This window comes from Nocardia spumae, from assembly GCF_020733635.1.
Classification (GTDB): Bacteria; Actinomycetota; Actinomycetes; order Mycobacteriales; family Mycobacteriaceae; genus Nocardia; species Nocardia spumae.
The window spans coordinates 460,750-518,420 of sequence record NZ_JAJFZL010000001.1 but is presented as its reverse complement, the minus strand read 5'-3'; the positions used below and the strand labels follow the sequence as shown (position 1 = coordinate 518,420).

Sequence of the window (57,671 nt, the reverse complement as noted above, 5' to 3'; positions counted from 1 at the left end):
GCGGATGACGGCGTAGATCCGGTGCCCGTGCTCGACCGCGCGCGCCAGTGATTCGACGACGATCATGCCGCCGCCCTCACCGCGGACGGTCCCGTCCGCGCGTTCGTCGAAGGTGTAGCACCTGCCCGATACCGAGTGCGCGCCGAATTGCTCGTACCGCTCACCGCCGAGCGGCGAGAGGATGAGATTCAACCCGCCCGCCAGGGCCACCTCGCATTCGCCGCGCCGAATCGATTCACTCGCCAGATGCACCGCGACCAGCGAGGAGGATTGACCGCTGTCGACGACCAGGCTGGGGCCGGTGAAGCCGTAGTGGTTCGAGATGCGGTTGGCGACGACACCGCGCCCGACCGCCCACAGCGAATGCCGGCCGATGCCGGATTCACCCCGCGACGCCGCCATTTCGGCGAAGTCGGTGCCGGTGCATCCCAGGAACACCCCGGCCCGCAGCGCGGAGTGATCGCCCAATCCGGCATCCTCGAGCGCCTCCCAGCTCAGCTCCAGGCCGAGCAGCTGCTGCGGGTCGAGGACCCGCGCCTCGTTCGGCGGCACACCGAAGAAGTCGGCGTCGAATTCCGTTGCCGACTCCAGGAATCCGGCCGTCTCACCGATGCCCGGACGGTCGCCGGGGGCCGATCCGATGGCATCGCGCCCCTCGCGCAGCAGTCGCCAGAACTGCTCGAGATCGGCAGCGCCGGGCATCCGGCACGACATTCCGACGATAGCGATGTCATTCGCTCGTTCGACCATGGGAATTCCTCTGTCTCGCCCAGCCGGCGCCGTGTATTCGGACGTCATCGGTCACAACTCCGCTAGCCAGCGCCGGATCTCGTCCGCGGCGGTGGCGCAGGCCGAACCGATGATCGAGAAGTGATCCGCGTCGATCTCGACCGTCTTGCCCGTGTGCAACCACGCGGGCACGGGCTCGGCCAGATCCAGTCCGGGCAGCTGTCGGGCAGCCCGCAGATCGAAGGTCGGCGCGGCGATCGAGAGCGGCTGCCGTTCGTCGAACAGCTGCGCGTATTTCGCCATCGCGACCAGCCCGTGATCGCCGATCTCGGTGACCCCGTCGGCCAGATCGAGCACGGACTCGATGGCGCTCGACAGAACTCGGCGATTCTGCTCGGCGTCATCGGGCGAGTAGGTGTCGAGCAGGATCACCGCCGACGGTCCCCGCCCGGCCTGTTCCAGGCGATGTGCCAGCGCATGCGCTATGGCGCCGCCGGCGGAATAGCCGACGAGTACATGCGGCCGCGGTCCGTCGACCCGCTCCACCGCGGCGGCCAGCGAATCCAGCAGGACATCCCAGGATTCGGGCAGCCGCTCCCCGGGCCGAGTGCCCGGCAGACGCAGCGCCGCGATCGTGCGATCGCCGCCGAGTTCCCGTGCGAGCCGGCCGAATTGGTGAGGCCCGGTGCCGACCACGAAGGACGGCACACAGATCAGCGAGGCATTCGACCGGCCTCGGCTCAGCGGGATCGGCTGCGACTCGCCGCCGCCGGCGCCGAAGGTATCGACGAGTGCGGCACTCGCCCGCAGCATGGGCAGCGCCGCGTCGACCCGTCCGCGTCGATGGGCGGCCAGTACCAGTTCGGTGAGGCCGCCACGGGTCCCGATGTCCGCGGGTGCCACCGTCGGCGCCGCCGCGGCGGCCGGCACCATCTCATCGATTCTGGCGCAGAGATATTCGGCCAGTGCCGCCGCCGTGGGATGGTCGAAGACCAGAGTGGACGGCAGTGCCAGCCCGGTCGCCTTGGCGAGCCGGTTGCGGAACTCGACCCCGGCGAGTGAGTCGAAACCCAGCTCCGTGAACGGCGCGCCCGGGTCGATGACATCCCCGGATCTGTGTCCGAGACTGGCCGCGACATGATCGCGTACCGCCGCCAGCACGATGTCCGCGTGCTCGGATTCGGTTGCGGCGGCGAGCTGTCCCGCCAGCGATCGGACACCGGCCGCGCGACGCGGCGCGGCGGTGACCAGGGAGCTGAGCATCTTGGGCAGCGTGCCCGCCGCCGCCTGGGCCGACAGCGCCGCGAGGTCGAGACGCACCGCGGCACCGGTCGGTGCGTCGGCGGCCATCGCGGCGTCGAACAGCGGCATCCCGTGCGCGTCGTCGAGCGGGATCAGGCCCTCCCGGCGCAGGCGGGCGATATCGGCCTCGGTCAGGGTGCTCGTCATGCCACTGGCGCCACGCCAGGGCCCCCACGCGATCGACGTGGCCGGTAGGCCGTGGTGGCGCCGGTGCTGGGCGACCGCGTCGAGGAAGGCGTTGGCCGCCGCGTAGTTCGCCTGTCCCGGACTGCCGATCATTCCCGCGAACGAGGAGTAGAGCACGAACATCGACAGGTCCAGGTGCGCGGTGGCCTCGTGCAGATGCCACGCCGCGTCGACCTTGGGTCGCAGTACCGTCGCCAGTCGCCGCTCGGTCATATCGGCCAGGAGTCCGTCGTCGAGCACGCCCGCGGTGTGCACGACTCCGGTGAGCGGATGCTCGGGCGCGATCGTCGACAACAGGCCGTCGAGCGCCGCCCGGTCGGTCACATCGCAGGCCACTATCTCGGCGTGTGCGCCGAGCGCGGCCAACTCCGCGGCGAGGTCCGCGGCGCCGGGCGCCGCCGGACCTCGCCGGCTGAGCAGCAGCAGGCGGCGGGCCCCGTAATCGGTGACCAGGTGCCGGGCCACCAGCACGCCCAGTCCGCCGGTTCCGCCGGTGATCAACACGGTGCCTTCGGGCCGCACGGCGAGGCCGCCGTCCTCGGATGTGCCACGACGAACGACCGGACTCGCCGGAATCACCCGGGGCACGTAGGCCACACCGTCGCGCACTGCCAGCTGGTATTCGTCCGCGAGGCGCACCGCCGCGGCGACACCACCGCGATGATCGCCGGCGCGATCCAGATCGACGATCGTTATCCGGCCCGGGTTTTCGTGTTGCGCGCTGCGCAGCAGACCCCACGCCGCCGCACCCACCGGGTCCACCTGCCCCGCGGCCGGCACCTCGGCCGCGTCCCGGGTCACCACGACGATCCGCTCGTACCGTGCCAGGAGTTCGGGCACCCGCACCGACAGGTCCCGCAGGGTCGAATGCACCGCGCCGGGCACGTCCGCATCCGCCGGTATGTCGGCGAGCCGGACCACCGCGACCGGTACCCCGCCGACCGTCACCGTCTCGGTCTCCCCCGCGAAACCCCAGCGCTCGCCGGCGAGCGGATCTCCGGAGTCCGGCAGCGCCACCGGCGTCCAGTGGAGCCGGTATCCGGTCGCGCCGAACTCCGGTGTGCCCGCGGCGCGCAGAGCCTCGACCGGGATCGGGCGCATCGTCAACGCCGCGATCTCGCACAGGGGTTGCCCACCGGAGTCGCTGAGCAGCACCGTTATTCGACGATTGTCCTGGCCCGCGGCACTCGGCTCGGCCGCGGCCAGCCGGACCCGCGCCGATACCGCTCCGACAGCGTGGATGTCCACGTTCTCCCAGGAGTACGGCACGAAGATCTCACCGTCGGCGGGATCTCCGGTCAGCCCCGTGAAGCGAATCGCGTGCAGCGCCGCGTCCAGCAGGGCCGGGTGCACACCGAATCGCTCGGCCGAAATATGCTCCTGCTCCGGGAGATCGACCTCCGCGAAGACCTCGCCACCGCGCTGCCAGACCGTGGTCAGTCCGCGGAACAGCGGACCGTGTCCGTACCCGCGTTCGGCGAACTCCGCGTACATGTCGCCGATGTCCACCGGTAGCGCGCCGGGTGGCGGCCAGCTCGACGCGAGCGTTTCCGGCGACGACGGCGACTGTGCGACAAGGGTTCCCGTCGCGTGGCGGATCCACTCGGCCCGTTCCCGCGTGCCATCGGATTGCCGACGCGAGTACACCGACACCGTCCGCGCCTCGGCGTCGTCCGGGCCGCTCGCGAGCACTCGCAGTTCGACGGCGCCCTCGGCGGGCACCGCCAGCGGCGCGGTCACGACCAGCTCGGCCAGTCGCGGCGTGGCGGTCATCGCCCCGATATGCAACGCCAACTCCGCGTAGGCCGTTCCGGGCAGCAGCACCGTCCCGCCGATCATGTGATCGGCCAGCCACGGATGAGTCGCGAGCGACAGCCGTCCGGTCGCCACCAGACCGTCGGAGTCCGGCAATCGGACCGCGGCGCTCAACAGCGGATGGTCCACCCCGTCCAGACCCGACGTCCGAACGTCACCGGCGCTCTCGGCGGCCGCGAGCCAATACCGCTGGCGTTGGAACGCGTAGGTGGGCAACGGAACTCGGCGCGACGAACCCCGCATCCGCGACGACCAGTCCACCTTCTGCCCGGCAACGTGCGCGTGGGCGAGGAACGTGATGAACCGAACCTCCTCGTCGGCTCCGCGCCGGGCCGCCGCCGCGACCAGCCATTCGGCCGTGACCACGCCGTCACCGTCTCCGACGCAGCGGCGGATCATGGCGGTGAGCGAGGCATCGGGCCCGATTTCGAGGAATCGGCGCACACCGGTACCGACGAGCGTCCGGATTCCCGGTTCGAACCGGACCGCGGACCGAACCTGCGCCACCCAGTACTCGGGATCGGTGAACGCCGCGTCCGTGGTACCGGTCAGGTTCGACACGATCGGCAGGAGCGGCTCCCGGTAGGTCACTGTCTCGGCGACCGCCCGGAACCGCGCGAGCATGGGTTCCATGCGGGCGGAATGGAATGCGTGACCGACCCGCAGGCGCGTCGTCTTGCGCCCGCGCCGCGCGAGCAGCCGTTCCAACTCGCCGACGGCGTCGATATCACCGGACACCACCACCGATTCCGGCCCGTTCACCGCCGCGATCGATACTCGATCCCCATACCCCGTCAGCAGCTCGATCGCATCGGCCTCGGACAGCGATACCGCCAGCATCGCCCCGCCCTCCGGTAGCTCGCCCATCAACCGGCCGCGCGCCGCCACCAGGGCACACGCGTCCGCCAGTGACCACACACCCGCCAGATAGGCCGCGACCAACTCGCCGATCGAATGCCCGATCAGCGCATCCGGGACGATCCCGAACGACTCCACCAGCCGGAACAACGCCACCTCGAACGCGAACAACGCCGGCTGCGTCCACTCCGTCCGATCCAGCGCGCCGTCGGGGTCGGCGAACATCACCTCCCGCAGCGACCCCGAGAGACGACGGTCGAACTCCGCGCACACCTCGTCCAGCGCGGCCGCGAAAACCGGGAACGCCCGGTACAACCGCGCACCCATCCCCGCCCGCTGCGAGCCCTGGCCGGTGCAGACGAACGCCGTCTTCCCCGCCGCGGTCGTCCCGTCCACCACGCCGGCCGACGGCGTGTTCGCGGCCAGATCCGCCAGGCCCGCGAGCAACTCGTCGCGGTCCCGGCCGACGACCGCGCCGCGCCACTCGAACTGGGCGCGGGTGTCGATCAACGAGTGCGCGACGCCGTGCCGATCGACCTCGGGCCGCTCGACCAGCCACGCCCGCAACCGGTCGGCCTGGTCTCGCAGGCCCGCCTCGGATTTCGCCGACAGGAGCCAGGCGACGACGCTGTCGTCGTCGGTGTCGGTCTCCGCGCCCGGCCGGCCCTCCCGCGCCGGCGCGGGCGCCTCCTCCACGATGACGTGCGCGTTGGTTCCGCTGATGCCGAACGACGACACCCCGGCCCGGCGCACTCGCTCGCCCGCGACCCACGGCTCCGCCTCGGTGAGCAGCCGCACCGCGCCCGCCGACCAATCCACATGTGCCGAGGGGACATCGACATGCAGCGACTTCGGCAACATCTCGTGCCGCAGCGCCTGCACCATCTTGATCACGCCGCCCACGCCCGAGGCCGCGACCGCGTGGCCGATATTCGACTTCAGCGATCCGACCCGGACCGGCTCGGTGCGGCCCTGCCCGTAGGTGGCGATCAACGCCTGCGCCTCGATCGGATCGCCGAGTGGCGTGCCCGTGCCGTGCGCCTCCACCGCGTCGATATCGCCGGGCTCCAGGCCGGCGGCGGCCAGCGCCGACGCGATCACCCGCTCCTGCGACGGACCGTTCGGCGCGGTCAGGCCGTTCGACGCGCCGTCCTGATTCACCGCCGAGCCCCTGAGCACGGCCAGCACCTCGTGCCCGAGTCGGCGCGCGTCCGACAGCCGTTCGATCGCGAGCACTCCCACACCCTCGGACCAGCCGACGCCGTCGGCGCTGTCGGAGAACGATTTGCAGCGCCCGTCGGCGGCCAGCCCGCGCTGGCGCGCGAAGTCCACATACAACTCCGGACTGCCCGAAATCGTGACACCGCCGGCCAATGCGAGCGACGTCTCACCGTTGCGCAGCGCCTGGCACGCCAGGTGCAGCGCGACCAGCGACGACGAGCACGCCGTGTCCACGGTCATGGCCGGGCCCTGCAGGCCGAAGACGTAGGCGACGCGACCCGAGGTCACGCTGTCGGAGTTTCCGGTCATCCGGAAGCCCTCGTATTCACCGACGACCCGCTCCGCGTACCCGGAAGGAGTGGCGCCGACGAACACTCCGGTGTCGCTGCCGCGCAACGATGTCGGATCGATGCCCGCGTTCTCCAATGCCTCCCAGGCGGTTTCGAGTATCAGCCGCTGATGCGGATCCATCGCTGTCGCCTCGCGCGGGCTGATTCCGAAGAAGCCGGCATCGAATGCGGCCGCGTCGGAGAGGAATCCGCCTTCCCGGACATAGGTGGTGCCGGGTTCGTTCGGGTCCGGATTGATCAGCCGTTCCAGATCCCAGCCCCGATCCGTGGGAAAGGGCGTGATCGCGTCCGTGCCCGAGGCCACCAGCTCCCACAGCTGTTCCGGGGATTCGACACCGCCGGGATAGCGGCAGCTCATGCCGACGATCGCGATCGGTTCGTCGGCCCGGACCCGGCGCGCGGTCTGCGCGGGCCGCTGCCGCGTGGCGGGCGCGTCCCCGATCCGGGCAGCGAGCAGGCTCGCGACCGCCTGTGCGGTGGGATGGTCGAAGACGAGGGTGGACGGCAGCGCTATGCCTGTGGCCTTGGTGAGCCGGTTGCGGAATTCGACACCGGCCAGGGAATCGAACCCGAGTTCGGTGAAGGCGATCTCGGCATCGATCTCGGCCGCGGAGGCATGTCCGAGCACCGCGGCCGCCTGTTCGCGAACCACTTCCAGCGCCACCGCGGCACGCTCGTCCGGCGCGGCGGCGGCCAGCCGGCCCACCGGCGCGGATCCGCTGCCGCCCTGCGCGCGAGGGGTCGCCACCAGCGAGCTCAGCACCTTCGGCAGGGCACCCGCCTCGGCCTGTTCGGCCAGTCCGGCGGGATCGAATTCCGCACCCACCACCAGCGCCGCGTCCGCGGTGACCGCCGCGTCGAACAATGCCAGACCGGTCGTGTCGGTGAGGGCGTGGAAGCCCAACCGCCGCAACCGTTCCAATCCGACCGCGCCCAGTTCGCCGGTCATGCCGCTGTCCGCGTTCCACGGCCCCCACGCCACCGATACCGCCGGCAGACCTTGTGCCCGCCGTAGCCGGGCGACCGCGTCGGCGAAGGCATTCGCCGCGGCGTAGTTGCCCTGTCCGGGTGAGCCCGCCAGCCCGGCGACCGACGAAAACACCACGAACGCGGACAGATTCGTGTCCCGCGTGGCTTCGTGCAGCGTCCACGATCCGTCGACCTTCGGGCGCAGCACCCGGTTCACCTGGTCCGCGGTCAGGTTCTCGACGGTGCCGTCGTCGACCACGCCCGCGGAGTGCACCACCGCCGACAGCGGGAACCGCGATGGCATCCCGGCCAGCAGCGCCGCGACGGCATCCCGATCCGCCACATCGCAGGCGGCGACGTCGACCTCGGCGCCCAGTGCCGACAGCTCCGCGATCAGCTCCGATACCCCCTCGGCGTCGCGTCCGCGCCGCGAGGCCAGCAGCAGTCGGCGCACGCCGTACTCGACCGCCAGATGCCGCGCGACCAGGGCGCCGAGCCCGCCGGTCCCGCCGGTCACCAGCACTGTTCCCGTTCCGAACGGTGCGGCCGAACTCGGTGAATTCGATTGCCGACCGAAGGAATTCGCCAGGCGGCTCAGCCGTGGCGCCGACAGCCGGCCGTCGCGCACCGCGATCTGTGGTTCGTCGGTGGCCAGCGCCGCCGCGATCGTCCGGGCATCTATCTCACCGTCGACGTCGAGCACCACGATGCGGCCCGGATGTTCGGCCTGCGCACTGCGCATCAATCCGGCTACCGCGGCCGCCACCGGATCGGGCGACTCGTCCGGCAGTCCCAGCGCGTGCCGGGCGAGCACGACCAGGCGGGATTCCGTACCCGCGTGCGCGGACCACGAACGCACGAGGTCCAGGGCCCGCAGGACAGCGCGCCGACCGGCGTCGGCGGGTTCGTCCGGCTCGTGGTCGCCGACCTGCCAGATGATCGTCTCCGGTAGCCCGGCGGCCACCTCCGACCCGGTGAATTCCTCGAGTCGGCGGTCCACACCGGCCACGACGGCCTGGCCGAGAATCGCCATCGACTCGCCACTCGTCGACGGTGCGGCCGGTCGCAGCGGCACCCACTGCATCCCGTGCAGGGCTACGACGGCGGTGGCGGACCGAACCCGCTCCACCGTGCGCCGCTCCACCGGATGCACCGTCATCGAATCCGCGCTCAGTACCGGCTCGCCGGTCTCGGAGACCACGTCCATGCGAATCCGATAGCTGCCCAACAGCATTGCCCGCAGCCGGACCGGTCCGGAACCGGTGCGCGCCATCGACACGTCGCCGAAGGAGACCGGCAGCGGCACCCGGCCCGCGGGCAGATCGTCCCAGACGAAATCGAGCGCGGGATGCAGGCAGGCGTCGAACAAGGCCGGATGGATTCCGTAGCGGGCGGCCTGCCCGGCCGTGGCCTCGTCCAGCGATACCTCGGCGAACACCTCGTCACCGCGGCGCCAGGCCGCACGCATCCCACGGAAGGACGGGCCGTAATCCATTCCGGCCTCGGCGATTCGGCGGTACAGCACCTGCTCGTCGATGGGCTGCGCGCCCTCGGGCGGCCAGCTCCGATCCCATCCGGTATCGGCGACGGCCGGGGCCGGCGCGGCGGCCAGGACACCGCTCGCGTGCGGAATCCACGCCTCGGCGCCGTCGCGATGCTCGGGCCGGGAGTAGATCGTGAACGGCCGCCGACCGTTCGAATCGGCCTCGCCGACCGCGATCTGGACATCGACCGCGGTCTCGCCGAGGGCGAGCGGAATATCCAGCAGCATCTCGTGAACGACCGCGACGTCCAGCCGCACGCCGATCGCCGATACCAGCTCCAGGTAGGTCGTCGCCGGGACCACCGGCGTCCCGAACACCACATGGTCGGCGATCCACGGCTGCCGGGCGAGCGACAGCGTTCCGGTGAACAGCCACTCGTCCTTACCGGCCACCGGCACCGCATCCAGCAGCACCGGGTGATCGACACCGCCTGCCGCGACCCGGCCGGTCACGTCCAGCCAGTAGCGGCGGCGCTGAAACGCGTAGGTCGGCAACGGCAGTCGGACGCGAGACCGGCCCGCGAACAACGGCTCCCAGTCGACCTCGATGCCGGCGTTGTGGGCGTCGGCGAGGAAGGTGAGGAATTGAGTCACCTCGTCGGTGCCGCGGCGTCCGGCCGCGGCCACCGCCGAACTCGATTCGATATCGGCGGGCAGGCACTGCCGGGTCATCGCCGCCAGCACGGCGTCGGGACCCAGTTCCAGGAACCGCCGGACGCCCATATCCACCAGGGTGTCGACGCCCTGGGCATAGCGGACGGTGTCGCGCACCTGACCGGCCCAGTACAGCGAGTCGGCGAACGCTTCGCCGCCCACGATGCCGAAGACATTCGATATCACCGGTAGCAGCGGGCTGCCGTAGTTCAGACCGGCTGCCAGGGTTTCGAATTCGGGGAGCATGGGCTCCATGAGCACCGAGTGGAAGGCGTGGCTGACCCGCAGCCGAGAGGTTTTCACACCCTGCGCGGCGAGAGTCGACTCCAGTTCCGCGATCGCCGCCTCGTCGCCGGAGATCACGCTCGACGCCGGGCCGTTCACCGCCGCGATCGAGAGCCTGCCGCGGAATTCGGTCAGTTCGGAGACCGCGCGCTGCTGTCCGAGCGCGACGGCGAGCATGGCACCGCCCTCCGGCAGGGCGCCCATCAACCGGCCGCGGGCCGCCACCAGGGCACAGGCATCGGCGGTCGACCACATCCCCGCCACATACGCGGCGACCACTTCGCCGATGGAATGACCGATCAGGACATCGGGAGTGATCGCGAACGATTCGACCAGTCGCATCATCGCGACCTCGTAGGCGAACAGGGCGGGCTGGGTGAACTCGGTGCGATGCAGCAACTCCGCACCGGCCACCCCGAAGACGATGTCGCGCAACGAGTTCACGGCCGGCGGGAAGTCCAGTAGCCGATCGAATTCGGCACACAGCTCGTCGAACGCCGCGGCGAACACGGGAAATGCCGCGTACAGCCCCGCGCCCATGCCGGCTCGCTGCGCGCCCTGTCCGGTGAAGAGGAAGGCGGTCCTCCCCGCGCGCGGAGCCCCTTCCGCCACCGCTGTCCCCGGCGTCGATCCGGCCAGCTCCGCCAGACCGGCGAGCATGCTCTCGCGATCACTCGCCACGACCGCGCCGCGCCGATCGAATCGCGTGCGCGTGGTCAGCAGCGAATGCGCCACGTCGACCGGATTCGCCTCCGGATGCGCCGAGACCCAGTGATGCAGCCGAGCGGCCTGCGCCCGCAGTCCCGCATCGGATTTCGCCGACAGCAGCAGCGGCACCGCCTCCGATGCCACGGACGGGGTGGTGGTGGTCGCGACCGCCGTGGGCTCCGCGCCCGCGGGCGCCTCCTCGATGATCAGGTGGGCGTTGGTCCCACTGATACCGAACGACGACACCCCCGCTCGGCGCACCCGCTCCACCGAGGCGGGCCAGGGCCGCTCCTCGGTCAGCAGTCGCACCGCACCGGCCGACCAATCCACATGCGGTGACGGCGAGTCCACATGCAGGGTGCGCGGCAGCATCTGGTGCCGCAACGCCTCCACGATCTTGATCACGCCGCCGACACCGGCGGCAGCCTGCGAATGCCCGATATTCGACTTCAGGGACCCCACCCACAGCGGGTCGGTGCGGCCCTGTCCGTACGTGGCGATCAGGGCGTGTGCCTCGATCGGATCCCCGAGCGGGGTGCCGGTGCCGTGCGCCTCCACCACATCGACATCGGTCGCGGCGAGCCCCGCCGCGGCCAGTGCCGAAGTGATCACTCGCTCCTGTGACGGACCGTTCGGCGCGGTCAAACCGTTGGACGCGCCATCCTGATTCACCGCCGAACCCCGGATCACGGCGAGCACCTCGTGTCCCGCCCGCCGCGCGTCCGACAGCCGCTCCAGCACCAGTACGCCCACGCCCTCGGCCCAGCTGACACCGTCCGCCGCCGCCGAGAACGCTTTGCAGCGGCCGTCGCGCGACAGTCCGCGCTGCCGGGAGAACTCCACGAACATGAACGGCGTCGACATCACCTGGGCGCCACTGGCCAGCACCAGTGAGCTCTCCCCCTGGCGCAGCGCCTGGCAGGCCAGATGCATCGCGACCAGCGATGACGAGCAGGCCGTATCCACGGTGACCGCCGGGCCTTCCAGCCCCAGCGTGTACGCCACCCGGCCGGAGAGCACACTGCTCGTCGAACCGGTGCCGATATATCCCTCCGCGGCCGAGCCCGCCGCCTTCGCGATCTCCTCGTAGTCCTGATAGGAGACGCCGGTGAACACTCCGGTATCGCTGCCGCGCAACGATGTCGGATCGATGCCGGCCGCCTCCAGTGCCTCCCAGGACGCCTCCAGCAGCAGCCGCTGCTGCGGATCCATCGCCGCCGCCTCGCGCGGGCCGATGCCGAAGAAGCCGGCATCGAAATCGGCCATCCCACTGAGGAATCCGCCGTGTCGCAGATAGGAGGTGCCGGAGTGATCGGGATCGGGGTCGAACAGGTGCTCGAGGTCCCAGCCTCGATCGGTCGGGAAATCGCCGATCGCATCGGTGCCCGACGAGACCAGTTCCCACAGCCCCTCCGGTGAACTGACACCTCCCGGATATCGGCAGCTCATCCCCACGATCGCGATCGGCTCGTCGGTGCGGACCCGGCGCGGTGCCCGCGCGGCACGCCCGGCGCCCGCCTCCTCGGCATCGCCGACCCGGGAACGGACGAAAGTCGCCACCGCCGCCGCGGTCGGGTAGTCGAAGACCAGGGTCGAGGGCAGTTGGACGCCGGTGACCTTGGCGAGCCGATTGCGGAATTCCACTCCGGCAAGGGAATCGAAGCCGAGTTCGGTGAACGGCGTCGCCGGATCGATGGCATCGCCCGAGATATGCCCCAGCACCCCGGCGACCTGACCGCGGACCACCTCCAGCACGATCGCCTCGCGCTCGGGCGCCGCGGCCGCGGCCAAGCGGCGTGCCAGGGTTCCACTGACATCGGCGGCCCGCCGAACCGGCACCGTCACAATGGAATACAGGATCCGAGGCAGCGATCCGTCGCGCGCCCGGTCCGCCAACGCTTCGGTGTCGAAGTCGGTGGCGACGACCATCGGCGCCGCCGCGGCGACCGCCCGGTCGAACAGCGCCAGCCCGTCGGCGGTGTCCAGCGGCCGCACACCGAGCCGGCCCATGCGCGCCATGGCCACGCCGTCCAGACCGCTCGTCATACCGTTGCCCTGATTCCAGGAACCCCACGCGATCGATACCGCGGGCAGTCCCCGGGCCTGCCGGTGGGCGGCCAACGCGTCGAGGAACGCGTTCGCCGCGGCATAGTTGCCCTGCCCGGAGGTGCCCACGACTCCCGCCACCGAGGAGAACAGCACGAATGCCGACAGCTCCCGGTCGCCGGTCAGCTCGTGCAGATGCCAGGCGGCGTCCGCCTTCGAGGCGAGGACCCGGTCCAACTGCTCGGCGCTCAGGGTCTCGATGGTGGCGTCGTCGAGCACACCGGCCGAATGGATCACCGCACTGGGCGCGAATTCCTCGGGCAGTCGTGTCAGCAGCGCCGCCAACGCCGACCGATCGCCGACATCGCAGGCCTCCACCCGCACCTGCGCGCCGGCCGTGGTCAACTCGCTCGTCAGCTCGGCGACGCCGTCGGCACGCTCACCACGCCGCGACACCAGCACCAGCCGGCGCACACCGTGGGCCGCGACCACATGTCGCGCCACGTCCGCGCCCAAACCACCGGTGCCACCGGTGATCAGCACCGCGCCGGCGCCGAAGACGGGTGCCTCGGGCTCGGCCGCCACGGTGGTGTGGCGACGCAGCCGCGGCACCCGCAGGCCGCCGTCGCGGACGACCAGTTGCGGTTCGTCCGATCCCACCGCGGCCGCGATCTGTTCGACCGTCGGATCATCGCCGACCCCGGCGTCGAGGAGGACGAAACGACCCGGGTGTTCGACCTGCGCACTGCGCACCAGCCCCCACACCGCCGCGCCTACCGGATCCGGCTCCTCCCCCGGCAGACTCGCCGCACCCCGGGTCAGCACCACCAGGCGCGCATCCTCGGGATACTCCCGAGATTGCCACGCCTGCAGCACCTCCAGCGCCGAGCGCAACACGTCATGAGTGCGGACCGGGACGTCCACCCCGGCGGGACCCGCCGCGGGCGACCACACCACGACCCGCGATGCCTGGTCGCCGTCGAACACTTCGCCGAGCGAGGCGGCGCGCTGCCGCGCACCCGTGACACTCGCCGCGCCCAGCAGTGCGACCGACGGTGTCGACGCGGGCGCTCCCGAGGGCACCGGCACCCACTCGAGATCCGTCAGCGACGCCCGGCGCACGGTCCCGCGATCGAGTGCCGCCACATCCACCGGCCGTGCGGTCAGCGCATCCGTGCTCAGTACGGGTGCGCCACTGTCGTCGATCGCCGCGACCCTGATCCGTCCGGCGCCCGATCGTTCGATCCGGACCCGGACCGCGGCCGCGCCGGTGCGGTACAGCCGCACCCCGGCGAAGGAGAACGGCAGCGGCAGCCGGCCGGCCGGCATATCCCGCGCGAGTTCGGTGATCGCCGCGTGGAAGGTGGCGTCGAACAGGGCGGGGTGAATTCCGAATGCCGATGCCTGCTCCGCTGATTCGGCCGGTAGCGAGACCTCGACGAGCAGATCGTCGCCGTCGCGCCAGATCGAGGTGACACCCTGGAAGGTGGGGCCGTAGCCGAATCCCAGCTCGGCCAGCCGATCGTAGAGGCTGTCCGCCGGCACGGGCTCGGCGCTCGCGGGTGGCCAGCTCTGCGATTCCGGCCCACCGGATTCGACCCACGCCGGAATGTCCTCGGCCGCGGGGGCCAGCACTCCGGTCGCGTGCGACACCCATTCGACCGCTCGGCTGTTCGCGTCCGCGACGGCGCGGGAATGGATCACGAACCGTCGGCGGCCCGCGTCGTCGGCCGGTTCGACGCCGAGCTGAATGTCGATCGCGGTGTCGTCGCCGAGCAGCAACGGCGCTTCCAGCAATAGTTCCTCGACCGATTCCAGGCCCAGCCGGGCTCCTGCGGCCAGCGCCAGTTCGACGAATCCGGTCCCGGGCATCAGCGCCGAACCGAAGACCGCGTGCTCGGTGAGCCACGGGTGCGTCGCCGACGACACCCGGGCGGTGAACAACGATTCGTCCCGGCCCGCCAGAGCGACGACACCGGTCAGGATCGGATGGTCCGAGGATCCCGACGACGCGTCGCGCAGCGGCTGCAGCCAGTAGCGCTGCCGCTGAAACGCGTAGGTGGGCAGCGACATCCGGCTCAGCGACCGGCCCGCGAACAGCGGGCTCCAGTTCACCTCGGCGCCCGCGCCGTACAGCAGTGCCAGCATGCCGACGAACTGCGTGACCTCGTCGGCCGCGCGCCGCGCTCCGGCGCCCACCACAGATTCCGCTTCGATCTCGGGCTGTTCGGCCAGGCATTGACGAGTCATGGCCGCCAGCACCGCATCCGGTCCCACCTCGACGAAGCGGCGGACCCCGGCCGCGACGAGCGCGTCCACACCGGGCGCGAACCGCACCCCGCCGCGCACCTGCTCGACCCAGTAGCCCGGATCGGTGATCTCGTTCCCGGCGAGCTCACCGGAGATGTTCGAGATCATCGGAACGGTCGGCGCCCGATAGGTCAACTGCTCCGCGACAGTGCGGAATTCGGCGAGCATCGGGTCCATACGAGCCGAATGGAACGCGTGACTCACCCGCAGCCGCGAGGTTCTGACGCCCTCTCCGGAGAGCAGTCTTTCGACCTCCGCGACGGCCGCGTCCGCACCCGACAGCACCACCGATCGCGGACCGTTCACCGCGGCCGGCGACAACCGATCACCATAGGAGGCCACGATGTCGAGGGCCCGCTGCTCGGAGACGGCCACCGCGAGCATGGCGCCGCCCGGAGGCAACGCACCCATCAGGCGACCGCGCGCGGCCACCAGCGCACACGCGTCCGCCAACGACCACACGCCCGCGATATGCGCCGCCGCCAGTTCACCGATCGAATGTCCGATCAGCACATCCGGCCGCACCCCGAACGATTCCACCAACCGGTACAGCGCCACCTCGAACGCGAAAAGCGCGGGCTGCGTCCACTCCGTTCGGTCCAGCACACCGGCGGGATCGGTGAACATCACCTCTCGTAGCGATCCGCCCAGACGCGGATCGAATTCGCCGCAGATCTCGTCCAGCGCGGCCGCGAATACCGGGAACGCCTGGTACAGAGCCGAACCCATACCGACCCGCTGCGCGCCCTGTCCCGTGAACAGGAAGGCCGTCCGGCCCGGCCGGACCGTCGCGTCGACAACATCGGCGCTCGGCGCTCCCGCCGTCAATTCCGCGAGACCCGCCAGCAGCTGTTGCCGATCGCGGCCGATCACCGCGGCGCGCCGATTCCACCGCGTCCTGGTCTCGATCAGTGTGTGCGCCACGCTCCACGGATCGGCCTCGGGGTGCTCGATCAGCCACTGTCGCAGGCGCCCGGCCTGGGCGCGCAGCGCCGCGTCGGACTTGGCCGACACCAGCAGGGCGAGCACATCGGCTTCGGGGCGGGCCGCTGTGGGGTCGTGGTCGTCGCCGGTCGGCGCGGACTCGCCGGCCGCCGGCGCGGTCGCCTCCTCCAGGATCAGATGCGCGTTGGTGCCGCTGATACCGAACGAGGACACACCGGCCCGGCGCACCCGTTCGCCCGCGGGCCAGGGTTGCGCCTCGGTCAGCAGGCGCACCGATCCCGCGGACCAGTCCACATGTGGCGAGGGCGCGTCCACATGCAATGTCTTGGGCAACATCTCGTGCCGCAATGCCTGGACGATCTTGATCACTCCACCGACACCGGCAGCCGCCTGCGAGTGTCCGATATTCGATTTCAACGACCCCAGCCGCAGCGGCTGGGCGCGATCCCGGCCGTACGCCGACAGCAACGCCTGCGCCTCGATCGGATCACCCAGTGTCGTGCCGGTGCCGTGCGCCTCGACCGCGTCCACATCGGCCGGGGTCAATCCCGCCGCGGCGAGCGCGGAGGCGATGACCCGCTCCTGCGACGGACCGTTCGGCGCGGTCAGCCCGTTCGACGCACCGTCCTGGTTCACCGCCGAACCCCTGACCACGGCCAGCACGTCGTGGCCCAGCCGCCGCGCGTCCGACAGCCGCTCGAGAACCACGACCCCCACGCCCTCGGACCAGCCGACCCCATCCGCCGCCGCGGAGAAGGACTTACACCGTCCGTCACGTGACAGGCCACGTTGGCGGGAGAATTCGATGAACAGGAACGGAGTCGACATCACGGTCACGCCACCCGCCAGCACCAGCGAGGTCTCGCCGCGCCGGAGTGCCTGGCAGGCAAGATGAATGGCCACCAGCGAGGAGGAGCACGCGGTGTCCACGGAGACCGCGGGGCCCTCCAAACCCAGCGTGTACGCCACCCGCCCGGAGACCACGCTGCCGGTCGAGCCGATACCCGCGTACCCCTCCGCGACCGGTCCCGCCGCCCGTGCGGTGTGTTCGTAGTCTTCGTACATCACTCCGGCGAAGACACCGGTATCGCTGCCGCGCAGCGATGTCGGGTCGATGCCCGCGTTCTCCAAGGCCTCCCACGAGGCTTCCAGCAGCAGCCGCTGCTGCGGATCGGTCGCCGCGGCCTCGCGCGGACCGATCCCGAAGAACCCGGCGTCGAAATCGCCGACATCGCGCAGGAAAGCACCGGCTCGGGTGTATACCTTGCCGAATCGATCGGGATCGGGGTCGTACAAACCCTCCAGGTCCCAGCCCCGGTCCGCCGGAAACGCACCGACGGCGTCGGTTTCGGAGGCGACCAGATCCCACAGTTGTTCCGGCGATTCCACACCACCCGGATAGCGGCAGCTCATCCCGACGATGGCGATCGGCTCATCGATCTTGTCCCGCAGCCTGGTCAGGTCGTCGCGCGTCGTCATCAGCTCGACGGTGACCTTCTTCAGGTACTCCAACATACGATCGGACGAATCACCGGCGCTTGTGTCCACGTCTCACATCCAGGGTTTTCGGGGTCGGCGAAAAGACCCGGCGACGCGGAGAGCGTCGCGGGCTCACGGAGGTACGGAAGTGCATCGATGATCGATCGATGCGTCGTCGAATCGGCGAGTGGGCCGGCGCGGGACCGGCATGTGGGTGCCTCGGCTCAGACCGTCGTCGGTCTACAACGATCCGCCGAAAAATGTGGCGGCACTGAATTGCTCGATGGTTACCGAAACGTCACAAAGGTGAACTTCTCACCCTGGCGAGAAGAACATCAGCACCCTCGACAATGGTATTCGGTCCGACACCCGTGGCGGACGCCGCAATTCCCCCTGTTGAGAAGACAGAATCATCGCACACCAAAATCTTTCTCCGCCAAGCAAAACCCGCAGGACGACCGTCCAAGTTTGCGAGCTGAGCGTTAGCCTGCCAGTCCACACGGCTTCCCGCAACCGCTACTAAACCAATCAGTATTTCGGTCGATCCGGACAATCGACACGGGCCGATCCGGACCGGCGTCGAGGGCCTCACGATCTCGAAAACGCTCCCCGATCCCGGCCGGAGCGAACCGGATCCCTGCCCCGTCTTCCGAATGAAAGCCGTTGTGCTCTATCATTTTTCGACGAGGGTCGAATTCTTCTCCGCGATATCGGCGGCGGCCCCGCGACGGCGTCCCACCGCCGCATCGGGTGGCCTCACCCAGCGCGCCGTCACTGCGTAAGTATGCCTACGTACCCGCCGGATGGACGGCGAGCAACGTCGCGATCACCGCCCTTTCGGCGCACGGCATCCGCACCGCGAGCGCCGGGCGGCGGCGAAAGATTTTCCGGAACTCGCGCCCATCCGACATGCTGTGCATCTCGAACCTCTTCCTATGCGAATAGGGACGCACTATGACCGGTGATCCGAGATCCGCCTCGATACGCGTGGCCGACGCCAACGACTCACCGTCCTGCCCGGCAGGCGGCGCCGACCGAGCCGCGGCGCAACGCGAGCTGGCTACCCTGCTCACGGCAGTCGCCACCGGAAGCCGCGACGCGTTCACGCGGTTCTACCGCGCCACCAGCCCCCGCGCTTTCGGCTTGGCACTGCGCATATTGCGCAGTCACAGCGCCGCCGAGGAGGTCACCCAGGAGGTGTACCTGCAGGTCTGGTCGTCCGCCGAGCGTTACGATGCATCGCTCGCGAGCCCGATCGGCTGGCTGATGATGATCACTCATCGGCGCGCCGTGGACCGGGTGCGCACCGAGGAGTCGTCGACGGTTCGCGATCGGGTCTTCGGTCACGCTCACCTCGGGCGCGACCACGACACCGTCGCGGAGTCGGTGGGGCAGCGACTGGACGAGCAGGCGGTCGTCACCTGCCTCGACAGCCTGACCGCGGTACAGCGGGAAGCGATAGTCCTGGCCTATTACAGCGGCCGCACCTACCGAGAGGTCGCCGAACAGCTCGACGCGCCGCTACCCACCATCAAGAGCCGTATGCGAGACGCGCTCAAGCGGCTTCAGAACTGCCTTTCAGGGGTTGCCTCCCATGCCTGACGCCTCCGACCACGATCTCCTCGAGCTGGCCTACCCGTACGCACTGGACGCCGTGAGCGACACCGAGCGGGACGCCATCGAGCAGCGACTGGCCACGGCCGGCCACGACATCGGCCGGGCGTTCTCCACGCTCGCACGCGGTGTGCGCGACACGATGGGCGCGTTGTCCGTCCTGGATGCGGTATCGCCCGCACCGGAACTGGAATCGCGAATCCTGGCCGGCCTCGATCGGACCGGCCGCACCGGCACCGACGCGGCGGTGCCGATCACCCGCGTCCTACACCGTCCCCGGCTGCGCCGGCTGGCCGCGGCGGCCGCGGTGGTGATCGCCGCCGGAGTGGGCGGCGGCATCCTCGCACAGCAGCACGCCGCACAGGATGTCGGCCGCCCGAGTGCGGAACAGATCGCGCACCAGCCCGATTCGCGTACCGCGAGCACGTCGATCGCCGCCGGGGGCAGGCTCACCGTGCGCGCATCACCCGGCATGGGCGCCGCGACAGTCGCTTTCGAGGGCGTCCCGGTCGCCGCCGCCGGCCATGTCTACCAGTTGTGGGTGGTGCCGCCGTCCGGGGCGCCGCACTCGGCCGGCGTGCTGGACCGCATGCCCACGGCCGCCGCGCCACTGGTGACCACCTACCACAGGGGCGACACCCTGGCCGTCACCGTGGAACCCGCCGGTGGCTCCCCCGTCCCGACGACCACCCCGATCTGCGCTGTTCCGATGAGCTGACCCCCGTTCGGATCGTCCGGTCGGCCCGGACGGTTTCGTCTCGCAGATCATCACGGGCGAGGAATTCACGACCGAGGCGAACGTCAAGGTCTCCTGAGTTCTGTCGCGGCGGCCCGCCCCACCGGCGGGCCGCCGCCCGACCGCCCGGCGATCGCCTCCGCGGCGAGCAGGGCGTCCAGATGGGTACGCGACCAATCACACAGCCGATGCACGGTGCCGAGCAGGTCCACACCCGCCGCGGTCAGGGAGTAGTCGACCCGGGGATTGGCGGTGTGGTGGTCGTGGCGGGCGACGAGACCGTCGGCCTCGAGCGTGCGCAGCGTCCGGGTCAGCATTTTGTAGCTGATGCCCTCGACGGTCCGGTGCAGTTCGGTGAAGCGACGCTCGCCGGCGCCGATCGCTTCGACGACGGCCAGGGCCCATTTGGTGGACAGTGTCGCGAAGATGTGGCGTGCCACGGCGGCGGCCCGCTCCCGCTCGTCCTCACTCATCGGGTACCTCTCACCTGAAAGTGCGTACTTACCCAGGGTAGGGATCGACCGTAGCGTTCGAACGGTGCGAATCCTCAAAACGTATGCGCGCCTGTTCGTCACCGATCCGGACCGGGCCGTGCCGATCTACGAACAGCTCGTCGGCGCTCCCGCCGACCTGCGATTCCGATTCGAGCGGGCCGAGATCGCCGCGATCGGCGACTTCCTCGTCGTGGCCGGCCCCGACGAGGCGATCGCCGGGTACCGCGACACGATCGGCCCGGTCATCGTCGACGATCTGACGGCCGTACGGGAGTTCCTCGCCGGTATCGGCGGCACGGTACTCGGCGAGCCGGTCACCTCACCCACCGGCGACGTCCTCTACGCCCGCCATCCCGACGGCACACAGATCGAATACGTGCAGTGGGCCGACGACATCCGAATCCACGTCCTCGGCCACTGAGACCGGAGGCCGTGATCGCCCCCGGTCTACCGGCTGACGGTCAATCCGTAGGTGGTCAGGATCGATTGAAGCGCCGGGTTGAACTCGGGCACCCGGATTTCGATGCCCGAATCGGCAACTGTCACAAGCCCCTTGGCGGCTCTGGCGTGCTGGGTCCGGCGGATCCAGATGGCCCAGCAGTCCCAATCACTGCCGTGCCGGGACCCGTAGGCGATCCCGTGGGCGAGACTGCCGTCGTCGAGGGTGATCGGCCAGATCCGGGTGGAAATGGCTGTGGTGATCCATCGTTCGCGCCCGCGCAACTCGGCGACGGTGATCTCGGTGATGCCGTGCTCGACCAGAGTTCTCGGCGCGAACCGCGTGATGGCGGCCAGGCTGGCGGCCGACTCGATGTCTATGAACCATCCGAGCGTCGGCAAAGTCAGGTGGTAGAGCCTGAATTCACGCAACCAGGACATGGCGAGTTGCCGGGGAGGCCGGAACCCGGAACTCTGCCATTCCTCGGCGATCAGCGAGTCGAGCTCGTCGTCGGAACCCACGTCGTCGAAATACGACGAAGCGGGAGCGGGCATTCGGCGTTTGAGTGCCGCCAGCAGTTCGCCGTACGCGCCGCGCTCGGTGCTGGCGGCATAGACGGTTTGCTGGCCGGCTACGTCGTAACGGTTCCACTCCTCGCGCGGCTCCACACCGGAAGAGCCGCGCTGGACCGGATTGAGCGGACCGTACGACTTCTTGGCCAGGCGATACACCCGCCGATGAGCGGCGGGAACGAGAGTGAAGCCAGTTGTCGTGCACTGCCGAGCATCTCGAATGTCGCTTATTGACACCGGGTCCCCTCATCCGACAAGCCGTATGAGTAGAAGCTTATCGAACGAGCAGCTAACTCCGGCGGCGGAGTGTCCGGATCAGTGACCGGATCCTTCCACGAATAGAACTGCGGCAGCGATGGTCTCACGGAAACGGTCGGCGCGGATGGCCAGCGCGGGCGACTCCTCGTCGAGCGTCGGGTTCGCTCCGATGAACCACGACCGCGCCACATCGGGATCCTCGGAGGTGGCGAGGATGATCCAGCATCGATGTGCGATCTGTAGCCGCGCCAGCGCGGCGTCCCGCGGGGTCGGCCCCTCGGAATGAGCCCACTTGTGCGGCAACTTGCGATCGCGCACCCCCGCGATCAACGCGACGAGGGTCGGCCCCAGATTCTGCACGAGCTGCCGCGCCAGTTCGTGCGGACGCAGCCTGGCGGTGTCTATATAACTGGTGACAGCGACATCGTTGAGAGCGGTCATAGATTCCACACCCTTCAGTGCACGAGCCAGCCACCACGGGAGGATCCCATCCAGAATAGCCTCTAATGCCACCCAAATGCAACCACTTCTGCTACCTTGAAGCCTCATCCGAGTCGTCGAACCCCCGGCAGGAATCCTGTCCCCATGCGCCTTCCGTTCCAAAACCGCGCGCGCGGCAGCGGTTCGTCGGGCCTGCACAGCCCGCAATCACCACCCGCGGATGCCGACGCGCTGGCGGTGAGCCTGCACTACCTGGTCCATTACCGGAACGAGTACGAGCGTTCCCGCCTGGTGGTGAAGACCAGGGCCAAACGGGTCGTCGTGTGGACCGCGGTAGCCAACGGCATCATCGCCGTGCTCGGAACCGCCATCGCCGCCTTCGACGCACCGTGGATCGGGCTGCTCAGTACCGGCCTCGCGGCATCGATCGGCGTGATCACGGCGTGGGACGGGCTCTACCGCCATCGCGAGATGTGGGTCCAGCGCAGCGTGATCCTCGGCCAGCTGCAAGCGCTGCTGCGCGGGGTCGAGCTCAGGCGGGCCCAGCACGAGGATCCCGACCGGCTGGCCCGCGAGGCCATGGTGCAGTTGAACGCGATCCTCGAGGAAGATCTCGAGGCGTGGACCTCACTGCGCCGGACCCAGCCATTGACTCGCGATATCGAGGGCCCCGCCCTGGACCGGTGACCCGGCGGCGGTTTCACCCCGCGCGGGTGATCCGGCCGCGCCCCGGCACGGGCAGGCTACGGTGCTGTCCGGTTCGGAATCGTGCTCGGTGCGGAGGCGACGATGGGGGCATCATCGCGGGCGGTCGGCGTCCGTCTCTCCGGGGTGATCGTTCTGCTGTGCGCCGTCGCCTGGTCTGGTCTGACATCGGGTGTCGCGCAGGCCGACTCCCCGCTGTGCGCGTGGCGATTCATGTCGAACGACACGGTCCTCGACGTCGCCTTCCCGGATGCCGAGGCCACCTATTGGATGCTGCCCTTCGCCCTCGGCGCCGGTGACTCGCTCGAGCTGTCGGGCACCTATCCCGCCGCGCGCTACTTCTCGCTCAACACCTACGGAACGAACTTCGACACCGTGGACACCCTGCGGGACAACCAGATCGCCGCCGATCCGGGGAGCGACAATCCGTTCGTGGATTCGGCCGCGACGGCTACCCCGGCCGCGGAGCGCCGATGGCACGCCCGGCTGGTCACCGGCCCCGCCGACCACAGTCGCAACGAGATTCGGGCGCTGCCCGCCGGACAGCGCGCCCCCATCGGATTCCTGATCATCCGGGTCTACGTGCCGACCGATCCGACGTCGCCGAGCGGCGGGGTTCCACTACCGGATGCCACGCTCCACGTCGCCGGCGCCACTGTCGCAAGTCAGCCTTGCGCGCGGATCTTCGATCCCAGCGCCTACCCGGGTCCGATCGCACAGCTGGCGACCGCCGGTTTCGACCAGGTCATCGCCGGTGCGGCGGCGGGCGCGTTTCCGGGCAACGTCCCCGAGGCCACCTTCGTGAATCCGGCGAGTACATCCGGACTGTTCCCGAACGGCGACAACAAGTACATCGGCGCGGGCCTGACCTATGAACCCGGACGTCTGGTCGTGGTGCGCGCGAAGGCGCCGAGTTTCCCCGACTCGCGGGCCGGGCAGGCGCCCGCCGAGCCGGGCCGTCAAGTCCGGTACTGGTCGATGTGCCAGAACGATCTGATCAGTCCGTATCCGGTGGTGGCCTGCGCGGCCGACTTCCGGACCCGGCTGGACGCCGACGGCTACTACACCTACGTCGTGGCCGCACCGGAAGATCTACCCGCACAACCGGATCCGTCCGTCACCGTGCTGCCCTGGGGCCGTACCGACGTGGCGAAGAAGGTGCTCTTCCTGCGCTACATGCTGCCGAGCCCGGATTTCTATCCGCAATCCATCCAGGCATCACAGGACAGCGGCAGCGATCCGGCCGCCACGATGGGCCCCTACTACCCCGCTGCCGCCTATTGCAGCGCGGCCACATTCGCCGCCGCGGGCGCCGCGGGATGCCTGCCGGTCGCGCGCTGACGGTCCGCCGGGTCAGTTCTGCCGGGGCAGGAGTTCGGCGGCGAACCGGTCCAGGAACCCGTCGGTCAGCGAACCACCCGCCGGGACCACCACGAATTTGCTCAGTCCCGCTTCGAGGTAGCCGTCGATGAGCCGGTGCAGATCCGCCCAGCTCCCGGCCATAAGATCGGCCGGATCGAGATCGGCGCGCTGCTGCCCGATCCGCGCCGACAGTTCCGCCGGGACACCACTTTCCGCGAGCAGCAGGGTGATGCCGAAGTGGTCGGGCTCGATATCCCGTCCGGCCGCGGCCGCCTCCGCGTTGATCGCGGCCACCCCTGCCGCCGCCTCGGCCGGGGTCAGGAAACTCCCCAGCCAGCCGTCGCCGTAGCGCCCGATGCGGCGCAAGGCGCCCGGTGCGCATCCGCCGAGCCAGATGTCGGGTGGGCGAACCGGGCGATTGCCCACACTCGCGCCACGCACGGTGAAGTAGTCACCGGCGAAATCGACGTCATCGGTACGCAATACGGTGCGTAACAGCCGCAACGATTCGTCGAAGACCGCGCCCCGCGGTCCCGCGACCGGGAACAGCTCCTGCTCACCGGGCCCCGCCGGGCGCAGCCCGAATACCGGCAGTACCCGCTTGGGGGCCAATGCGGCCAGCGACGCCAACTGCTTGGCGACCAGGACGGGATGGCGGCCGGGCAGGATCGCCACCGAGGTCCCGACCTTCAGGCGCGTCGTCCGTGACAGCGCGAAGGCCATCCCCACCACGGGATCAACGGCCGGGGAGTAGACGAGTTCGGACAACCACAGCGAGTCGATCCCCGCGTCCTCCGCCCGATCCACCACCGCGGGCAACTCCTCCGGGGCGGTCGACGAGCTGGTACCCACACCGAACCGGATTTTCATCGCGCGTCTCCTCCCGAGGCCGGGACGGTCGTCGCCACCACTGCCTTCGATCGACTGACAACGCTCGACAGCGGACCGATATTTCGCCTGGCCCGCCGGTGTTCCGGCGCCGCCGCAGGAGCCGGAAGCGGCTCAATGCACCCCGCTCCCACGACGGCCGTATCCGAGACAGCGCCCGGCCGAGCCGACAACTCGTCCGAGCACCATCGTGTATTCGGAGCTCCCGCCGTCGCGGATGGGCCGCTGCGCGCATCGGATCGATCGGCCGATGCCGTTGTCCGGCCGGGGGATTCGACACCACCACTACGCGGACGGCCGAACCGCTAGCCGCGCACCTCGGGGAACTCGGCATCGAGTACCTCATGATCGGCATCGACCAGCGGCAATGCCCCGAGCTCGCGGCGGCGGTCGGCCGCGCGCGCCGAATCGCCTGCGGCCAGGTGGATCTCGGTGAGGACGGCCAGGGCGCGGGCGCGGTCGAGTGGGGTCGCGGTGGAGGCGAAGCGGCGCAGCCCGACTTCGAGCACCCTGGTGGCGGCCGCATCGTCGTTCTTGAAATCCCGCAGGATGCGCGCATTGTCGAGCACCCGCGCCAAACCGCTGAGCGTGCGGGAGCCGCCGTACTCGATATCGGGTTCGTCGCGCTGGATGTAGATGATCGAGTTACCGGCCGGGTCGACCACGCTGAACCGCGTCTGGCCCGGCCGGAATCGGGTGATCCGCGGCGTCCCGCGCCCGGGGATCCGGCCGAATCGCTCCCGCAGTCCGGCGCTGAACTCCGCGTGCCACCGTCCGGCGTCGTCGATCATCACCAGACAGCCCACGCGCGCGGCCTCCGCACTGCCCGCCGCTTCCGGCATCGGGCCGAAATGCACCTGGCAGCCGTCGCGTTCGACCACACCGTAGGCGTACGGCCGCGTCTGCTCATAGGTCACCGTGTAGCCGAGCGCCCGATAGAAGTCGACGGTGACCGGGAGATCACCACTCCAGAGGACCGGAACCGAGATGGCGCCCACAACCCCTCCTGCACCGAAGTAATCAAATTTGACTAGTCGAGCGTACGAGCGATTTCCTGCGGAAGTCAAATTTGAATAGCATGGACGCGGCACGAAGGGAGTCGATATGTCCGCCGTCCGCCTGCTCGTTCTGGGAGTGATCCGGCTCCGCCAGCCGACCTACGGATACGCCGTGCGCCGGGAACTCCTGTCCTGGCGCGCCGACACCTGGACCAATGTGAAGCCGGGGTCGATCTACCACGCGCTCAAACAGCTGACCGCCGAGGACAAGCTGCGCGCCGTGCGCACCGAGGACAGCGAGCTGGGCCCCGGACGCACCCTGTTCGAACTGACCCCGGCCGGCGAAATCGAATTCTTCGAACGCCTCGAGGCGGCTCTCACCAGCGTCGACATGGAGGAGCACGGCGCGGGTATCGCCTTCATGCGGGCACTGCCCAGAGCACGCGTGATCGAGTTGCTGACCCGGCAGCGCCGGTCCACCGCCGAGGTCCGTGACGACCTGCTGGCCATGGCGCCCGAATTCCCCGATCGCTACCAGGCCCCGCACTCACCGGATCTGCTGGAGCTGTGGAGCGGGCTGTTCGGCAACTTCACCGACTGGACCGCGCGCCTGCTGGAACGGCTCGAAGCGGGCGAGTACCGCATGGCCGACGACCCACCCCGATCCTGATCCGGTCCACCCGGCCGCGGCCGTAGCAGTCGGCCGGGCGCGGACACGATGGCCTCGACCCGAGCGCGAATCTCCCCTCCAGCGGATTCGCGATCATTGCCGAGCGCGTACGAAAAACGTTAGACGCCAACGCCTCCGATTTTCGGCAAGATTCCGGCGCATTCTGGCAAACGCGCGTTACCCGTACAGCTCCGCGCGCATCTGATCCGGGTTCTTGCCGTAGTGGCGCTGGAACGCCTCGCGAAATCTGCGGGTCGTTCCGAATCCCGTCTCGCGGGCGACCGCATCCAGGTCCACCGGCAATGGTGAGGACAACCGCCGGCGTGCCCGCTCGAGCCGGATGGTACGCAGCAGCGCGGCCGGCGCGAGGCCCGCCGATTCCTTCAACGCGCTGTGCAGTGTCCGCGGTGAACAGTCGCACATCCGGGCCACGGCGTCAGGGGTCAATCGGCTGTCGGCGGCGTGCACCTCCATGATCTCCCGCGCTCGCGCGGCGAGGTTCGCGTGTTTGCCGGCCGCGACGACCCCGGCGGTCTGGTTGAGCACCCCGTCGAGCAGCATGAGCGCGCTGGAGAACGCGACGGCGAAATCCACTGCGGTCCACTCACCGTGGCCGGTGTGCAACTGGCCGATCTGGGTGACCAGCGACCGCACCAACGGCCGATGTCCATTCAGCGCGAGCGGGGCCCGTCCGGCGCGCGCCATATCCACCGACGTTTCCGGGACGGTCATGATCAGCGCGCGCAGCGGCTCGTCCTGACGCATGATCAGCGGGGAACCCCAGTGGAAGAAGGCCAGTCTGCCGGGCCGGACGATCTCCGCGGAGCGTCCCTGCGCGAACTTGAACTCCCCGTGCAACGGGATCAGCACCCGATATCCGTCGTCGCCGTCCCGTCGCACATCTCGTGCGGTTCGGCGGTAGTGCACGGGGTCGGAGTCGAATCGCACGAGTTGCATCCGGCCGACCCGCTGCGCGGTCGTCGACCAGGCGAAGTCTCCGGCGGTCTCGGCGACCGCCAATCCGACCGACCCCTGCCGGGTACGAAGGTAGTGGTGCCAGTGCTCGATTCGGTCCGAGTGGGTCTGGTCGGGCTCGGACGATTCCTCCTCCCACCAGTACTCCGACTCCACGACATTCCCCTTCGGCAGCTCGAGAATGTCTCCGAAACTACCAAGCGGTCTGCACCGGCGCAGTGCGTCGACGACCTGGTGAACTACCGATGCCACCGGTCTACCTAGACGGTCATGCTGGTGTCGGCCGCGCGCGGCCGATCGGATCAGGACCGGGATCGGACAGTGAGGGAAAGGCAGGGTATGCGCATTCGGAGGATGGTTATCGGTGGCGTCGCGGCGGTCGCCGCACTCGCCGGGGTGGTCGCCGGACCGGCCGGACCGGCGACCGCGAACTCCACGGGCTTCGGCACATTGCAGACGCTCGGAAGTATCTGCTGGGGCGGGGTGAACAGTTTCGCCGGACCGGCGTTCAACCGGGCTGGAGCCGTCTCCGGTCAGCTGACCTTCGACAACTGGACGCCGACCTTCGGGCAGCCCTGCACGGTGGGGGTCGCGGTGAACTGGCGAAATCTCGACAGCGGCGCCACCGGCGGCTATTCGAGCGTGCTCACCGGTAACGGCTCCTTCGAAGCGCATTCGACGCAGTTCGAGCTGCCGACCGGACCGGGCCGGGTGGCGCTCACCCTGACCACCGATCGATTGAACCTCCCGGTGCAAGGCATCGAAATCGTTGTGCCCTGATCCATTCCGCGGGAGTCGGCCCGCCTGCCGACGGGCCGACTACCCTGCTGGTTGTGCCAGCACAACGTCCTTCACGTAGCGGTGCCCGCCCCACGGTGGCCAGCGATTTCGTCGGACGAGAACGCGAGCTGGGCACGATCGCGGTGTCGTTCCTGTCCGGTACCCGGCTGATCACCCTGATCGGATCCGGAGGTATCGGTAAGACACGGCTGGCCACCGAGGCGGTGCAGCGCTATCACAAGGCGAGCCGAGTACAGGTGCACTGGGTGCGGCTGGCACGGTTGCCCGCCGGCTCGGATGCGTCCGCCGTCGCCGAGGAACTCGCCCATTCGATCATCGATGTCGACTTCTCGAGCCGATCGACCTGGGACGCGCTGGTCGACACCTTCACCGGAACCGACGCCGCCCGGCGTACGCAGACGATCCTGGTGGTCGACAACTGCGAACATGTCATCGACGGCGCCGCCGCGGTCATCACCGGCCTGCTGGACGCGGTACCCGGGTTGACCGTGCTGGCCACCAGCCGCGAGGGAATCGGCTGGGTGGACGAACAATTGGTGCCGGTTCCGGCGCTGTCGCGGGCGCAGGCACTGACCCTGTTCCGGGCACGGGCGGAACTGACCGGCCATCCCGTCGCCGGAGATGAGGACCTCGCGATCGCCGGCTCCATCTGCCGGCATCTGCACAACCATCCGCTGTACCTCCGGCTGGCCGCCGCGCGGCTGAGCCGGCAGCCGCTTCCGATGATCCTGCGTGATCTCAGTGGCGCGGACGGCGACCGGCGGCTGCGATGGTCACCCGGCCCCCGTGCCGGAGCCGACCGAAGGCATTGGCGCATACACGATGTCATCGCCTGGTCGTTCGATCTGTGCGAGGACGAGGAACGCGTGCTCTTCGAGCGGCTGTCGGTCTTCGCCGCCGGGTACGACGACGACCCGGAGGACGACAGCGGTACACGACGCCGAGAGGTGGGTGCCGAACTCGAAGCGATCGAGACGGTGTGCACCGATGCCGACGGCTCCGGAATCGACCGCGACGAGATAGCGGGACTGCTCGAGCGGCTGGTCGATCGCTCGCTGGTCACCATGCACCGAACCCGCGACGCGGTCCGCTACTCGCTGTTGGAGACGCTGCGGGTCTTCGCGCAGCAGCGGCTGCGTGAACGTGCGCAAGGGCGGGAGTGGGAGCGGCTCGCGGCCAGGCACCGCCGGTACTACCGGGACAAGGTCGTGCGGGCCGGCGCGCAATGGTTCGGCCCCGCCGAACAGGATCTGCTGAACTGGGCGCGCGCGGCATGGGACAACCTGCTGACCGCCATGGACAGCAGTCTCGCCACACCCGGGGAGTCCGCGATCGGGCTCGAGATCGCGACCGGGCTGATCGCCCTGCGGGTTCCGTTCTTCACCGGATCGCTGCGGGAGGCGCGTGGCTGGGCATTGCGCGCCTTGGACACCACCCGGGACATCGAGCCGCGTCCGGTCGAATTGCATACCGCCGCACTGGCACTCACCGCATGGATCACCATGTGCCAGGGCGTCCACGCCGAGGCCGCGCGGCTCCTCGACGAATGCGTCGCCCTGTGTCTGCCGGATGAGCGGACCACCGCGAGGTGGCGACGCGATCCGGCGGCCGATCTCGGACTCCCGGCGACGGTCGACTTCGCACGCGGCGCCCAACTGCTCTTCGCCGGCGATCCGGATGCGGTGCCGGTACTGGCCCGCGCCCGTGCGCGATTCAGCGACTCCGGCGATGCCGGCGCGTCCGCGATGAGCGAGTTGTTCCAGGCGCTGGCGGCCGGACTGCTCGGAACACGCACACAGGCACTGGAGATCACCCGGGGATATCTCGAACGCGCCACCCGAGCGGGTGCCGGCTGGGCTCGGTCTTGGGCCGAGCTGGCTTTGACGATCGCACTGACCAAACACGGCGATCCACGAGAAGCACTGGCCATCGGGCGCAGCACGCTGACGACTCAGCTGTCCATGGGTGATCAGTGGGGTGCGATCTGGGCGGTCCACTTCCGGATGTGGACACTGGCTCGGCTGATCGCCGACGAACGCGCCGAGCGCAGCGCCCAGGCCGACTCGGTCCGCGGCGCGGCAGCGGAGATCGCGCATCTGGCAGGCGGAGCCCGCGCCGTCCGCGGGAGGATGGGCGTGCACATCGACAATCTCGGACCGTTCGCGACCGAAACCGCGCAGGCGGTGGCCACCGCGCGAGATGTGCTCGGCGACAAGGCTTTCACCGCCGCCGAACGCGAAGGCTCCATGCTGCGAGTCGAATTCGACGAAGTGGCCCGACTGGCGCTGGGCGCCCTGTCGTTGCGCAAGCTGACCCTCGATCATCCGGTTCGGCGGCACCGCCCGTCCGGATGGAACGAGCTGTCGGCCGCGGAACACGACGTGGCCCTCCTCGCCGCGGCGGGTTGGACCAATACCGCGATCGCGGCCAGCCGGGGCAGTTCGTACAAAACCGTCGACGCCCAGATCGCCTCGATATTCAACAAACTGCAGATCAATTCCCGAAGCGACATCATCGCCTTCGTTCCGGCCGACGCCGGCGGCGCGGTCACCGCCGCGGCCGCGCGCAGGCCACCACGACGCAGACCACGCTAGGCGTGCCTCGGTCACCCGGGCTGAACGCGAGCGCGGGTGGGCACCTCCCGGGCAAGGGACACGGCCACCGCCCCGAGTAGTGTCCCGGTCACCCGGCGCTGCCACACCACCCAGCGCGGCCTCGTCGCGACGAGCCCCGCGATCGCACCCGCCGCCAGCACGATGAGCGCGTTGACGGTCGTGCTGACCGCAATGTGCAAGCCGCCCAAGATGAATCCCTGCTCGACGACGTTCCCGCGCTCCGGATCGATGAACTGCGGGATCAGCGCCAGATACATCACCACGGCCTTCGGATTCAGCAGGTTGGTCACCAGTCCCATCCGGAACAGCTTCACGGCCGAGTCGCGCGGTATCACCCGCGTCTCGAACAATCCGCGGCCACCCGCTCGCAACGCCTGCCACGCCAGATACGCCAGATAGACCGCGCCGGCCGCCTTGCAACCGATATACAGCCATGGCACCACGACGAACACGACCGCCAGGCCCAGGTTGGTCATCATCACGTAGATCACGAACCCGACTTCGGTTCCGGCGAGCGATATCCAACCGGCGACGCGCCCCTGACCGATACTGCGTGACACCAGATACATCATGTTCGGTCCCGGAGTCAGCACCATTCCCAGAGCTGTCACCGCCACCCCGGCCGCGGCGGCACCCGAGATCACCATGGCTGCATGATCGCCGGTGCCGTGTCCCCCGGCAAAGGAATAAATCGTTCGATGTTCATCGCGCCGCGGCCCCGTTGAGACGAAGCCTGCTGCGTATCGCGCCAGCGGCGCAGGCGATTACCCCGAGCCCGCCGGCGAGTGTGAGCGCCCCGACATGTTCCCCGAGGATCAGTGCCGCCCAGCAGATGCTCATCACCGGTTGGACGAGCTGGACCTGGCTGACGCCGGCCATGGGGCCGATCGCCAGACCGCGGTACCAGGCGAAGAAGCCGAGATACATGCTGACGGCCGACAGATAGGCGAAGCAGGCCCAGTCGGCGGCCGTGCCCGACGGCGGCTGACGAACGACAGCCACACCGGCAAACATCAGCATCAGCGGCAGCGAGAGGATCAGAGCCCACGACACGGTCTGCCAGGACCCGATCTCGCGGGCGAGCAAACCGCCTTCCGCGTAGCCCACGGCCGCCGCGAGCACCGCACCGAACAGCAATAGGCCCGCACGATGCACGCCACCGAGGCCGCCGCCGTGTATCAGCGCGAACATGACCGCGGCTGCCGCGCCCGCGAGGGAGCAGATCCAAAAGACTCGCCCCGGTCGCTCGCCGGTGCGGACCACGGCCGCTACCGCGGTGGCCGCGGGAAGAAGCGCTACCACAACGGCGCCGTGACTGGCAGGCGTCACCGTGAGCGCATACGACGTGAGCACCGGAAAGCCGACGACGATGCCGGCGGCCACCACGGCGAGCCTGCCCCACTGCGCGCCCGACGGTGGTGCGGGGCGAGTGGCCGTCAGGACCACGCCCGCCAGCACCGCGGCGACCACCGCGCGCCCTGAGCCGAGGAACAGCGGCGAGAGCCCACCGACGGCGGCCCGGGTGAACGGCATCGTGAAGGAGAAGGCCGTGACACCGACGAACCCCCACACCGGCCCGGTGGATCGGGAGGATAGCGGTGAGCGCATTTTTACGGTAGCGCTACTATGTATTGACATGTTCAACGATAGCAGTACGCGGATTGCCGATGGCCTACGGGCCTGGGTCTCCACTGTCGCTCCCGGCGCCCGGCTGCCCTCCACGCGACAACTGGTGGCCGAGTACGGCGCGGGTCCGGGAACCGTTCAGAAGGCCCTTCGCACCCTGGTCGCCGAGGGCCTCGTCGAAAGCCGTCCGGGGGTCGGTTGTTTCGTTCGGACTCCGCGGCGGGTGCGTCCGCAGGATTTCGGCTGGCAGACCGCAGCTCTGGGGACGCCGCGCCGCAGGTTGTCGAGTCCGGGTGGAACCCTCCGCCTCGCGCCGCCCGACGCACAGGCTTTGCATTCCGGCTATCCCGAGCCGGATCTGTTGCCGCAGCGGCTTATTCGGGCATCGCTGGCGCGCGCGGCCAGAGGGCCGGCGGCAACCTCACTGCCTGCCTCGACGGGGCTCAGCGACCTCCGGAACTGGTTCGCGGCCGAGCTGGCCGGTATGACACCCGCCGGCCTGGCCGCGCCCACGGCCAACGATGTCGTGATCGTTCCGGGCAGCCAGAGCGGACTGACTTCGATATTCCGCGCGTTGGTAGCCCCCGGCCAACCGCTACTGATCGAATCGCCGACGTACTGGGGCGCGATCCGCGCCGCGCACCAGGCCGGCGTCCGGCTGGTTCCGGTGCCGAGCGACGCGCACGGACCCGATCCGGAAGGACTGGACCGCATCGTTCGCGACACCGGCGCCAGGGCCTTCTACGCCCAGCCGAACTACGCGAATCCCACTGGGGCACAATGGTCGTCCGATCGCGCCGAGGCCATCCTGGGGGTCGTCGAATCCCACGGAGCGTTCCTCGTCGAGGATGACTGGGCCCACGATTTCGGGATAGACACCGACCCACAACCGGTGGCGGCCCACGACACCGCGGGACACGTCGTGTATGTCCGGTCGCTCACCAAGAGCATGTCGCCGGCGGTGCGGATCGGCGCCGTCATCGCTCGCGGTCCGGCTCACGCACGGATCGTGGCGGATCAGTCCGCCGAGTCCATGTACGTGAGCGGGCTCCTCCAGCAAGCCGCGCTCGAGGTCCTCACCGATCCCGGCTGGAAGACCCACCTTCGCCGACTCCGTAGCCAATTGCGCCAGCGCCGTGACCTGCTCGTCGACAGCCTGGCCGAGTACGCCCCGCAGCTTCTGTTGGACCATGTCCCTCCGGGCGGCCTTCATCTGTGGGCACGACTTCCCGATAATACGGATACCGACCGCCTCGTCCGTGACTGCGAGGCGCGCGGCGTTTACGTGGCCTCCGGTCATGGCTGGTTCCCCGCCGAGCCGTCGGGCGACTATCTGCGCGTGAACTTCTCCGGCCCCGACCCGAGTGGATATCCGGCAGCCGCGCAGGTCATCGCCGCCGCACTGGCCACCCGGCACTGAGCCGACGCTCGGCGCGTGCCGGTCCGAGTGGTGTACGAACGGGCGACACGGGTATGGCGTCATACGTTGGCCGCCAATTCCAGAGGAGGACCATCATGACGACAGTTACCGAATCGGTCGACGTCCACGTTCCGGTCACGACCGCGTACAACCAGTGGACCCAGTTCGAATCGTTCCCCGAATTCATGCAGGGGGTGAGCCGAGTCGAGCAACTCGACGACACCCACACGCACTGGACGGTCGAAGTGGCCGGAGCGACAAGGGAATTCGACGCGCGCATCACCGAACAGCATCCGGACGAACGCGTTTCGTGGACCTCCGAGATCGGACCTCAGCACTCGGGTGTCGTCACCTTTCACCGGCTCGACGACACCACGACTCGCGTGACCGCTCAAATGGACATCGATCCCGACGGTTTCGTGGAGAACGTCGCCGACAAGCTCGGCGTGCTGGACCGCCGGGTCAAGGGTGATCTGAAGCGGTTCCGAGATTTCATCGAATCGCGAGATCGGGAAACCGGTTCCTGGCGCGGAAATGTGGGTCGGCCGCAGCCTTGACCACCGCGCGCGACCGACTGCCGCCGAATGTGACGACCACCGATCCGCACCCGCGCAGCCTGCGCCGCTCGAAGTCATCTACCTGCTAATTTGCGCGGCCAGGCTCCGGGTCTGCTATCTTCTCTGCAGCGCCCCTGTGGCACCGGCCGGTGTAGTTTAGTGGTAGAACATCAGCTTCCCAAGCTGAGAGTGCGGGTTCGATTCCCGTCACCGGCTCTCTCTCGAAAAGACCCATCGATCAGGGGTTTTCGAACTTCCCACCGGATTCCTGCAGCGTCCTCGACCCTGTTCAGCCGACCGGTGGCCACGAGAGCAGCGGGAGCCCCGGGAGTTGCGGCATCGCGCTACCGGTGGCCGGGAGCGGCGGCACGGCCGGGCCCCGGTCGAAATAGTCGTCGTCGTAGTCGTTGTACCGGTTGTACTCGTTGTACTGGTTGTACTCGTCGTGCCGGTCGCGGTGATCGCTGTCGGGCCACTGTGGACGCGGACGTCCCGGCTTGGGCGTGGATTTGGGGGGGTTCGGCTTATCGTGCCGGCGCGACTCGGGCTTACCCGGTCGGTGCGAATCGGGCCTATCGGACCTGTGCGAATCGGGCTTACCGTGCGCGTTCGAATCGGGCTTGTCCAGTAGACCGGTGGCATCGATGCCATCAGCGTATTCGAGGGCTACCGGGTCGGCCGCCGCGGGCACAGCCACAGCGCCGATCGGCATCAGGACGAGCGCGGATGCCGCGACCGCGCTCGCGAGGGAGCGCCGCACCACGCGGCCGGATATCGCTGAGTTCATTCGTTTCCTACTCGGGTGGATTCATCCAGGGGAGCCGCCGACGACGTCCACAGACTCACCGCTATATATCGTGCCATCATATAGCGGCACATCGAATTGCGATACGTTTTCGCGATTCCCGCCCGCCGGGCCGGCCTCGGAGAACCGCTGCCGATAAAGATCGCGCAGGAGGTTAGTCGAGCCGATTCGTGGCTACCCCTCCCGAAGAGTCCGGTGTCGACGATGTCCGACGACCAGTTCGAGGCCGGCACGCGACACAGACAGTTCGCACCAACCCCAACCGATCACGACGACGGTGGAAGGAAACCGAACAGATGCTGATGCTCACGCCCAACGCCATCGAGGCCGTCCGCACCATCACCTCCGCAGACGGCATGCCGACCGAAGCCGGACTTCGCATCACCTCGACCGACGGGGCCGAAACATTGCAGGTCGCGGTCGCCGCGGGTCCTGCCGAACAGGATCAGGTGCTGAACCCGGAGGGTCCGCGAGTCTTCGTCGACGAGCAGGTCGCCGCCTTCCTCGACGACAAGATCCTCGACACCGGGCTCGACCCGAACGGCCAGGGCACCTTCATCCTCGCCGAGCAGACCCCGGGCGCGTAACCGGCACCCAGGACCCTCGGAATCCGCCGCGGACGTGCTGAGAGCTCAGCACGTCCGCGGCGCCGAGTCCACGAGGTGTACGCCCGAGACCGCCGACACCTTCTCGCAGCTCCTCCAGCGCGGTCAGGCCGGTGCCACCGTGAGGGCGATCCGCCCATGACCGTGTGCGCCCCTTCGATCGCTCCACCACCGGGCGACTCCCACGCCGCGATAACGCGGCACCCGCGACACATCAACCGAATAGTTGCCGCTTGATCCGACTTGTCCGTATGTAGTTTGCGGAAGAATCGGGATTTTTCGTTATTTCGTTGTCGGGCAACACATTCGACACAGGTAAGGTACTGTGCTTCCGGCGCCGCGAGCCGGAGCGTCGTTTGCTCTGATAATTGTTGTCGTACAGCGGAATCGAGATACGCGCGTGAATCACAAGGTCTGGTTGCTGGGTCGATCCGCGACCGTCGGTACTCGGATGCTCGGCGAGAAGATTCTGGGACCGAAAGCGCGCGCCCGCGAGGATGTGCCGATCTCCGGCGATCATCTCACTCCCGAATGGCTCACCGCGGTTCTGTGCGGCGATATTCCCGGCGCCGAGGTGACCGCACTCGAAACATCCAACGGCAGTAGCGGCACGTCGACACGGGTCGCGATCCGGGTCGAGTACAACGATGCCGGGGCCGGGGCCGGGTTGCCGACAGCGTTGTTCGCCAAGACCACCACGACGTTCGCGCAGCGCATCCTGCTGGGTGGCGGAAAGATGATCGACGGGGAGACCCGGTTCTTCCGCGACTTCCGGCCCGCGGTCGATATCGAGGCGCCGATCGGATACTGGGGGGCGTCCGATCCGGCATCGTGGCGGTCGATCGCGCTGATGGAGGATATCGCCGCGACGCGCGGAGCGGTCTTCAGCGAGCCGACGGCGTCGATCACTCGCGAGCAGGCCGAGGACCTGGTCCGCAACCTCGCCCGGCTGCACGGCACGTTCTGGGAATCCGAGTCGATCGAGGCGCTCAACACTCCGGCATACATGCTGGACGTGTACCTCTCGGCGATCGATATGAAGAAGCGGTGCGAGGTGGGGCTCCGGCGCGCGGAGGAGGTCGTCCCGGAGGCGTTGCACGGTCGCAGCGAACGACTGTGGGCAGGTGTCGAGCGGGCGGTCACCATCGCGACGGACGACATTCCCCCGACGCTGCTGCACGGTGATCCCCATATCGGCCAGACCTACCGAACCGACAGTGGCCGAATGGGTTTCGTGGACTGGCAGGTCGTCATGCGGGGCGGCTGGGCACATGATTTCGCCTATACCGTGAATTCCGGATGCGAGCCGGAAGACCGCCGGGTGTGGGACAGGGACCTGCTCGCGGCCTATCTGGACGAGCTGGGGCGGGCCGGCGGTAAACCGCCCGCATTCGAGGATGCCTGGCTGCTCTATCGGCAGCAGTCGATGTTCGCCTACGCCGCTTGGGCTTTCACGATCGGCCGCGCGAGCTATCAACCGAGGATGCAGACGGACGAGACCTGCCTGACATTGTTGCGCCGCATCACCACGGCGATCGACGATCTCGATTCGCTGACCGCCCTGGACGTGTAACACCCACACCGGAGCGACGTGGCGGATCGCGAAATTTTCTCTGCCACAACGCTTTCGGACGAACAGTCATCGCATTGCGTCGGGTCACCCCGGCCAGGGTCGTCCGGGGTGGTCACGACACAGATTCAGCGCGCCATCCGACAACTGGAGTAGTTGATGAGTACGTCGCAGTTCCCGACCCGCCCGCCGATGTGCCCGATTTCCCACAGCTCACCGACCAGCAACGACGGTCCGCGAGTGGCGTTGCACACCCCGGACTTCTCCGATGACCCGCACCGGGTCTACCGCGAAATGCGCAGCCGGTACGGCTCGCTCGCCCCGGTCGAACTGGCTCCGGACGTTCCCGCGACGCTGGTGATCGGGTATCACACCGCGGTCCGAATTCTCAACGACCCCGAGCACTTTCCCGCGGATCCACGCCAGTGGCAGCAGACGGTCCCCAGAGACTGCCCGATCCTTCCGCTGCTGGAATGGCGGCCGATGGCCAGCAGAAGTACCGGCGCCGATTTTCACCGATATCGGCAGGCCATCACGGCGAGCATCGACGCCGTGGATCTCTACGCGCTGCGCGAGGCCGTCGAAAAGTCCGCGCTGCCCCTGATCAACCGCTTCTGCGAGGACGGCCACGCGGAACTGATCACGCAGTACATCTATCCGCTCGTCTTCGAACTCGTGAACTTCATGCTCGGCTGCCCGCCGGAGATCGGCGGTCAGGTCGCGGCCGGTACGGCCGCGCTGCTCGAAGGTGTCGACGCGGAGCAGGGCAACCGCATGCTCGGCGAGGCACTGATGAACCTGGTGACGCTCAAACGAGCGGAGCCCGGCAACGACATCACCTCGGTGCTGCAGCAGCACGGCTCCGCTCTGGACGACATCGAAGTCTCGCACCACATCTCCCAGATCTACGGCGCGGGAATCGAATTCGAACTGAATCTGATCGCCAACACACTGCTGCTCGTCCTGCGCGACAGCCGTTTCGGCGGCAGTGTGCTGGGCGGGAATCTGTCCTCGCGCGACGCGGTGGACGAGGTCTTGTTCGACGATCCCCCGCTGGCGAATCTGCTGATCACCTACCCGCGTCAGCCGATTCTCATCGACGATGTCTGGTTGCCGGCCAATCAGCCGGTGGTGATCAGCATGGCGGCCTGCAACAACGATCCGGCGATCCGCGGCGACGATATGACCGGCAATCGGTCTCACTTGGCGTGGGGCATCGGCCCGCACGCCTGCCCGGCACAGTCGCTGGCCTATCTGATCGCCCAGGACGCGATCGACCAGCTCCTGGACGCGCTGCCCGAGATCCGCCTCGCGGCGGACGACGGTGCGACCAGCCGACGTCCGGGGCCGTTCCATCGAGCACTGACGGCGCTGCCGGTGACCTTCCCGCCCACCCCACCGCTGAATATCGACAACGTGCCCGGGTAGCCGCGACCGGTCCGGGAATCGGCGCCTAGTCCGGCCAGATCGGGGTGCGCTTGTGCAGGAAGGCGTCCATTCCCTCGCGGGCGCCGGGCAGCTGGGAGGCCGCGGCCATGACCTCCACCGCGAGGGTGTAGGCGTCGGCTTCCGGGCGGTCGAGCTGGGCGTAGAGGGTGCGCTTGCCGAGGGCCTTGCCGGCTCGGCTGCCCCGGGTGGCGCGGGTGAGGAGGTCGTCGACCGCCGCGTCGAGGTCGGCGTCGGGGACGGCACGGTTGATCAGGCCCCACTCGGCGGCGGTGGCCGCGTCGACCGGGTCACCGGTCAGGGCCAGTTCCATCAGGCGTTTGCGGCCGATCGCGCGCGCCACGGGGACGGCCGGAGTGTGGCAGAACCACCCGCCCTTACCGCCGGGCAGTGCGAATCCGGCCGATTCCGCGGCCACGGCGAGATCGCAGGAGGCGACGAGTTGGCATCCGGCGGCGGTGGCCAGCCCGTGCACGCGCGCCACCACCACCTGCGGCACCGCTTCGACGGTGGTCATGACCTGCGTGCAGAGCACGAGCAGATCGCGGACGCCGAGCAGATCGCGAGCGGCGACATCGGCGAAATCGTGTCCCGCGGAGAACACCGGACCGTTGGCCGCCAGCACGATACCCGTGGCATCGGTGTCCCCGGCCGCCCGGAAGGCCGTCAGCAATTCGGCGAGATGATCAGCCGAGAGCGCATTGCGCCGATCCGGTCGGTTCATGGTGATGCGCACGGTGTCGCCGTCGCGCGCGAAGAGAATGTGCTGGTACTCCGTTGTGGCCATACTCCACGGTAGATCGCGTGACGGCCACCCGCCCGGATCGGCGCGGAACCGTCCGGTCGCGGCGGCGTCACCGGCCCCTCCGGCCGACGAATCCCGTTGGCCGGAGGGCTCTTTCGCGCAGTGAGCTACTGCGGGGAGGCCACGCATTCGGTGGCGATCTTCTGGGTGGCCGCCCGGGCCTTGTCGGAGTCGTCTTTACTCAGACCGCCCATGGAACCATCGGTGACCTGCGCGGTGTTACCCGGTTTGGTCATCTTGCGCAGCCCTTCCTGGGAGATGCCCTCGTCCACGTAGAGCTTCGCGGCGCAATCGGCGAGCTTCGCGTCCTTGAGGCCGCTGGACTGCAGGGACTTCGACAGGTCGGCCTGGGTGATGGTCGGCTGCGAGTCCTTGTCGGAGCTGCAGGCGCCCAGCAGTGGCAGCGCGATGCAGACGGCGGCGATCAGCGAAATCCTCAACTGTTCCTCAATTCTCAGGCGTATCAGCTATGGCGACACCCCCGGCACGACCGGGCGCGAGGCGCGGTGGTGATACTGCCGCATCACGCGGCGTCGCGACAGTCCGAGTCCGTGAAATCGGAGGCTTCACAACGGCGATTTCCCGGCCCGGCATCTGTTGGCGTTACGCCAATGATTGCTAGGGTGTCCCCGTTCCTCGTCGACGTCCGAGTCTCGGTGCGGGAGTATCGAAATGCTGTTGAATCATCACCGGGCCGGCACCGGTGCACCACTGGTCCTGATCCACGGCGTCGGCAGCCGCTGGCAGGTGTGGGAACCGATCATCGAGACGCTGGCCGCAGGCTTCGATGTCATCGCGGTCGACCTTCCGGGATTCGGGGAGTCCGCACCACTACCGCACACCACGGTCGACACCCTCACCGACGCCCTGCACGCCTTCCTCACCGAACAGGGCATCGAGCGCCCGCACCTGGCGGGTAACTCGATGGGTGGATTGATCGCGCTGAATCTCGGCGCGCGCGGGATCGCGCGCTCGGTCACGGCGTTCTCGCCGATCGGATTCTGGTCCGATGCCGGGCGCATCTGGTGCCAGCAGGCCCTGGGCCGGGCCGCCACCCTCGGCAAGGGGCTGCGTTCGCGGTTGCCCGCGATCCTCGGCACACCGGCCGGGCGCACCGCGTTCCTGAGCATCGTCTTCGGCCGTCCGTGGGCCCTGGACACCCGGACCGCGGTGGATACGGTCGACGGCGTGCTGCGCGCGCCCGGCTTCCGGCCCGCGCTGGCCTCCTTCGATACGGCCAAACTGCGCGACGGCGGACGCTTGGGCCGCGTCCCGGTCACGATCGCCTGGGGCAGCCGCGACATCCTGCTCACCTACCGCACCCAGAGCCGCCGGGCGCGGCACTGGCTGCCCGAAGCCCGTCACGTCACCTTGCCCGGCAGCGGCCACACCCCGTTCTACGACGATCCGGCCGGCTGCGCGAAGATAGTGCTCGAGCAGGCCGCTACCGGCGGGTAACGTCGGTGGGGCGATCCGATCAGCACGGAGTGAGCGATGAGCAACGTATCCCTGACCTTCGACGGTGATCGCGCCTACGTCGAACTCGACCGGCCCGAGAAGCACAACGGGCTCACCCTCGAGATGCTCAACGATCTCGTCCGGGTGGCCCGGGTGATCGGCCGTCGCGGCGATATTCGCGCCGTGATCGTCTCCGGAAACGGTCCCAGTTTCTCCAGCGGCCTGGATATCGCGAAGGCGATCGGCGATCCACTCACCATCGTGCGCAATTTCCTGCCGATTCCGTGGCTGGGCACCAATACCTTCCAGGAGGCCTGCTGGGCTTGGCGGCGGCTGCCGCAGCCGGTGATCGCGGCTGTGCACGGCCATTGTTTCGGCGGCGGCCTGCAATTGGCTCTGGCTGCCGATTTCCGTTTCGCGGCACCGGATTCCGATTTCTCGGTGATGGAAGTCGCGCACGGACTGATTCCCGATATGTCGGGCGCGGTCACGCTGTCGCGCCTGATCGGCGCGGACAAGGCACTACTTTTGACGATGACCGCAGATCCGGTCGACGCGGCATATGCCGAGCGCATCGGCTTGATTACGCAGGTGTGTGGCGATCCGCGCGCCGAGGCGGAGAAATTGGCGGATCGCATCGCCGCCCGTCCGGCTCCGGCGGTGACCGCCGCGAAACGATTGTTCGACCGGACCTGGCAGGCCGGAACCCGCCGCACACTGGGCATCGAGCGGGCCACTCAGATACCACTGCTCGTCCGTCAGGCGCTCGGTCGTCGGTAGATCCGACAAGGAACACTTCGCCGACCCGGGAATTACCCGAAACCAGGTCCGGGAAACCCCATTCCAGGCAATTCGCTGTTAGCATTCTCACACTTTGCCAGCGAAGCCGATGATCGTCGGGGGTCAGCATCGGCGTGAACGGGAAGGGCCACAGATTTGTCCAAGACCGTATCCGTCCTGCTGTCTGCGATAGCGGGTGCCTCGGCCTTGCTTCTGACCGTGACCACACCGGCGGCCGCCAACCCCAACGCCATCAATCCGATCCCGGTTCTCAACGGCACCAACGGCCTGCCGAATCTGGGCGGCCGCTCCCGGGCGATATTCCAGGTGACCGGGCTGGCGAGTCCGAACGCCACCGAGAATTACAACGTGCTCGGTACGGATCTGGGGATCATGTGGGACAACGGCAGAGGTGAGATGCTCACCGCCTTCGGCGATACCGCGGGAGTCGGCTTGCCGAATCTGCTCGCCGGAAGTTTCTGGGCGTGGCGCAGCAATATCCTCGTGCGCAGTCATACCCAGGATCCGTCCGGCGGTATCTACTTCGACAGCGCCGTCCGGGATATCTTCGGCCAGGCCCGAGATCTGATTCCCAGTCCGAAAATCCCTTTCATCGAGATCAGTCGTATCCCGACCGCGGGTATTTCCGTCGGCGGTGTGCAGTACATGAGCCTCATGTCGGTCAAGAGCTGGGACGACGTGGGCCAGTGGACCACCAACTACTCCGGGCTGGCCGCCTCGGCCGACAACGGGGAGACCTGGGCGGACCTCGACTTCACCCGGCGGCCCGACGAGGGCGGAAACGCGAACTTCCAGATGAACGCCTTCGTCAAGAGTGGCGGCTGGGTGTACGAATACGGCACGCCGTCCGGACGCAATCACGATGCCTTTGTCGCGCGGGTCCGTGAGGACGCCATTCAAGACCTCGGCGCATACGACTATTGGGACGGCGGCGGCTGGCGGCACAACGATGTGAACGCCGCGCGACCGATCACCGGCGGGGTCGGCGAGATGTCGGTGATGTGGAACGACTACCTCGGCCAATTCATCATGCTGACCACCGATCCGTGGAATTCGGTGGTGCTGCGCCGGGCACCCTCGCCGGAAGGTCCGTGGAGCCCGCCGGAGGTGCTGATCGATACGCGCGAATTGCCGACCGCCTACGCGCCGTCGATCTTCCCGTATCAAACCGGGCGCGATCTTTATTACCTCACCACGGTGCACAGTCAATACAACGTGATCCTCATGCACACGACACTGTAATTTCACGTTTCCTGTACGACGCCCGGCCGGGTTGCCCCCTCGGCCGGGCGTCTCCGGGTAGTACGGCCCAATACACTCGTCACATGGACGCCGCCGAATGGGACGCGCGCTACGCGCAGAGCGAATTGGTGTGGGGCGCACCGCCGAATGCGACGGTCGTGGAGCATATTTTCGGTCTGGAGCGCAGAATTCGACTGGTGCCCGACGCCCCCGGACAGGCCGTCCCCGAACTACCCCGCGCACTGGATCTGGCCGCCGGTGAGGGCCGGCACGCGCTGTGGCTGGCCACGCACGGCTGGCAGGTGCGCGCGGTCGACTTCTCCCAGGTCGGCATCGACAAGGGCCGCACGGTGGCCTCGCGGCTGTCCCGATCGGTGCGCACTCGGATCACCTGGCAGTGCGCCGATGTCACCGATCTGCCCGGTGCGGAGATCGACGGTCCGTTCGAGTTGATCCTGGCGGTCTACATTCACCTGCCCGCCGCACAGCGGCGGACGATGTTGCTGGCGGCGGCCGAGCGCCTGAGCCCGGGCGGCACCCTGCTCGTACTCGGTCACGACACCACCAATATCACCGACGGCTACGGCGGCCCACAGGATCCCGCGATCCTGTTCACCCCCGACGACGTGATCGCGGATCTCGCCCCGGCGGAAGACGTTCGCATCGATGCCGCGCAGCGGGTGCTGCGCGAAACCGAGGGCCGCGACGCCATCGACGCCCTGGTCGTGGCCACCCGCACGGTTCCCGATCTGGAGACACAGGCGGTGGAAGCCGCCCCCGAGGACTGACGGGGACGGCGCGCCGCCCGCTACGACCCGGCGCTGCCGGAAGGCAGCGGCGCCGGACCGTGCTGCCGGTCCCGCCGATCCCGGCCGAACCGGTCGTCGCCGAAGCGGTCCCGGCCGAAGCGGTCGTAACCGAAAAGGTCGTAGCCGTCATGGCCGTAGCCGGAGCGGTCACGGCCGGAGCGGTCGTAGCCGAACGAGTCGTAACCGTCGCGGCCGAATCCGGAGTGGTCGCGACCGAACCGATCGAAACCATCCGCACCGAATCCGTCCGCCCCGAATCCGTCGGCGCTGCACGGCGGTACGCCGCAGGAGGCGGCCTGTGCGGTACCGACGGTCGCGAATCCGAGTCCGGCGACCGTGGCGAGCGCCACCGCGAAACCGGCTACCGCGCGTCGACGATCGGCCGACAGCGGTCGAAACCCTGAGCTCATGGGCATGTCTCTCCTCTCGAAAACCCGACCGCGGTCCACGTTATCGGCGCCGACGTGAGCGCACATCGGGGTTCTCCCGGAGATATCACCGAGAAAGGTTGCCGCTCAGCCCAGTTCGGCCCACCGCCGCAGCCACGGCTCCACCGTGTCGGCGATGAGGTCGAAACCGCCGCGGAAGGAATGCGGCTGGCCGGGAACGACGGTCACCGCGGCGGCATCGGCGGCGTCCGGGATGCCGAACGGATCGCGCTCACCGTTGATCACCACCACGTCGAGATGTGCGGAGGCCGCGAGTAGTTCGGCTCGCCGCGTCTTCTCCGGCTTACCCGGCGGGTGCAGCGGAAACGACAGCGCCAGTACACCTTTCGCACCGGCCTCGACCGCCGTGCGACAGGCGACACGGGCACCGTTGCTCCGGCCGCCCTGGATCAGTGGGCGACCCGGCGCCCGCTTCCGCAGCGCCGCGACGATCTCCAGCCACGCCGCGTCCTGGACCGTCGCCGATCCGGGCGCCCGCCGTCCGGCCACGCGATACGGCTGCACCACCCGGGCGACCACCCCGCCCAGCGCGACGGCACGGTCGGTCACCGCGAGCAGATCCTTGGCCTCGACGCCGCCTCCGGAGCCGTGGGTCAGCACCATGAGGAAGCGCTCACCCGTACCCGCCGAGATCTCGATCTCGGCAACCCCCGCATTCGTCTCGATGCGCACACCCACACGGTAATCCCTGGTTGCCGCGGTCCCGCCCACGGTCAGCCGGCATCCACGGTGTCGGCCACACATCGGAATCCGATATGACTCATTCCGGTGTCGATCATCTGCGGCCGCCGCGCGGCGGGGCGATAGCGGCGGCAATAGCTGTCGGCGCACAGGAAGGAGCCGCCCTTGATCACCTTGCGCGGTACGCGGAACTGCGGTTGCCGGGGGTCGTAGCTCTGCTCGACGGCCGCGCCGCGCGGATTTCGTGGAACACAGCAGCCGCCGCCCGCATGACCCGTGGAATACCAGTCTCCGGTCCATTCCCAGACATTGCCCGCCATATCGAACAGGCCGTAGGCGTTCGGCGGGAAGGATCCGACGGCGGCGGTCTGTCCGTACCCGCTGTCGGGACGCCACGGGAAATCCCCGTGCCAGTAGTTGGCCAGCCGGGCGGTACTGGATTCGCCCTCGTCACCCCAGGTGAATTCGGCCCCGGCGAGGCCACCGCGCGCGGCGGCCTCCCATTGCGCCTCGGTCGGCAACCGGCGGCCCCGCCATCGGGCGTAGGCGTCGGCGTCCTCGTGCGCGATGTGGACGACGGGATGATCGGCGCGCCCGGCGAGGGCGGAATCCGGACCCTCCGGATTCCGCCAGCAGGCGCCTGGTGTCCACCGCCACCACAGATTCAGGTGGCGCAGATCCACCGGTCCGGACGTGCGCGTGAAGACCATCGAACCGGGCCGCAGATTCTCCGCCGGCGCCCCCGGGAAGTCCGCCGGATCCAGCGGTCGTTCGGCGACGGTGACATATCCGGTCGCGGCGACGAACCGTTCGTATTCGGCATTGGTGACCTGGTGGGTCTCGATGGCGAAGGCGTCGACGGTGACCGCATGTGCGGGCCGTTCCTCCGGATAGTGCCGATCGGAGCCCATCGTGAAGGTCTGCGCCGGAATCCGGCGCAGGTCGGTAGCGAGCGAAATATCCACGGCGCGTGCGTCTCCTGGCTCCGCCTGCGGCGGTCAGCTCGGTTCGGGGGCGAAGATCTCGCGCCAGTCATTCTTCATGCTGACGACCGTCCAGCCATGGCGACGCGCGTGGTCGAGCGCATCCTCGGCGCCGGCGACGTAGTCGAATTCCCGGTCGGCGTCGTCGTGCAGGATCAGCATGCGCAGGGCCCGCGAGCCGGGCGGTTCGGAATACGACAGCATCGGCAGATCGCCATTGGAGTTGCCCACCGACAGAATCGGGCGGCGGCCGACGCGGCTCCAGATCCGAATCGGCTTCTCCGGTCCGTCGTCGAAGAAATCCATCGCGGACTTGTACAGCAGATCGGTGCGGCCGTCGCGTTCCCGATAGGTGATTCCGAGGGCGCTGCCGATCACCCGTTCCGGCGGCACACCGTAGAGCGCGCCGGCGACCGGGCGCATGAAATCCCGGTCCCCGCCGGAGGCGATATAGGTGGTGAACCCGGCCGCCTCCAGATACCGCAGCAGATCCACCATGGGAGTGAATCCGCAGCCGCGGTACGGGCGCGCGAGGCTCGGATGGTCGGCCTCGTCGAAGAAGGCCGCCACCCGCGCGTCGTAATCCTCCACGGTGATCTCGCCGAAGGCGCGGGTCACCGCTCCCATCAACAACTTCAGATCCGTGTCGTCACCGCGATAGTGCTTGACCATCGCGGCGCCGAGCCATTGCAGGTCCTGCTCGTAGGCGGCCTTCCAGGGCTGTTGTCCGCGCAATTCCGGTTCCCGCCCGGCCAATTCGCCCATCCGCCGGATCGTGAAATCCAGCTGAATGGGCATCGGTTTCTCACACCACAGGGTGCCGTCGTTGTCGAAGACCGCGACCCGCGCCGCCGGTTCCACATAGTCGGGTCCGGCGCGATCGGTGATCCGGGCGACGAAATCGACTATCGCCGACTTGGTTTCACCCTCGTGCCAGGTGTCCAGCCCGCCCGTCACGGTCAGTCCCGGGCGAGGAAGTCGTGCAGTTTGGCGACCGCGTGGTCGATGGTGAAGCTGGCCGGTTCCTGCCGCGGCGGAAAATCCTTGAAGGTTTCCAGGAAGGCGGTCGCGATCGCGACACCGTACTCGGCGATGTAATCGTGATCGAGGAACCAGTCCCAGTAGGTATTCGACGTGATGTCGGCTCGCTCGAACGGATCGGTACGCAGATTGAAGAGCTTCGGCACTCGCAGGGCGGTGAACGGCTCCGCCCAGATCCCGAGCGTGCCCGTCTTGCGCTGCTCCATGAAGACGATTTTCCAGTTCTCGAAACGGATCCCGAGCACATCGCAGTCGTCGGAGAAATACACCATGCCGCGCCGGGGGCTGTGTTCCGCCTCCCCGGTCAGATAGGGCAGCAGGTTATAGCCGTCGATATGGACGCGGAAGGTTTTGTCCCCGACCGTATGTCCCTTCTTCAGCTTGTCCACGATGTCGGGCTCGCCCGCGGCAGCGAGGAAGGTCGGCAGCCAATCATGGTGCTGCACGATGTCGTTGGATACGGTGCCGGCCGGGATCCGCCCCGGCCAGCGGATCATCTGGGGCACCCGGAAGGCGCCCTCCCAGTTGGTGTCCTTCTCACTGCGGAACGGTGTGGTCGCCCCATCGGGCCAGGTGTTGGCGTGCGGGCCGTTGTCGGTGCTGTAGATGACGATGGTGTTGTCGGCCAGGCCGAGCTCGTCGAGCGCGTCGAGCACCCGGCCCACATTGCGATCGTGATCGATCATCGTGTCGTGGTACGAGGACTGCCAAATACCCGCCTGCCCAACACTTTCCGGCTTCGTATGGGTACGGAGGTGCATATGGGTGAAGTTCAGCCAGACGAAGAACGGCGTACCGGCCTTCTGCTGGCGGGTCAGGTAGTCGACGCAGGCCTCGGCGACTTCTTCGTCGATGGTCTCCATCCGCTTCTTGCTGAGCGGCCCGGTGTCCTCGACGCGCTGCTTGCCGACGCGCCCGAACTTCGGATCCTCGGTGGGGTCGTCCTCATCGGTCGCCCACGAATGGATGACCCCGCGGGGATGCAGGAGGTCGTACAGGCGCGGATAGGTGTCCTTGTGTGGATAGTCCGGCAGCTCGGGTTCCTCCTCCGCGTTCAGGTGGTAGAGGTTGCCGAAGAATTCGTCGAATCCGCGCGCTGTCGGCAGGAACTTGTTGAGGTCGCCGAGATGGTTCTTGCCGAACTGACCGGTCGCGTAGCCCAGCGGTTTCAGCAGTTCCGCGATGGTCGGGTCCTCCGGAGCCAACCCGATGCCGGCGCCCGGCATGCCGACCTTGCTCATCCCGGTCCGGTACACGCTCTGACCGGTGATGAACGATGCCCGGCCCGCCGTGCAGCTCTGCTCACCGTAGGAATCGGTGAACCGCATGCCCTCGTCGGCGAGCCGGTCGATATTCGGGGTGCGATACCCCATCAGACCGTCGCTGTAGCAGCTGAGATTGGTGATCCCGATGTCGTCGCCCCAGATCACCAGGATGTTCGGCTTCGAATCCGGCACAGCGGCCTCCTCAGGCGCAGATGAACTACCCTGCCGAAACCCTGCCTCGCCACACCCCGCCGCACATCACCCACCAGGGGTGACTCGCGATGCGAACATCCCACCGGCCGAAATCCTGTATACCGCGTCACATCGCCCGGTCAGCGCTTTCCAAGCGCATTACCCATCGGTAATATACGCTGTAAGTTACCCGCGAGTAGACGGCGGAGATTCCGGCTCGACTACCCGGTGTGGAGACACATGGGCGGGAACGGCACACACCGACCGCACCGACTCAACGGAGAGTGAGTACAGAGATGGGCCACTACAAGAGCAACGTTCGCGACCTCGAGTTCAACCTGTTCGAGGTGCTCGGCATCGGTTCGGTGCTGGATTCCGGCGCCTACGGTGACCTGGACACCGACACGGTCAAGAACATCATCGACGAGGTGCGCCGCCTGGCCGAGGGACCGGTCGCCGAGTCCTTCGCCGACGCCGACCGCAACCCGCCGGTGTTCGACCCCAGCACCCACAGTGTCTCGATCCCGGAGTCGTTCAAGAAGTCCTTCAAGGCGTACGAAGAGGCCGGTTGGAACAAGGTCGGCCTGAACGAGGAGCTGGGCGGTCTGCCCGCGCCGCGTTCGGTGGTCTGGGCCCTCAACGAGATGATCCTGGGCTCGAACCCGGCCGTCGCGATGTACGCCGCCGGTGGCCCGTTCGGCCAGATCTTCTGGAACAACGCCACCGACGAGCAGAAGAAGTGGGCCGAGACCGCCGTCGAGCGCAACTGGGGCGCCACCATGGTGCTGACCGAGCCGGATGCCGGTTCCGATGTCGGCGCCGGTCGCACCAAGGCCGTACAGCAGGAAGACGGCACCTGGCACATCGAGGGTGTGAAGCGCTTCATCACCTCCGGTGACTCCGACGACATGTTCGAGAACATCTTCCACCTGGTGCTGGCCCGCCCCGAGGGCGCCGGACCGGGCACCAAGGGTCTGTCGCTGTTCTTCGTGCCGAAGTTCCACTTCGACTTCGAGACCAACACTCTGGGCGAGCGCAACGGCGTCTTCGTCACCAATGTCGAGCACAAGATGGGCCTGAAGGTTTCGGCCACCTGTGAGGTCACCTTCGGCGGCCACGGCGTGCCCGCCAAGGGCTGGCTGGTCGGCGAGGTCCACAACGGCATCGCGCAGATGTTCGACGTGATCGAGAACGCCCGGATGATGGTGGGCACCAAGGCCATCGCGACCCTGTCGACCGGTTACCTGAACGCCCTGGACTACGCCAAGCAGCGTGTACAGGGTGCGGACCTGACCCAGATGACCGACAAGGCCGCGCCGCGCGTCACCATCACCCACCACCCGGACGTGCGCCGTTCGCTGATGACGCAGAAGGCCTACGCCGAGGGCCTGCGCGCCATCTACCTGTACACCGCCGCGCACCAGAACGAGGACATCGCGCAGCTCGTCTCCGGCGCCGACAAGGACCTGGCGTTCCGCGTCAACGATCTGCTGCTGCCGATCGTCAAGGGCGTCGGTTCCGAGCGGGCCTACCAGTACCTGACCGACTCGCTGCAGACCTTCGGTGGTTCCGGCTTCCTGCAGGACTACCCGATCGAGCAGTACATCCGCGACGCGAAGATCGACTCGCTGTACGAGGGCACCACCGCCATCCAGGCGCAGGACTTCTTCTTCCGCAAGATCGCCCGCGACCGCGGTGTGGCGCTGGCCCACGTGGCCGGGCAGGTGCAGAAGTTCATCGAGTCCGAGGCCGGTAACGGTCGCCTGAAGGCCGAGCGCAAGCTGCTGGCCACCGCGCTCGAGGATGTGCAGGCCATGGCGGCCACCCTGACCGGCCACCTGATGGGCGCCCAGGAGGACACCAAGGAGCTGTACAAGGTCGGCCTGGGTTCGGTGCGATTCCTGATGGCCGTCGGTGACCTGCTGGTCGGCTGGCAGCTGCTGCGCCAGGCCGAGGTCGCGATCAAGGCCCTCGACAACGGCGCCACCGGCAGCGACGAGGCCTTCTACACCGGCAAGATCGGTGTCGCGCAGTTCTTCGCCCGCAATGTGCTGCCCGAGCTGACCTCGGTTCGCACCGTGCTGTCCAACCTGGACAACGACATCATGGAGCTCGACGAAGCGGCCTTCTGATCGCCGTCGGCAACAGATGGACAACGAGGGCCCTGCCTCCCGCGACGGGAGGCGGGGCCCTCGCCCATTACCCGCGCAACGCGGGCGGCACCGAGCATCCGAAAGCGTCGCGGGTAATAATGGCCGGGCTGGAGTAACCCCCGGGGGTCGGGTGTGCCACGCAGGAACTCGACGATCGAGACGACGATGTGACGTGTGTTTCGTCGGCATATCGCCCATCGGACGCCCGTGGGTGGGCAGAATGCCCACGGGGCGACTCAGGAAGGATTCGGAGAATGAGACGACTGTCCGCACTGGCAGGAGCTTGCGCGGCGGTCGCGCTGCTGGGCCTGACCGCATCCCCGGCCGGAGCCGACCCCAACAACATCAACCCGATCCCCGGCCTCAACGGCATCAACGGACTGCCGCAGCTGCCCGGCCCCACCCAGGCGGTATTCCAGGCCACCGGCATGGCCTCACCCAACCGGACCCAGAACAACAATGTCCTCGGCACCGACCTGGGCATCATGTGGGACGACGGCCGCGGGCAGATGATCACCGCCTACGGCGATACGGCCGGCCTCGGGGTACCGAACATCCTCGCCGGAAGCGTCTGGGCGTGGCGGTCGAATGTGCTGTTCCGCAGCCCCGCGAACGTCGACCCGGTGACCGGCGTCAACTACACGAGTTTCGTCGACAATCCGCTGCCCAGCCCGAAGATCCCGGGTATCGAGATCAGCTTCATCCCCACCGCGGGCATCTCGGTCAACGGTGTGCAGTACATGTCGATGATGTCGGTGCGGGAGTGGGGGCCGGACGGACACTGGGACACCAACTTCTCGACCATGGCCGTATCCGGTGACGACGGCCAGACCTGGGCGCAGCTGCCCACCACGCGCCGCGGCAACGAGAACGGTTTCCAGAGCTTCCAGCAGAACGCCTTCCTGAAGGCCGGCGGCTACGTCTACAAGTACGGCACCCCCGCGGGCCGTAACCAGCCCGGATTCATCTCCCGGGTCAAGGAAGCGGATATCGCCAATATCGACGCCTACGAGTACTGGGACGGCGGCGCCTGGAAGCCCAAGGACCCCAACGCCGCCAAGCCGATCGTCGGCAACGTGGGCGAGCTGTCGGTGCAGTGGAACGACCATCTGGGCCAGTACGTCATGCTGACCACCGATCCGTTCGACTCCGTGGTCATGCGGACCTCGCCCAGCCCGGAGGGACCATGGAGCCCGCCGCGCACCCTGATCGACGTGCGCAGCCTGCCGACCATGTACGCGCCGATGATCTACCCGTACCAGACCGGCAGTGACCTGTACTTCCTGCTCACCATGCACAACCAGTACAACGTCGTGCTCATGCGCACGCCGCTGTAGGGATCGGCGGACGGAGACGAGAAAGGCTCCGTGCGGTTGCCGGGTCGGGGGTCTGGCAACTGCACGGAGCCGTTCTGATTATCGGCACCGGGCTCGGGGCGTTACACCGATTCCTCCGAGACCTGAGAAATTCTCGATCGAGCCACCAGGGACAATCGAAAGCGGTGACGGTGCGAGCCGGATCCGCACCACTGTGCACGCGAACGAATCCCAAGAGCTCGGACCTGCCGAAGCTCGGACTTCGAGGAGAGAGTATGCAGCTGGGAATGATCGGGCTCGGCCGAATGGGCGCCAACATCGTCCGGCGCATCGTCGGGGACGGGCACACCGCGGTCGGATACTCCCGGCACGCGGACCAGATCGCGGAATTCACCGAGGAACTCGGCGACAACTTCCAGGGCGCCACCGACTATCCGGCATTCGTCGCGCTGCTCGAGAAACCGCGGGTGGTGTGGGTGATGATTCCGGCCGGCGCCACCGGGGCGGTCATCGACGAGGTCGCCGAACTGCTCGAACCGGGCGACATCATCATCGACGGCGGTAACAGCCGCTACCACGAGGACATCCGGCGGGCAGGGGAATTGGCACCCAAGGGCCTGCACTACCTCGATATCGGCACCTCGGGCGGCGTATGGGGCCTGGAACGCGGCTACTGCCTGATGATCGGCGGCGAGGCCGAGACGGTCGCCCACATCGAACCGCTGCTGAAGTCGATCGCCCCGGGCGTGGACGCCGCCGAGCGCACCCCGGGCCGCACCGGTGAGCCCTCGCCCGCCGAACAGGGGTACCTGCATTGCGGCCCCGCCGGTGCCGGACATTTCGTGAAGATGGTCCACAACGGTATCGAGTACGGCGCGATGGCCGCCTATGCCGAGGGCCTGAACATCCTGCACAAGGCCGATGTCGGCACCGCGAGCGACGACGAGCATTCGGCCGAGGTGTCGCCGCTGGAGAATCCCGAGTACTACCGATACGACATCGACGTGCCCGAGGTCACCGAGGTGTGGCGGCGCGGCTCGGTAGTCGCGTCCTGGCTGCTGGACCTGACCGCCGCCGCCCTGCACGCCGATCCGGATCTCACCACCTTCGGTGGGCGGGTATCGGATTCGGGTGAGGGCCGCTGGACGATTCACGCCGCGATCGACGAGGGTGTCCCCGCCCCGGTGCTGTCGACCGCGCTGTACGAGCGGTTCTCCTCGCGCGGTGAGGCGCTCTACGCGGACAAGGTGCTCTCGGCGATGCGCAAGGCTTTCGGCGGGCACAACGAGCTGCCGGGCACGTAGGCGACGAGTTCTCCACACGACGGGGCCCCGCCGCGCATCGCGGCGGGGCCCCGTCGTTCGGCTGGTGCGCTCAGCTCAGACTCTGTACGGCCCGGCCGGCCATATCGAGTATCGCGAGCGGCCCGAAGGTGAGCAGATAGCCCACGCCCCACAGGAAAGCCATTGCGCCTCCTCCCGGTTCGTTCCTATCGGTCGAATCGACTGTCCAGCCAGTCGATGGTCTGCATACCGAACAGGTCGGTGCCCCAGCCGTACAGATCGGTGAGCATCTCGACCATCGAGCAGTCGGTCGGCTGATACGTGACATCGGTGCCCTGCGCCCGATAGCTGTCGGCGAGGCGCCGGGAATCGGCGGCCGGGACCAGCGACATCGGCGAATCGTCCTTACCGCACGAGGTGATCAGCACCTTCGATGTCGGCGCACCGGAGCGGCCGAGCTCGTTGTCGTCGAACACATGCTGGAACGCCGGTTCGTCGGCGGGGCCGAGGCCCGAGTTGAACATCGTGCGCAGCGGGACGAACGGCATGCTGAAATAGGCGTCCTGACACTGGCTCCGGAATACCTTCGCCACCGCCTGGCCGGCCGGATTCAACTTCGAATCCAATTGCATCTCCGGATATTTCGGCTCCAGGCCGAGCAGGGTGGCGAAGGCGAAGCCGGATCCCACCGACCCGTCGGCGACCCGCATGAAGTTGCGCGGGTCGACGACCATGCCTTCCAGCACCGTCGATTTCACGTTCAGCTCGGGGGCGTATGTGGGCTGGAGCTCGGCGGAGAATCCCGCACCCACACCACCGCCGGCGATTCCGAACAACGCGACCTGCGCCTGGGGATCCAATCCGGCGTCCCGGAAGTTCAATGCCGCACGGGTGCCGTCCAACTGGGTGTGGGCGGCGTACTTGCCGGCGAAGACACCGTGCGGGGCGCGGTCGGCGTCGTTGCCCACATCGGAGATCATCACCGCGTAGCCTTTGCCGAACATCAGCGCCAGCGGGCCCAGCGCCGACCAGGAGGCGCCGTCGAGCGGATCGCCGCCCGTCCACTGAGTACTCGGATGACAACTCCAGCCGACACTGTCGTTGGCTTCCTGATAGGAGATGACGTGTTTCCGGTCGGCCGGCACGCCGTCGCGCGGAATCATCAGGATGCCGGTGCTGATGGTGGGCGTCGTACCGTCACGTTCGGTGGTGACGTACATGAGTTTCCAGGCGTCGAGGTTCGCCGGTTTCACACCGGTGAACATCACATCGACCTTCTTGGCCTTCAACACCGTTCCCGGCTGCTCCGAACCGGTCAGCGGCGGTTCCCGATAGAAGGGGTCGTCGGCCCGCAGCGCCTCGAAGGCCTCCTGCGGGCTCGCCGGGGTGGCGCCCTGCAACGAACCGACCACGAAGCCGTTGAACACCTTGTCCAGTGTCGGCGTCTGCGGCGGAAGCGGTTCCGCCGCAGCGGTTCCCACCGCCGCCCAGGTCAGCGCCAGAGCCGTGGCGACGGCCGTCAGTGTGCGCTTCGCATTGTTGCTCATCAGCCCTCCTGTGACTCGCGGGACACCCGCACCCGGTCGGGCAGATGAACGAGCTTCGCATTGTTGCTCATCAGCCCTCCTGGCCCGCCGGTGTGATGGTCAGTTCCCGCGCGGCCGAACCCAGTAGCTGCGGGATGTTCAGCAGCGGACGATGTGATTCCAGCTGCACCTCGTAGGGAGTGCGCAGGGCGGCTTCCAGTGCGGGCCAGTTGTTCTCGACCTGCCACTTGTACTTGGGCAGCAGCTGGGAGGTGATGTAGTCCCAGCGGGGATCGAGCGCCGACCAGTTCCAGCTGGGCAGCGGCAGCGTCAGCATCATCGCGCGGCCGTCGGCGGCGGTGAAAGGCACTCGCACAGGCCGGAATTCGCGCGGCGGCAGCACTCCGGCCACCGACGGCGAACCCGCCGCACCGCTGAGGTAGGTGATCGCCTCACCGACCGAACCCTTGTAGTCGCGCACCTCGTCCCACTGCGCGCCGATCGCCCACTGCTGTTCGCGACGCAGCAGCACACCGTTGCCGGCGGCGATGCGGTCCTGCTCACCGGAGGCCACATCGCGCCAGGCGCCCATGATGTCGCTGCCGAACAGTCCCGCTCGCTCGAACTCCGACAGCGCCGTCAGGCCGCCGGTGACGTAGGCATCGTGCATCGGCATCAGGTCGGAGAAGATGTTCTTCTGCATCACCAGGATCATCCCCAGGATCCAGTGCAGATCCTCGGGCGTGATGCGCGGTGCGGCGTCGGCCAGCGCCCGCAGTCCCTCCGGAAGCATCGCGACGGCCTGCGGACCGGCGGCCTGCTCGACGGCACCGAGCACGGCATGTGCGGCATCGGCGATACCGGGCAGGTCGTAGAGGGTGCCCATCAGTTCGGCGTCGATCAGGCCGCCGCCGAAGTCCGCACCGACCTGGCCGCCCATCCCGGCCCACTGCAGTTCGCGGTGATCCAGCTGCAGGTTCTCGTAGTACCGGTACGACTTGACGAGATTCTCGCGATTGGCCTGAACCCCGGTCCGCGGATCCCAGGTACGCAGGTCGATACCGGCCTTCTCGGTGGCGTCGACCAGCCAGTACTGATACAGCAGCGCGGCATATCGGCTGGGTGCGACGCCCTCGGACCGCGCCTCGTCGAGCAGCCGGCCCAGTTCGGCGTGGTCGTAGGGCAGTGCGGGGTTCACCCCGCCGGGCGACTGTGCCGCGTTGCGGTTGACCAGTGGCAGGTCCAGGTACCGGTCGAGCTCCGGGGCGGCGACCGCCGGGGTGGCGGTCAGCACCCCCAGGCCGACGACCGTCGCGAGCATCAATCCCGCGCCGCGCGCAATTGCGCTGATACGCATGCTTTTTCAGCCTTCCGCTATCGGTTCGACGATGGATCGGCAGATATCCTCCGCGATCGGTAGCGAATCAATAGCTGTAAACAATGACTGCACGAATAGCCGCGCAATGGCTACCGACCTTCAGGTTACCGAGAGGTTATCAATAGGTGTTACAGCAGGTATTCAGCGCCACTCCGGCCCATGTGCCGATTTCCGTTTCTCATACCGAACGGAAGTAGCTGGTTATTGACCTTTCGCCGGTCCGGATTCGACGAACGCGAAGCGTGCGAACCGGACATTTCCGATGATTGATATCACAATTCGGTAACGTTGGTATCGCGCCGGTGCGAACGCGAGGGCACCTCGGCGCCCGTCGCGGCGTCACACCCTCCGCGGCGGGGCACGGCCGACGGTCGGGACGCCGGTGCGCAATCCGGGAGCGGGGTGCGGATGACGGCCGCGGGTAGGTTCCGCGCCCGCGAACGACTACGGTCGGTCCATGCGCAACGTTGCCGGGATCGTTCTCGCAGTCGCCGCAGTCACCCTCGCGGGGTGCTCCGGCGGAGGCAGCTCCACCTCCACGACCGGTCCGAGCGCGGCACCCGGCACCACGAACCCCACCCGCGACACCGCCGCGACGGCCACCACCGGTAACAACCAGCAGGACTGCGCCGCAGGCTATCTCGCGCAGTTCAGCACCCGGCAGAAGTTGGCGCAGCTGCTCACCGTGGGCGTGAAGAGCACCGCGGACGCCGAACAGGTCGTGCGCGCCGAACAGGTCGGCGGTATCTTCGTCGGCAGTTGGACCGATCAGTCCCTGCTGGCCGATCAACAGCTCGACCAGGTCAAGGCGGCCGCGCACACACCGCTGATGGTGACGATCGACGAGGAGGGCGGCCGGGTCTCGCGACTGAAGAATCGGATCGGGCCCGCCCCTTCGGCCCGGGCGGCCGCGCAGACGATGTCGGCCGACGAGTACTACCAGCAGAGCCTCGAGCGCGGCCGGGCGATGAAGGACCTCGGCATCACCGTCGACTTCGCGCCCGATGTCGATGTCAGCGACGAACCCGACGACGCCGTCATCGGCGATCGGTCCTACTCCGAGGATCCGCAGGTCGTCACCGAATACGCTGACGCCTACATCCGGGCCATGCACGATGCCGGCCTCGGCGCGGTCATGAAGCACTTCCCGGGACACGGCCACGGTTCGGGCGATTCGCACACCGGTGCGGTCCGCACCCCGCCGCTGGATCAGATGCAGCAGGTGGATCTGGTGCCGTTCCGCAATCTGATCGGTTCGGGCGCGGCGGTGATGGTCGGCCACCTCGATGTGC

Annotated in this window: 41 protein-coding genes and 1 tRNA gene (2 of these 42 only partly in view); 22 read left to right on the top strand and 20 right to left on the bottom strand. The window is 68.2% G+C overall.

What is annotated here, in order from left to right:
- Together LKD76_RS02265 and LKD76_RS02260 are read right to left on the bottom strand one after the other, a co-directional pair.
- A protein-coding gene (locus LKD76_RS02265) for a type I polyketide synthase (protein WP_227979258.1) crosses the window boundary here: on the bottom strand, positions 1-750 show its start. Its footprint begins 15,750 nt before the window's first position; 750 of the gene's 16,500 nt are visible here — the first part of the coding sequence; its start codon is at positions 748-750; its stop codon lies off the left edge, out of view.
- 51 nt (positions 751-801) lie between these two features.
- Positions 802-17,436: a type I polyketide synthase gene (locus tag LKD76_RS02260; RefSeq protein WP_227979257.1), complete on the bottom strand. Its 16,635-nt coding sequence runs from the start codon at positions 17,434-17,436 to the stop codon at positions 802-804.
- 918 nt (positions 17,437-18,354) lie between these two features.
- On the opposite strand from LKD76_RS02260, the gene sigK reads away from it, so the two are divergent.
- Together sigK and LKD76_RS02250 are read left to right on the top strand one after the other, a co-directional pair.
- Positions 18,355-19,002: an ECF RNA polymerase sigma factor SigK gene (gene sigK, locus LKD76_RS02255; protein ID WP_227979256.1), complete on the top strand. Its 648-nt coding sequence runs from the start codon at positions 18,355-18,357 to the stop codon at positions 19,000-19,002.
- Entirely contained in the window at positions 18,995-19,732 is a 738-nt protein-coding gene (locus tag LKD76_RS02250) for an anti-sigma factor (protein ID WP_227979255.1), read from the top strand. The genes sigK and LKD76_RS02250 overlap by 8 nt, the downstream gene beginning before the upstream one ends.
- Positions 19,733-19,815: 83 nt before the next feature.
- Here the strand turns inward: LKD76_RS02250 and LKD76_RS02245 are convergent, their stop codons facing one another.
- Entirely contained in the window at positions 19,816-20,223 is a 408-nt protein-coding gene (locus tag LKD76_RS02245; protein WP_227979254.1) for a winged helix-turn-helix transcriptional regulator, read from the bottom strand.
- Between the two features lie 64 nt (positions 20,224-20,287).
- On the opposite strand from LKD76_RS02245, the gene LKD76_RS02240 reads away from it, so the two are divergent.
- A complete protein-coding gene (locus LKD76_RS02240; RefSeq protein ID WP_227979253.1) occupies positions 20,288-20,665 on the top strand; it encodes a VOC family protein in 378 nt (125 codons plus the stop codon).
- Between the two features lie 26 nt (positions 20,666-20,691).
- On the opposite strand, the gene LKD76_RS02235 is transcribed toward LKD76_RS02240, so the two are convergent.
- Positions 20,692-21,414, bottom strand: coding sequence for a hypothetical protein (locus tag LKD76_RS02235; protein ID WP_227979252.1), 723 nt, complete (start codon positions 21,412-21,414; stop codon positions 20,692-20,694).
- Between the two features lie 156 nt (positions 21,415-21,570).
- The gene (locus LKD76_RS02230) at positions 21,571-21,954 is read right to left on the bottom strand and encodes a hypothetical protein (protein ID WP_227979251.1); all 384 of its coding nucleotides are present in this window, start codon (positions 21,952-21,954) and stop codon (positions 21,571-21,573) included.
- 144 nt (positions 21,955-22,098) lie between these two features.
- On the opposite strand from LKD76_RS02230, the gene LKD76_RS02225 reads away from it, so the two are divergent.
- Both LKD76_RS02225 and LKD76_RS02220 read left to right on the top strand, forming a co-directional pair.
- Positions 22,099-22,641, top strand: coding sequence for an SLATT domain-containing protein (locus LKD76_RS02225; RefSeq protein ID WP_227979250.1), 543 nt, complete (start codon positions 22,099-22,101; stop codon positions 22,639-22,641).
- A 102-nt stretch (positions 22,642-22,743) separates the two neighbouring features.
- Complete coding sequence (locus tag LKD76_RS02220) at positions 22,744-24,000, top strand: hypothetical protein (protein ID WP_227979249.1); 1,257 nt, start codon at positions 22,744-22,746, stop codon at positions 23,998-24,000.
- Positions 24,001-24,012: 12 nt separating this feature from the next.
- On the opposite strand, the gene LKD76_RS02215 is transcribed toward LKD76_RS02220, so the two are convergent.
- Positions 24,013-24,891, bottom strand: a complete 879-nt coding sequence (locus LKD76_RS02215; RefSeq protein ID WP_227979248.1) for a TIGR03854 family LLM class F420-dependent oxidoreductase — start codon at positions 24,889-24,891, stop codon at positions 24,013-24,015.
- A gap of 323 nt (positions 24,892-25,214) precedes the next feature.
- Positions 25,215-25,907 carry a DUF8817 family protein gene (locus LKD76_RS02210; RefSeq protein WP_227979247.1) on the bottom strand — a complete coding sequence of 231 codons (693 nt, stop codon included), beginning with the start codon at positions 25,905-25,907 and terminating at the stop codon, positions 25,215-25,217.
- Between the two features lie 106 nt (positions 25,908-26,013).
- Between LKD76_RS02210 and LKD76_RS02205 the strand changes: the two genes are divergently transcribed.
- A complete protein-coding gene (locus tag LKD76_RS02205; RefSeq protein ID WP_227979246.1) occupies positions 26,014-26,577 on the top strand; it encodes a PadR family transcriptional regulator in 564 nt (187 codons plus the stop codon).
- Between the two features lie 177 nt (positions 26,578-26,754).
- On the opposite strand, the gene LKD76_RS02200 is transcribed toward LKD76_RS02205, so the two are convergent.
- Positions 26,755-27,708: an AraC family transcriptional regulator gene (locus LKD76_RS02200; RefSeq protein WP_227979245.1), complete on the bottom strand. Its 954-nt coding sequence runs from the start codon at positions 27,706-27,708 to the stop codon at positions 26,755-26,757.
- 183 nt (positions 27,709-27,891) lie between these two features.
- Between LKD76_RS02200 and LKD76_RS02195 the strand changes: the two genes are divergently transcribed.
- Together LKD76_RS02195 and LKD76_RS32075 are read left to right on the top strand one after the other, a co-directional pair.
- A complete protein-coding gene (locus LKD76_RS02195) occupies positions 27,892-28,332 on the top strand; it encodes a hypothetical protein (RefSeq protein ID WP_227979244.1) in 441 nt (146 codons plus the stop codon).
- A 53-nt stretch (positions 28,333-28,385) separates the two neighbouring features.
- Positions 28,386-30,947, top strand: a complete 2,562-nt coding sequence (locus tag LKD76_RS32075; RefSeq protein WP_227979243.1) for a LuxR C-terminal-related transcriptional regulator — start codon at positions 28,386-28,388, stop codon at positions 30,945-30,947.
- Between the two features lie 11 nt (positions 30,948-30,958).
- Here LKD76_RS32075 and LKD76_RS02185 read toward each other — a convergent pair whose 3' ends face one another.
- Positions 30,959-31,612 (bottom strand): LysE family translocator, encoded by a 654-nt coding sequence (locus LKD76_RS02185; RefSeq protein WP_227985063.1) that lies wholly within the window; start codon positions 31,610-31,612, stop codon positions 30,959-30,961.
- Positions 31,613-31,670: 58 nt separating this feature from the next.
- A complete protein-coding gene (locus LKD76_RS02180) occupies positions 31,671-32,606 on the bottom strand; it encodes a DMT family transporter (protein WP_372465966.1) in 936 nt (311 codons plus the stop codon).
- Here LKD76_RS02180 and LKD76_RS02175 point away from each other — a divergent pair.
- From LKD76_RS02175 to LKD76_RS02165, 3 genes are all read left to right on the top strand, one after another.
- Positions 32,605-34,014, top strand: a complete 1,410-nt coding sequence (locus tag LKD76_RS02175; RefSeq protein ID WP_227985062.1) for an aminotransferase-like domain-containing protein — start codon at positions 32,605-32,607, stop codon at positions 34,012-34,014. The two genes, LKD76_RS02180 and LKD76_RS02175, sit on opposite strands and share 2 nt — an antisense overlap.
- Positions 34,015-34,109: 95 nt before the next feature.
- A complete protein-coding gene (locus LKD76_RS02170; RefSeq protein WP_227979241.1) occupies positions 34,110-34,571 on the top strand; it encodes an SRPBCC family protein in 462 nt (153 codons plus the stop codon).
- A 145-nt stretch (positions 34,572-34,716) separates the two neighbouring features.
- Positions 34,717-34,787 (top strand) — tRNA-Gly (locus LKD76_RS02165).
- 73 nt (positions 34,788-34,860) lie between these two features.
- On the opposite strand, the gene LKD76_RS02160 is transcribed toward LKD76_RS02165, so the two are convergent.
- On the bottom strand, positions 34,861-35,358 hold the full coding sequence (locus LKD76_RS02160; protein ID WP_227979240.1) for a hypothetical protein: 498 nt from the start codon (positions 35,356-35,358) through the stop codon (positions 34,861-34,863).
- Between the two features lie 314 nt (positions 35,359-35,672).
- Here LKD76_RS02160 and LKD76_RS02155 point away from each other — a divergent pair, with 314 nt between their 5' ends.
- The 3 genes from LKD76_RS02155 to LKD76_RS02145 all read left to right on the top strand — a co-directional run bounded on the left by LKD76_RS02155 (position 35,673) and on the right by LKD76_RS02145 (position 38,979).
- The gene (locus LKD76_RS02155; protein ID WP_227979239.1) at positions 35,673-35,963 is read left to right on the top strand and encodes an iron-sulfur cluster assembly accessory protein; all 291 of its coding nucleotides are present in this window, start codon (positions 35,673-35,675) and stop codon (positions 35,961-35,963) included.
- A gap of 418 nt (positions 35,964-36,381) precedes the next feature.
- Positions 36,382-37,554 (top strand): aminoglycoside phosphotransferase family protein, encoded by a 1,173-nt coding sequence (locus LKD76_RS02150; protein WP_227979238.1) that lies wholly within the window; start codon positions 36,382-36,384, stop codon positions 37,552-37,554.
- A gap of 156 nt (positions 37,555-37,710) precedes the next feature.
- Complete coding sequence (locus tag LKD76_RS02145; protein WP_227979237.1) at positions 37,711-38,979, top strand: cytochrome P450 family protein; 1,269 nt, start codon at positions 37,711-37,713, stop codon at positions 38,977-38,979.
- A 25-nt stretch (positions 38,980-39,004) separates the two neighbouring features.
- Here the strand turns inward: LKD76_RS02145 and LKD76_RS02140 are convergent, their stop codons facing one another.
- Positions 39,005-39,784, bottom strand: coding sequence for an enoyl-CoA hydratase-related protein (locus LKD76_RS02140; protein WP_227979236.1), 780 nt, complete (start codon positions 39,782-39,784; stop codon positions 39,005-39,007).
- Positions 39,785-39,909: 125 nt separating this feature from the next.
- Positions 39,910-40,242: a hypothetical protein gene (locus tag LKD76_RS02135; protein ID WP_227979235.1), complete on the bottom strand. Its 333-nt coding sequence runs from the start codon at positions 40,240-40,242 to the stop codon at positions 39,910-39,912.
- A 232-nt stretch (positions 40,243-40,474) separates the two neighbouring features.
- Between LKD76_RS02135 and LKD76_RS02130 the strand changes: the two genes are divergently transcribed.
- The 4 genes from LKD76_RS02130 to LKD76_RS02115 all read left to right on the top strand — a co-directional run bounded on the left by LKD76_RS02130 (position 40,475) and on the right by LKD76_RS02115 (position 44,091).
- A complete protein-coding gene (locus LKD76_RS02130) occupies positions 40,475-41,260 on the top strand; it encodes an alpha/beta fold hydrolase (protein ID WP_227979234.1) in 786 nt (261 codons plus the stop codon).
- Positions 41,261-41,296: 36 nt separating this feature from the next.
- Positions 41,297-42,040, top strand: coding sequence for a crotonase/enoyl-CoA hydratase family protein (locus LKD76_RS02125; RefSeq protein WP_227979233.1), 744 nt, complete (start codon positions 41,297-41,299; stop codon positions 42,038-42,040).
- A gap of 156 nt (positions 42,041-42,196) precedes the next feature.
- A complete protein-coding gene (locus LKD76_RS02120; RefSeq protein ID WP_227979232.1) occupies positions 42,197-43,303 on the top strand; it encodes a glycoside hydrolase family 183 protein in 1,107 nt (368 codons plus the stop codon).
- An 83-nt stretch (positions 43,304-43,386) separates the two neighbouring features.
- Entirely contained in the window at positions 43,387-44,091 is a 705-nt protein-coding gene (locus tag LKD76_RS02115; protein ID WP_227979231.1) for a class I SAM-dependent methyltransferase, read from the top strand.
- A 20-nt stretch (positions 44,092-44,111) separates the two neighbouring features.
- Here the strand turns inward: LKD76_RS02115 and LKD76_RS02110 are convergent, their stop codons facing one another.
- From LKD76_RS02110 to LKD76_RS02090, 5 genes are all read right to left on the bottom strand, one after another.
- Positions 44,112-44,522: a hypothetical protein gene (locus LKD76_RS02110; protein ID WP_227979230.1), complete on the bottom strand. Its 411-nt coding sequence runs from the start codon at positions 44,520-44,522 to the stop codon at positions 44,112-44,114.
- A 105-nt stretch (positions 44,523-44,627) separates the two neighbouring features.
- Positions 44,628-45,233, bottom strand: a complete 606-nt coding sequence (locus tag LKD76_RS02105) for an alpha/beta hydrolase family protein (RefSeq protein WP_227979229.1) — start codon at positions 45,231-45,233, stop codon at positions 44,628-44,630.
- Positions 45,234-45,274: 41 nt separating this feature from the next.
- Positions 45,275-46,153, bottom strand: a complete 879-nt coding sequence (locus LKD76_RS02100) for a formylglycine-generating enzyme family protein (RefSeq protein ID WP_372465965.1) — start codon at positions 46,151-46,153, stop codon at positions 45,275-45,277.
- Positions 46,154-46,240: 87 nt separating this feature from the next.
- Positions 46,241-47,182 (bottom strand): HAD family hydrolase, encoded by a 942-nt coding sequence (locus LKD76_RS02095; RefSeq protein ID WP_227979227.1) that lies wholly within the window; start codon positions 47,180-47,182, stop codon positions 46,241-46,243.
- A gap of 2 nt (positions 47,183-47,184) precedes the next feature.
- The gene (locus tag LKD76_RS02090) at positions 47,185-48,723 is read right to left on the bottom strand and encodes an arylsulfatase (RefSeq protein WP_227979226.1); all 1,539 of its coding nucleotides are present in this window, start codon (positions 48,721-48,723) and stop codon (positions 47,185-47,187) included.
- Between the two features lie 296 nt (positions 48,724-49,019).
- Here LKD76_RS02090 and LKD76_RS02085 point away from each other — a divergent pair, with 296 nt between their 5' ends.
- The 3 genes from LKD76_RS02085 to gnd all read left to right on the top strand — a co-directional run bounded on the left by LKD76_RS02085 (position 49,020) and on the right by gnd (position 53,496).
- On the top strand, positions 49,020-50,855 hold the full coding sequence (locus tag LKD76_RS02085; protein ID WP_227985061.1) for an acyl-CoA dehydrogenase: 1,836 nt from the start codon (positions 49,020-49,022) through the stop codon (positions 50,853-50,855).
- Between the two features lie 275 nt (positions 50,856-51,130).
- On the top strand, positions 51,131-52,213 hold the full coding sequence (locus tag LKD76_RS02080) for a glycoside hydrolase family 183 protein (RefSeq protein ID WP_227979225.1): 1,083 nt from the start codon (positions 51,131-51,133) through the stop codon (positions 52,211-52,213).
- 254 nt (positions 52,214-52,467) lie between these two features.
- Complete coding sequence (gene gnd / locus LKD76_RS02075) at positions 52,468-53,496, top strand: phosphogluconate dehydrogenase (NAD(+)-dependent, decarboxylating) (RefSeq protein ID WP_227979224.1); 1,029 nt, start codon at positions 52,468-52,470, stop codon at positions 53,494-53,496.
- A 185-nt stretch (positions 53,497-53,681) separates the two neighbouring features.
- Here the strand turns inward: gnd and LKD76_RS02070 are convergent, their stop codons facing one another.
- Together LKD76_RS02070 and LKD76_RS02065 are read right to left on the bottom strand one after the other, a co-directional pair.
- Complete coding sequence (locus tag LKD76_RS02070) at positions 53,682-55,022, bottom strand: lipase family protein (RefSeq protein ID WP_227979223.1); 1,341 nt, start codon at positions 55,020-55,022, stop codon at positions 53,682-53,684.
- 70 nt (positions 55,023-55,092) lie between these two features.
- Positions 55,093-56,358, bottom strand: a complete 1,266-nt coding sequence (locus LKD76_RS02065; protein WP_227979222.1) for a hypothetical protein — start codon at positions 56,356-56,358, stop codon at positions 55,093-55,095.
- 478 nt (positions 56,359-56,836) lie between these two features.
- Between LKD76_RS02065 and LKD76_RS02060 the strand changes: the two genes are divergently transcribed.
- Positions 56,837-57,671, top strand: the 5' portion of a protein-coding gene (locus tag LKD76_RS02060; protein WP_227979221.1) for a glycoside hydrolase family 3 N-terminal domain-containing protein. It continues 341 nt past the right edge of the window; 835 of the gene's 1,176 nt are visible here — the first part of the coding sequence; it begins with the start codon at positions 56,837-56,839; its stop codon lies beyond the right edge, outside the window.

Excerpts from the sequence above, each read along its gene's own strand:
- LKD76_RS02260 (WP_227979257.1), bottom strand. The coding sequence starts at position 17,436 with ATGTTGGAGTACCTGAAGAAGGTCACCGTCGAGCTGATGACGACGCGC.
- sigK (WP_227979256.1), top strand. The coding sequence starts at position 18,355 with ATGACCGGTGATCCGAGATCCGCCTCGATACGCGTGGCCGACGCCAAC.
- LKD76_RS02250 (WP_227979255.1), top strand. The coding sequence starts at position 18,995 with ATGCCTGACGCCTCCGACCACGATCTCCTCGAGCTGGCCTACCCGTAC.
- LKD76_RS02245 (WP_227979254.1), bottom strand. The coding sequence starts at position 20,223 with ATGAGTGAGGACGAGCGGGAGCGGGCCGCCGCCGTGGCACGCCACATC.
- LKD76_RS02230 (WP_227979251.1), bottom strand. The coding sequence starts at position 21,954 with ATGACCGCTCTCAACGATGTCGCTGTCACCAGTTATATAGACACCGCC.
- LKD76_RS02225 (WP_227979250.1), top strand. The coding sequence starts at position 22,099 with ATGCGCCTTCCGTTCCAAAACCGCGCGCGCGGCAGCGGTTCGTCGGGC.
- LKD76_RS02220 (WP_227979249.1), top strand. The coding sequence starts at position 22,744 with ATGGGGGCATCATCGCGGGCGGTCGGCGTCCGTCTCTCCGGGGTGATC.
- LKD76_RS02215 (WP_227979248.1), bottom strand. The coding sequence starts at position 24,891 with ATGAAAATCCGGTTCGGTGTGGGTACCAGCTCGTCGACCGCCCCGGAG.
- LKD76_RS02205 (WP_227979246.1), top strand. The coding sequence starts at position 26,014 with ATGTCCGCCGTCCGCCTGCTCGTTCTGGGAGTGATCCGGCTCCGCCAG.
- LKD76_RS02195 (WP_227979244.1), top strand. The coding sequence starts at position 27,892 with ATGCGCATTCGGAGGATGGTTATCGGTGGCGTCGCGGCGGTCGCCGCA.
- LKD76_RS02175 (WP_227985062.1), top strand. The coding sequence starts at position 32,605 with ATGTTCAACGATAGCAGTACGCGGATTGCCGATGGCCTACGGGCCTGG.
- LKD76_RS02180 (WP_372465966.1), bottom strand. The coding sequence starts at position 32,606 with ATGTCAATACATAGTAGCGCTACCGTAAAAATGCGCTCACCGCTATCC.
- LKD76_RS02170 (WP_227979241.1), top strand. The coding sequence starts at position 34,110 with ATGACGACAGTTACCGAATCGGTCGACGTCCACGTTCCGGTCACGACC.
- LKD76_RS02160 (WP_227979240.1), bottom strand. The coding sequence starts at position 35,358 with ATGAACTCAGCGATATCCGGCCGCGTGGTGCGGCGCTCCCTCGCGAGC.
- LKD76_RS02155 (WP_227979239.1), top strand. The coding sequence starts at position 35,673 with ATGCTGATGCTCACGCCCAACGCCATCGAGGCCGTCCGCACCATCACC.
- LKD76_RS02145 (WP_227979237.1), top strand. The coding sequence starts at position 37,711 with ATGAGTACGTCGCAGTTCCCGACCCGCCCGCCGATGTGCCCGATTTCC.
- LKD76_RS02140 (WP_227979236.1), bottom strand. The coding sequence starts at position 39,784 with ATGGCCACAACGGAGTACCAGCACATTCTCTTCGCGCGCGACGGCGAC.
- LKD76_RS02130 (WP_227979234.1), top strand. The coding sequence starts at position 40,475 with ATGCTGTTGAATCATCACCGGGCCGGCACCGGTGCACCACTGGTCCTG.
- LKD76_RS02125 (WP_227979233.1), top strand. The coding sequence starts at position 41,297 with ATGAGCAACGTATCCCTGACCTTCGACGGTGATCGCGCCTACGTCGAA.
- LKD76_RS02115 (WP_227979231.1), top strand. The coding sequence starts at position 43,387 with ATGGACGCCGCCGAATGGGACGCGCGCTACGCGCAGAGCGAATTGGTG.
- LKD76_RS02110 (WP_227979230.1), bottom strand. The coding sequence starts at position 44,522 with ATGAGCTCAGGGTTTCGACCGCTGTCGGCCGATCGTCGACGCGCGGTA.
- LKD76_RS02100 (WP_372465965.1), bottom strand. The coding sequence starts at position 46,153 with ATGGGCTCCGATCGGCACTATCCGGAGGAACGGCCCGCACATGCGGTC.
- LKD76_RS02085 (WP_227985061.1), top strand. The coding sequence starts at position 49,020 with ATGGGCCACTACAAGAGCAACGTTCGCGACCTCGAGTTCAACCTGTTC.
- LKD76_RS02080 (WP_227979225.1), top strand. The coding sequence starts at position 51,131 with ATGAGACGACTGTCCGCACTGGCAGGAGCTTGCGCGGCGGTCGCGCTG.
- gnd (WP_227979224.1), top strand. The coding sequence starts at position 52,468 with ATGCAGCTGGGAATGATCGGGCTCGGCCGAATGGGCGCCAACATCGTC.
- LKD76_RS02070 (WP_227979223.1), bottom strand. The coding sequence starts at position 55,022 with ATGAGCAACAATGCGAAGCGCACACTGACGGCCGTCGCCACGGCTCTG.
- LKD76_RS02065 (WP_227979222.1), bottom strand. The coding sequence starts at position 56,358 with ATGCGTATCAGCGCAATTGCGCGCGGCGCGGGATTGATGCTCGCGACG.